Genomic DNA, 56,209 nt, shown 5'->3' on the forward strand with positions numbered 1-56,209 from the left:
CGGGATCGGGATCGGGATCGGGATCGGGATCGGGATCGGGATCGGGATCGGGATCGGGCGAGCCTGCCAGATCCGCAAAAGCAACAGTCTCGCCCGCAAAAACGAGCCATTCTACGCCCGTCACATGCGTCTGACCGCCCTGCCCCGTGACCACGGCACCGCCAGAGGCGAGTGTCACGTCATAGGCCGACCGCGCGGCAGTGAAAATCACGGTGTCTTCCTGTTCACCGCCGTCGATCCGGTCGACGCCGGTGCTGGCGAGGAAGACATCATTGCCGGTGCTGCCCTCCAGGGTATCATTTCCCTCGCCGCCCGTCAGGGCATCGTCGCCGGAGCCGCCATCGACGAAATCATCACCGGCGCCACCGATCACCGTATCATCGCCTGAGCGCCCAAAGATTCGGTCGTCGCCGGAATTGCCTTCCATCCGGTTGGCGCCGTTCCCCCCCAACATATTGTTATCAAGGGCATTGCCGACGACGCTCACGGCCCCGGTGGAGGAAATCGTCACCCCTTCGAGGCCGTCTCCCATGACGAGGTCAACCGAGGTCGTGTGCCGCTGCCATCCAGAACCGGCGGTGACAGTGGCAAAGCCAGCAGTGGGTATGGGTGACCAATCCACATCCGACCCAGGCACGACGATCGGATCGGGCGTCGGCTGAGGGTCAGGGTCAGGGTCAGGGTCAGGGTCAGGGTCAGGGTCAGGGTCAGGGTCAGGGTTTGTGCCGCCGCCGCTATCGGCAAGGGGGTCGGGCGCCGGACCGAAATCTGGCAGAACCCCGCTTGACGCCCCATCGAGCAAGTCATCCACGTCGAACTCGCCCCCCCCGAAGACGGCGTCCTCGATCTCCATGACATAGGTCGCCTGCCCCGGCGCCCGCACGATCAGCACATCACCGGACCGCGAGATATCGTAGCTGCTCAGGTCGTTCGCAAAGACGACCACATCATTGCTCGAACCGCCCACGATCCGGTCGGTGCCCCCCGACGCATAGACCGTGTCGCGCCCAGAGCCGAGATCGACGTAATCGTCCCCTGCCCCCGTATGCACCACATCGTCGCCAGCAACGGTAAAGATCACCGACCCCGTGTCACGGCTATGGACAGTCTCAGACTTGTTGCTGGCCACCAAGGTGCCGAACCGCACGTCATTGGTCGTCGGATCCGTCGGCGCGCCGTAATGCGTCCCCGGGTTGAACCAAACGGCGGGGGACATCCGCACCTGTTCCTCGGGCGTGCGGATCAACTCGTCGACCGTCACAGTGTTGAATTGATCGCGTCCACCGTGGAAGTTCACGTCGCGGTTCGACCGCTCCAGCGTGACGTCATTGCCGCTGGCGGTATTGTAGCCGCCGAACAGGATGGCATGGCGGGTGTCCCGAATTTCCTCGGCGTGAAAGCTGCTGTCGTAGACGTCCCGGATCCAAAGGGCATAACCGTTGCCCCCGGCCCCTTTGTTGTGGGTGCCGTCCATATTGAAACCCGTGACGGTCAGATCGCGGCTGCCCGCGAAGGTGATACCGTGGGACAAGCCGTCGACGATGGAGATGTCATCGAACACACCGCCAGCAACCCCGCCAACCATGATCATCGTCGCGCCCTTATATGCGCCCTTCACGTTGGAGAAGGTTCCAGGATCAGCAGCGCCGAACGGTCCCTCCATCGTAAATCCTGACACCTCATTCCCGGTCAGGAGCGTCCGGGTCTGGACCGACGAAATCGATGGGTCGTAATCGAACGTCAGCTCTCCATCGAATGTGATGGTGTCGCCGTCGACCTCCGTCACCTCCACCAGAAGGGTGCGCAGATCCTTATCCTTGCGCCACCGCGTGTCGCCGATCTCGGAGAAGAAGGCGGAGGTGTTTTCCTGGGTGATCTGGATGAAATCGCCGACCTCGATCTCATGCCCGGAGGCGACTTGGATGCTGCTGTCACCCACGGAGGCGGCAGAGGCCAGATCCACCGTGTCCTCGATCTTGGGCCGATGAAGCTCATGCCCCACCCGAATGACGGGATCGTTGCCCACGGCTGCGGTCACTTTAATGCGCGTCAGATCACTGCCCGCGCCGATCAAGGAGATATCGCTCCGCTCGATGGCGATAGGGCGATCGAAGGTGTAGTCGCCCGCCTGCAACCGGAAGGTCGTGGGGCCGTCAGCCGCGTCGATCATCGCCTGTAGCTGCGCTGCGCTGGTCCCGAGGGGGACATCCACAATTACGGTCTGCATGGGTCCACTTTCCACCTGAGCCATCGCCACGATGATATCTTTGACAGTCATCCACGACCTGAATGAACAGTTCGTAAACACGTGCGACATCGCTGGAAAATCTGACGACCCCCTCAATCCCGTGGCAGACGGCATTGCTTTCGTGGGGAGGCTACGGCACCGACTCGCGCGTTCCAAGACCTAAGCGCAGTGCAGATTGCGAAGATCTGGCCCCATCCGTTGCCTTACGTGATCAAAGGGAAATCAGGCGGCAGTCTGTTGAACAGCGCGTCCGAGGTTTCGCCGCGAAACCATCAGGCGAGTTCGTCGAAGACGCCTGGTACGAGCTCTTCCCAGAAGGCCTCGATAGCTTCGCGGTTGAGTGGTGACATCCAGCCGTGGCGCTCGAAATCGGCGCGCTGCGCCGTATCCAGGCGCGCTGAGAACAGGCGACGGTCGGCGTCTCGCTGGGTGGGGGACCGGCCTGCGGCGGCGTCTCGAATGGCACCAAGGCGGGCCGCGCGGGGGGAAAGGTTTCGCGGCGAAACCTCTGCTTGCTCCGGCGGTCCCTCCGCCAGGGCACGGCGCAGGTAGGCCGCAGGGTTCCGGACGTCGTCACGCCCACCGAGGTAATCGAGCTTGGCCGAGACCGCCGCCTCACCATGCTCCTTAAGCCACTGCCGCGCGAGCCGGTCGCCCACCGCCAAGTCCCGCAGACGGCCATAGGCTGCGGATTTCCGAAGCCCGGTGCCGTCGTCCAAGTCCAGGATCGAGAGCTGCGGGTTCTCTTTCAAAGTGAACCGAATGTGCGAGACGGACCGGCCCATCTTGCGCACCTCTGGCGTCACCAGGATGTTCGACGTCTTGTTCACCTCAGCCACAGCGGGCTTGATGATCTTGGCGTTCAGGTGCTTGTAAGTCTCGTAATAGGCACTGTCTCCAACACCCAAAAGGCGGCGGAACAGGTCCAGATCCCACCACCCGGTGGAGCCGGTGCGGATGAACCGGTAACAATTCTCATAGAGCGCCAGCGCGTGTCCAGACGTGAACCGCCGCTGGATGTTCAAGTTGATCAGCGCAAAGACCTTCGGGTCATAGAGTTTTTCCGCAAGGGCAGGGGAGTAGGCATACTCGCAAACCCCACCCTTGAGCCGAGCGTAGGACAGGAGGGCCGAGATACCCCATTCCTGGCGCCCCTGTTCGTCGAGCATGTCCCATTCTGCCGTGGTCTCGGCCAGGCCGCGCAGGGCCGTTTTGAGGGTCTCAATGTCGTTGGAGTTATAGCCGATCATCAGACAGAGCGTCCGCGCATCGATGCGATGACTGACCTGGGAGGTGATCGTATCGTAGGCGTTCAACAGAAGGACGTTGGAAAGCTTCCGCTGAAGCAGGGTAAGTTTTCCGGAGACGTGGATGGCGGCCACGTGCTTCTTTACGGCGCCCCTGCGCAATGCACCGGTCAATTGGTCCTTTGGGATATCGTCCATGTCTGCTCCGCACGGTCTGTTGTCGCCGCTTGTTGTGGATAGTTTGACCCGAAAGGTATCCGGTGGCAACTGTGTTCTGGGGACCTTATGGACCATCCCGTAGATGGGCACCTTTAAATGCCAAAGGGACCCGTTTGCGGGACGCGCGCTCCAGTGCTGAGTCTGCAACGGCCTCGAACAGGGACTAAAGCAAGGGAAAACGGGGGCTGTGCTGGGTCTTCCTGCGAATCGGCGCCCACAATCCCGTAGACGGGTGCCCAAAGCCCTGCGAAATGGTGCCATTGAACCTGTAAACAGGTCCCCGAAGACGTGTAAGTCGTTGTTTTAGCGTATTCCTAGAGCCGTAAATATCTCAAATAAGAATCCAAAGAGAATCCAAATCACACAGATTGAGATGATCTTTGTCTTTGGTTGGGAAACAGGCTTGGCGCAAAGACCCGCCGTGTGCCATATTTTTCGCGATATCGCGAAAAGAAGCGAACACGCAGAGGCAGACATTCACCGTGGCACGTGCACCAACCGACAAAGATACCCTTCCGCCCTATGTCAACATCGACCCCAAGGCCGCCGCGGACCGCTTAGCGCCGCCCATAGACACGGCGCGATTTTCCAAGGCCGCCGCTTTTGCCATGCGAGGCCGCGATGACCTGGCCCGGCGTGGCTATGCCCCGGATGGGCAAAAGCGGTTGCGGCGCTTTTCTACCTGGGAAGTGTGCAAATACCTGATCCCCGTGGCAACGGCCCACCTGCGCCGCGTGCTCCGCCAGAACCCAGACCTGCCCCAAGGGGAAGGGGAGGGGAACACCAAGTGGTTCACCTTGGACGACGTCATGGCCTTGCGCGCCCATTTTGCAGCGGAAGGGGCCAAGGACCGAGAATATCAGCCATGGCGCCCCGAGGGCGTGCAGGCAAAGGTTCTGGCCGTTGCCAACTTCAAAGGCGGCGTGGGCAAGACCTCCACCGCCGCCCATTTGGCCATGAGCGCGGCGCTCGACGGGTACCGCGTGCTGGTCATCGACTTGGACAGCCAGGGGTCCATGACGTCGATCATGGGCGGGGCGGTGGACGACGAATGGCAAACGGTCTTCCCATTGCTCGCCCGTGATTTCGCGCAGCACGTCGAAGGGGAGAACCGCGTGCGGCGCGCGGCGGGTGATGCGCCGATTCCCCTTGATGAGACACTGAAAGAGGCGCTGACAGTTGACCCGCGCAACCTGGTGCAAAAGACCCACTGGCCCAACATCGATCTAATTGGGGCACAGCTGAACCTGTACTGGGCCGAGTTTCAGGTGCCTGTCTGGCGGATGCAGGGGCGGGGCTGGGCGCTGTGGGACTCGCTGCACAACGCGCTGCAGGACGGCGGGATGTTGGATGACTACGATATCGTGCTGCTCGATACGCCGCCCGCGCTCGGCTATCTGACGATCAACGCATTGGCAGCGGCGGATATCCTACTGGTGCCCCTGGGCGCGTCGTTTTTGGAGTTCGACTCCACCGGGCGGTTCTTTGACATGATCTATTCGACCTTCGCCTCCATCGAGGACGGGGAGAATTCGCGCCGCCGCGCCATGGGTCTGGAGGAAACCCGGTTCGAGTGGGATGCGGTGCGCGCGCTGATTACGCGTTTCGACGCCGCGCAGCAGACCGATCTGGCCAATGTCATCCAAGCCTATTTCGGGGATTTCATGACCACCTACCGCCAAGAGACCACTGCCATGGTAGGCCAGGCCGGGGAGCAAGTGAGCGGGATCTACGAGACCGATTACCGGGATTTCAACCGAGAGACCTATGTCCGGGGGCGCGAGACCTTCGACCGCACTTGGGCCGAGGTGAAGGAGGTCATCCTGGGGACCTGGTGGCGCGACGCGCAAATGGCAGGGGAGGACGTCTGATGGCCAAGCGACGCAAGCTGGAGGCGCCGAGCGCGGCAGACTTGTCCCGTCTGGAGGCGGAATTGGACGCCGCGCGGGGGCCGGCGAAGGCCGCGCCCATTGCCCAGATCGCGGGCGAGGCGGCGGTCGGTGTGGACCCGCGCGCGCCTGCCGACCGAGAGGCGGCCGCCACCCTGGCCCATGCGGAGGCGGAGGGGCTGCTTCTGCGGCAAATCCCGCTGGATGAGATCGAGGCGGATGCCCTGGTGCGCGACCGGCTGGTGCTGGACGCGGACGAGATGGAGGAGCTGAAGGGGTCGATCCTGAAGAACGGTCTGCGGCTGCCCATCGAGGTTTTCGATCGCGGGGCAGGGCAGGGCTATGGCCTGTTGTCGGGGTACCGGCGGCTGATGGCTGTGCGCGACCTGCGGGAGGCGACGGACCTGCCGCAGTTCGCCACCATCCGCGCCATCCTGCGCGACCCCGAGGCCCTCGGCGGGTCCTTTGCCGCTATGGTCGAAGAAAACGAGGTCCGCGCCCAGCTCAGCCACTTCGAGCGGGGACGCATCGCCGTGATCGCGGCCCAGCAGGGGGCTTTTGCCAATACCGAGGCCGCCGTCGAAGCGCTGTTCCCCGTGGCGAGCAAGGCGAAACGGTCCAAGATCCGGTCCTTCGCCCTGATCTTTGAGGAATTGGGGGATATGCTGCAGTTCCCCGACCTGTTGCGGGAACGGGACGGTCTGCGCCTGGCGTCGGCCCTGCGCGATGGCCACGACGAGGCCCTGCGCGACTTTCTGGCGGGGCAGCGGCCCGAGACCCCGGCGCAGGAGGTGGAGGTTCTGGAGGCAGCGCTGGCCTCGTTGGGGCCAAGCGCCCCGGCCGAGGGGATCCGCAAAGGGCGCCCGCGCAAAAGTGCCCAGGCCCATGGGGTGCGCGCCGCCGGTCTGGACGTCACGGCGGAGCGTCACGGGCGAGACGTGGTGATCCACGTGCGTGGCGCGGAGTTGGACGGCGCTTTGATCGACAGCCTGGTGGCGGAAATCCACAGCCTGCTGAAACGTCGGTAATGGGCGCCATGAACCGGGCGGCTTTGGTGGCGGGGAGGTTTGCGTGGGTCAACAGATGCTTCAGCAGCTTTCTGACTGACCGTCCTCGGTTCATCTGACGACGCTAACGGTGCGCTTGGATCGTACAACTGAGGTGAACCTCCCCGTCAGGGGAAGCCCACGTGTCTGACGTTGGTGCCGTGGGTCTAGGCTTGCTTACGACGGCGCAGGCCAAAACCGCAGGCCAGCGCGGCGCCGAGCAAGAGAACGCTTGCCGGGAGCGGAACGGTCGCGGGCGAACTCAGCTTGGCGTCATAGACGATGTTGTCCACACCGCCGTTGAAGAAGTCACCGAAGAACGAGACCACAAGGCCCGACTTGGACGTGACGCCCGGCGAAAAGCTCGACCGAATGGCACCGCTGACGGTCACAAGGCCAGTGTTAAACAGGATGTTGCTGGTCCCGAGATCGGCAATGGAGAACCCAAGGGACCGGTTAACCCTTGGCCAGGCGCCCAGATCGAGGCTGGCGATGGACACCTCGTAATTCTGCGCGGCCTCAAACGTGATTTGAGCGCCGTCATTGAAATAGGCGATGTCCGTCAGGTCCGAGTAATCCGAGGCCCAATAGAGGAACTGCTGATCCCCTGTTGCGTTCGGGGATCCATCATAGGTGATATCGACACCCGTGATGCTCCCGTAGGATTGGTCAATGAGATTGCCATTGCTACAGGCATTGCCGTTGTTGCAGATGTTTCCTGAGAAATCCAATGTGGCCGCCTTTACGGGTGCCATAGAAAAGCTGCCGAGGCCTAAGGCAAACAAACCGGCTGCGAGATGTAGTCCCTTCATAATCACTCCTTAAAACAGGTCTGACTGTGTCGGCGCTTTGGTATGCTCTCTTCCTTTCTGGCACACTGACGCCACGTCAACGGTGCACTAGTCATGGAAAATGTCAACGATTCCGTGAGTAAGTGTGGCATTTCTAGGGCAAACGCCGACGTAATTATATGATATTTTACAGTTGCTTATATCGGAGTGCGGCCAAAGTAAGGCGGAATTGCTTCGGTATCTGGAACAATTCCGTCTAGACGCGAGCATGGTTTATTCGTGTATCGTAGCCAATCGACGTTGAGACCTCGTTTGCACCGCAGAAGGGCGATCGGCCCTGTCTTTGTGGACGGACGTCAGCTGCTCAGGCCGATGGAATGAAGGCTCTGCTGTGTCTGTCCAGGGGGCGGGCCTCGACGCCCAAGCGGGCGCCCATGGTCAATCCGCGGCGCCCCGACACCGACTGCTGAGGTCTATCTCTCCGATGACCAGGACGCGGCCATCGGTTTGGTATCCGGCTCCGTCGGTCTGACCCTTCGCGCCCGCGACGTAGGCCAGCGGAATGCCCGCGCCAGCGGTCAGGGCCTGGCCGACCCTATCGCGTTCCGGATCGAGGTCTGCCTCCAGGTCATACCCGAGCGTTGGGAGCCACCCATCGAGGGTCAGCGACAGCCCGTCGATCCGCGCGATGGCGCCGATATGGATGGGTGGCGCGCCTGCGGGGGTTTCGACGGGCCAGAGGCGAAGCTTGACGCGGGGGATGACGCCACGGTCCTCTTGCCAGGCGAGCGCAGTGGCCCGGCCATCGAGGAGGAGCGTCGAGGCGGGTGGCAGGCCTGCCCATGTCATCTGAATGTGCTCGATCACGTCGATGTCCCGTTGGGCCAGCGTGGGGCTGCGCAACCAGCCAGCATTGTCCAGAAGGATCTCGGGGTCGATGCTCGCGAGGACGATGTTGATCGGCTTGGTCCGATGGAGGGCTGTCGATCCGGCTGACGCGATGAGCGGTCCCTCCAACAGGCGGCACGCGGTGGCCAGGGGGACGGGACCCAAAGGATGCGTCCGGTCGGTTGAGAGGGCGAGGCTCCCCAGGCTGACGGCGGCGACCAGGAGGGCGGTATAGACCGTAGCATAGGCCGCCCGGAGCGGGAGGGAGGACCGACCCCGGCGCAGAATGCGCGCCACACCCAGCGTCACCAAGCCGAGCAGCAGGCCCAGGGCTGCGTAGGGCCCGATCCATTCCAGGAGGACCTGTCCGGGCGTGAGGCCGAAGGCTGCCAGAACGGTGGCGCCCAGATAGCCGATCAAGGTGTATTGCCCCACTTCGATGGCCGCGCCGAGGAGCGACACAACGGCATAGAGGGCAGGTCGCATCCCGAAGACGCCCGCCATCGCCTGGGCCAGGGTCGAAATCGGCGCGATGGCCTGTGCAATCACGACCATGAAGGCGCCGTAGCGCTGGTAGAGGGTTTGGATGCGCCCGATCAGCAACCCGTCGGTCCCGCGCCGATCCAGGAACTGCCGTCCGGCAAGCCGGCCCAACCAGAAGGAGCATTGGCACCCGACCCAGGCGCCGAGATAGGCGGCGAGAACCCAGCTTGCGCCGCTCCCCGATGCGAGACGGGTTCCCGCGAAGGCGAAGAGCGGCTCCGCCGGGATCAGCCAAGAGACGAACGGGATCGCGTTGACGAAGGCGATCAGAAAGAGGAGCGGCGCGCCCCAGGTCTCGACGGCGGTCATGGCAGGTGACGATGCCCGACCTGTGGATCAGGCGCGGACCGCTTCATGGCAAAGCAGGGCCGCGTCGCTGGATCGAGAAGACGGCGGCGGGCGGCGCGTTGCGCAGGATAAACGCCTTGCGTTTGGCCCGCAGGTCGAGCCGGTCGAGGATTGACGCGGGCACGGGGCACCCCAACCCGTAGGTGAAGAGGCGAAGCTCACCGCCCGGGGCGAGGTTTGCAAAGCTGCCGGACAGGATGCGCAGGATGGTCTTGGGCGCCATGGACCGCAGCGGCAGGCCACAGATCACGCGATGGGCGCCGCCGGGGCCGAAGGGGGACAGGGCGGCCAGCCGGGTGGCATCACCGCGCAAGACCTGAATGTCTGGGAACCGCGCCGCCAGCCCGGTCGCGAACGTGTTGTTCAGCTCGACCGCGGCAACCCTCTGGGCCGGGACGCCGCGCCGGAGGAATGCTTCGGTGAAGACCCCGGTGCCTGGTCCGAGTTCGATGACCGGGGCGCACGCGGGACAAAGGTCATCGGTCATCGCGGCGGCCAGATGCCTGCCGGATGGGGCAATCGCCCCGATCTGTCGGGGCGCGCGCAGCCATTCCATCAGAAACGGAAGACCTGTGTCGCTGGTCGTATCCGTTGGCTCGATGATTGGCATGGTGGGATCCGGTATTACGCATTTGGATGAAAGCTTAGGGAGAGCATACCCTTATCTGGCTGTGATGGGAGTTACGACACCGTGAACTGCCCCATCATCCCGCAGTCTTCGTGCTCCAAGATGTGACAATGGTACATGTAGGGGGCCTGCGCGGGCGCCGGGTGGTCAAAGCGGACAAGGACTTCTGACCAGCCGTCTTCCACATGGACCATGTCTTTCCATCCAGCGGCATAGGCAGGCGGTGGCCCGCCGTTTTGCGTGAGGATGCGGAAGGAGCAGCCGTGAATGTGGAACGGATGCAGCATGTCATCGACGGAGATGCGCCAGATTTCGGTGTCGCCCAGCCGGGCCTCTTCGTCGATCCGGTCCATGTTCATGGGCATCCCGTTGATCGCCATTGCGCCCGCATCGCCGCAGAAGTTGTCCCAGGCCATGGCGAGGGCTGCCAGGTCCGCGCCGGTCTCCATCTCTAGCGTGAAGTTGCGCGTGACCGTGGCTGCGGACGGGTCCGGCGGATCCAGCGCGGCGAGACGGTCTGGCATCGTCGCGATGGTGCCGGCCTCGGCGGTCCGGGTGAGCGTGAGGGCCGTCATGGGGCCGCCGCCGCCGAACAGCCCGCCGAGCCGCGCCATGATGCCCGCGTCCGCGCCGAAGCGCACGAGCAGGCTGTTTTCCTCGGTTGACCCCATGTCCACGAGAACCTCGTAACGCTCCCCAGGGGACATCAGGATCGTCTCGGTCTCGACCGTTCGGGTCAGGAAGCCGCCGTCCGATGCGATGACATGGAGGGGACCGGCGGCCATGGAGAGGGTCAGGAACCGCGCATTGCAGGCGTTGAGAAGGCGCAGACGCACGAGGCCCCGCGGCACCGCGCGACCGACAGGCGCCAGCGTGCCGTTCACGGTGAGGGTCTCGCCCTCGAAGCCATCCTCGAACACCTCTGCGCTGAGCATATAGGTTAGCTGGCCCGTCCCATCGAAGGCCCTGTCCTGGAGGATCAGGGTGAAATCGTCCACGCCGTAGGTCTGTGGCAGGTCGGCGGACCGGCTGTCTTCGTCCTCGACGATCAGCACACCGGCCAGGCCTTTGTACGTCTGCCGCGCCGTGCGCCCATGGGTGTGTGAGTGGAACCAGGTCGTCGCGGCCCGCTGGGCGAGGGGGACATCGGGGGACCACATCTCCCCTGGTTCGATCTCTTGATGGGGACCACCATCGACGTCGCCGGGAATGTGCAGGCCGTGCCAGTGCAGGGTCGTGACCTCGCCAATCCCGTTCGAGACGTCAAAGGGCAGGGTTTGTCCCGATGACGCTCGGATCACCGGGCCCAGGTAGGGCGCGCCGATGCCAAAAGTCTCGCTGAGCGTGCCCGTCCCAAAGTCATGTCGCCCGGGTGCGAGGACGAGGGGGATCCGTTTGTCGACCCCGGGGCGCAGATCCATTAACGGCGGTATCGGAAGCGGACGCAGGCTGGACTGCGCCTGGGTCAGGGTGGCGGTGCCGAGACCAAGTGCGGCGGCGCCACCGCAGAACTGACGACGGTTCATGCCTTGTCCTTTCCCTTTTGTGTGCTGTCGGAGGCTTGGCTCAGCCGTCCGTATCGCTGCCCGCGACGGGGTCATCGGTGGGGTCGTCGTCGGTCCATTGGTTCAAGATCTCGCCCGTCTCGGCGTCGACCTTGAATTCGATCTCCTGACCGGCGGCATTGATCACTTCGATGTCGTAGGCGGGCCGCCCCTCGAACTGGTCAAGTTCCGCCTCGCCAATGGTGCCTGCTTGGGCGTCGAGCGCGATGGCGACCGCCTGTTCGACCGTGATCGACGTTGCGGCTTGTGTGGTCTGCGCCAAGGCTGCCGGGGCCAGGATGGGTGCGGCGGCCAGACCGAGGGCGAGGGTGAGCGTCAGGGCTTTGGATGCGAAGGTCATGGAGGTTCCGATAGCAGAAGGGCAGGGGATAAGAGGGGCGGGGTCGTGCGCGCCTTCAGGCGGTCCGGCGCGGCTTGGTGGGTCCGTTGCCAGAGGCCCAGCCGATCCCGGCGAGGATCAGCGTTGCCAGGACCAAACCGCCCAGCACCGCCAGGCCAATGCTCGCGAAGATCCCGAGGACGGCGAGCCCGAGGGCGAAACCGAGGATGGACAGGAAGTTGGCCTTGAGGCGGGTCATGTTGTGGGTGCTCCTTGTGTTGATACCCTTGAGCTATGGACCCGATCTCGCGCGCGCCTGACGGGCAGATTACACTTTTGTCAGGTATCGCTTGCGGGTCCGCACCGCCGCGGCGACATCCCGCAGCCCCGAGGTTTTTCGGGCGAACAGCCAAGCCACGAGGACACCCGTTATCGCCCCAGCGATCGTCGCCGACACGGTATGCGCGTCCAACATCACGCGCGCATACATGGTCAGCAGAACGATTGGCCAAACGACAACGCCGAACCAGTGTGAGTAGCGGCGCACCATGAAACAGGCGCCCGCGCTGGCCAAGCTGGAATGACCAGATGGCATGTTGTGCTTGCTCGTTGCGGAGGAAGGGCGTTGGCCAAGCCGGGTGCCCGCGATCTCCACGTCATTGAGAAGGCGCTTGGGCCCGTGGGTGGCCAGGATGCCTGCCGCTGTGATGGCCACCATTTGCTTGGCGCCAACGACGTCGCGCAGCGCGATGACCATCAGAAGCGGACGCGCCGTGTTCACATGGCGGCCGACCTGTTCGACACCAATGACAAGCGGGTCATACTGTCCGCCGCGCGGTTCGGCGTGGTGCCGCTCGAAGTCCGTCGGGTAGACCGTGGCGACCGCCAGAGCGACCAGCGTGAGGGCCCATGCAAGGGGCCGCCCGAGGGATAGAAATCTGCGCATCAAGTGTAAGCCCCGTGTCTGTTGCACGAGGGGTCGTATGGGCTGCGCTTTGCACCCCGCTTCGCGGCGTTTTACAGATCCGTGAGGCTGGGGAAGGTCACGGCAACGCGGAGGCCCCGTCCGTTTGGTCCGTCCGATAAGGTCAGCTCCGCCCCATGCAGCTCGGCGATGGCGCGCACCAGCGACAGGCCCAGCCCGTACCCTTCGCCCCGCCGCGCGCCGTCCCCCTGTCGGAGCGGTTGCAGCATGGCGTCGCGGGTCTCGAACGGAATCCCCGGCCCTTCGTCGGTCACCATGAGACGCGGACCCTGGGCCTGGATCGTGATCGTCTGCCGCTCGGCCCCGTGCCGCAGGGCGTTCTGGATCAGGTTGGCAAGCAGTTGGACCAGCAAGTCGCGATCCCCGCGCACACCGCCCGCCTGGGCGGCGTCAGTAGCAAGCGTCTGGTTCGCGTCTTCGACCACCGGGCCGAAGGTGTCCGCCACATCCTGGACGAGGCCCCCAAGATCCACAGGGGTGAAGGCATCCCGCCCCGTGCCGCTCTCGATCCGGGCCAGGCGAAGCAGCGCGTCAAAGGTTCCGGTGATCCGGTCGATCTGGTTCAATGCAGTCTCTAACATGGCCGGATCGACTGCCTCGCCTCGGTCCGTGGCCGCGGTCAGGGCATCCTCCAACCCGGCCCTTAGGCGCGCGATGGGTGTCCGCAGGTCGTGCGCGATGTTCGACGATTGCACCCGCATGGCGGTCATCGCATCCTCCAGGCGCGCCGTGGTGGCATCGATCCGCAAGGCGAGCAGTCCCAGATCGTCCGCGCCGTCCAGCGCAATTCGCCGCGACAGGTCGCCCTGCGCCACCGCAGCGAGGCCGGTCCCAATCTTGTCGAGCCGCCTCTGCGCCCGCCGCGCCGTCCAGAGCCCCGCCAGGCTCGCCGCCAAGAGCGTTGCGACCAAGCTGGCCGTCATGCCGCCTTCGAGGATGTCGAGCAATTCTTCCTGGCGCTCGATCTCCTCCCCCAGTTCGAGGCGTCCCTGCGGGGTCGTCCGCAGGAGGTATCGTGTCGCGTCGGAGCTTCCGGTCGCGTCGCGGGTGTCGAAACCATCGGGTCGGTTCGTCCGGACGAAGGACGCGGTCTCATCCTCATCGGCGGGCACGGGCAGGGCCTCTCCGGCGGCGAGGGTAGCCAGGGCCGTCTCCATCCGCGCGACGAGCCTCAGGTCGACCGCCCGGATCATCTCGCGCTGCACCAGGAGGAACGTCGCCGCCCAGGCCGCTAGGGACACGAGCGAGAACACCCCGAGCAGCAGCACCGCCTGCCGAATGGCCGAAAGGCGCAACAGCGCGCTAAGGGGCGTCGAGAACATAGCCTGTTCCCCGGATCGTCCGGATCACGCTGTCACCAAAGGGCTTTTCGATCTTGGCGCGCAACCGGCTGATGTGGGTTTCAACCACGCTGGTCGTCGGGTCGAAGCTCAGATTCCAGACCCGCTCTAGCAGCATTGTCCGGGTCTGGACCCGACCCTTGGAGCGCATGAAGACTTCGAGCAGCAGAAACTCCTTCGGGTTCAGGTCCACGGCTTGGCCTTGTCGTGTGCAGCTGCGCCGGTGCAGGTCGAGGACGATGTCGCCCACATGCAGTTGGGACGCCTGCGCCTCCGATGTGCCGGGCCGCCGCAAGAGCGCGTCGATCCGCGCCAGAAGCTCCCCGAATGCGAAGGGCTTCACCAGGTAGTCGTCCCCGCCCGCGCGCAGCCCCTCGATCCGGTCATCGACGTCGCCTAGGGCCGTCAGGAAGAGGGCAGGCGTCGTGACTTTCGCTTGGCGCAGGGCTTTCAGGACGGACAGCCCGTCCAAGCCGGGGACCATCCGGTCTAGGATCAAAACGTCGTAGTCTTGGTCCATCGCGGCGACCAAGGCATCCTTGCCGTCTGGGATCAGATCGACGACATGGCCGGCCTCGCTCAGGCCCTTTTGCGTCCAGGGTCCAAGTGTTGGATCGTCTTCAAGGACCAACAGGCGCATGGCCATCCTTCCGTTTTGGGGCGGCCCAAGTCCAGGCCGCGTCCAAATAAGGCTGCCCAATGTAGATCAGGTCGGTCAACCCGTAGGCCCCCCGGAAGTCGAAGCGTTCCCCATGGACTTTACCCGCGCGACCGGCTGCCGCCCAGGCGGTTGTCACAAGGGTCTTCAACCCTTCCGGGCCGCACAGGTAGGCCTCCGCCTCGGGCGCCATGGTCCGCGCAATCTCCCCCAGGCCGCCGGGGGTCAGGCGCTTGCCCTCCAGGTCGCCCAACAGGGTGAGGTGGACCTGCGGCAGGCGCGCGGCGTGCCGTTCGACATCCACTAGGCCCCCAGCGGAGCCGCGCGACCGGATACAAAAGAGCAGCGTGATCTTCGCGCCATCATCGGGTTCCATCCGGTCCAGCGCTGCCAGGAACGGCGTGATCCCCACGCCGCCCGCGACCCAGAGCTGCTCGGGCCGATCCGCGTCCACGCGCGGCAGGAACCGTCCAACCCCCCGCCCCAGGCGGAGCGCATCGCCCTTGGCCACATCCCTGACCAGTTCCTCCGTCCAATCGCCCGCCGCCCGGATCACGAAGCGGCGCGACCATGCGTCCCCGCCCGCAATCGTGAAGGGATGGGCCTCTGCCCGTGCATGTGTGCGGGCCAGGGTCGCGAACTGTCCGGCTCGAAAGGGCGGCAGGGGCGCATCAGACGCCAGGGTCACATCGACTCCACCCTCAAACCGCGTCACCCGACTGACGGTGACACGTTGGGTGGGGGACCGCTTGCGCAGGAGCGTCTGGATCCAGGCCGCCAGCCCGACGATGGAGACCACCGCCATCAGCGTCCAGGGAGCGGCCGCGACGGCCAGCGGGCTTGCGACGAAAAAGGTATGATAGGACGCGAGCAGGAACACCGGACCCATCAGCATGTGGCTCGCCTTCCAAAGATGGTAGGGAATGGCCCGCACCATCGCGGCGGCCGTCAGGATCACGAGGCCGAGCGCGGCCATGGTGCCGACCTCTTCCCCGCTCTCGGCGAGAACGGGCAGAACACCTGCGCCAAACGACGAGGCCAGGGCCCAGTGGCCGAGCGCCCCGCCAACCGCGAAAAACCCCAGCCAGCGATGTGCCACATAGGACTTGTCCGGCCCGCCCATCAATCGGTCCACCACACGCCAGCGCGCGGCCAGGATGAGCGACAGCGCCATCGACGACATTGACAGCGCCCCCAAGCCCGCTGGCAGAACACTCGCCAGGGGAACGAAGGGTACGACGAGGAGGATATGGGCCAGGAGGAAAAGCGTGGCGGCTGATAGTTGAAACGCGCGCATGGGGTCTCCGCAGACGGGGGAACGGTGCGGGGGGTGTGCCAGGTTTGGGTCACCTGACGCTGTCGGGTGGCTTACAAATTTGTACGGTTTGCGGCGCGCGCGCGGTTGTTGGGCGCTTGTCACACCAGGGGACGCGGCCGCTCAGCGGTATGGCTTCGGTCGCTGATTAACAGGCCGATACGTATCAGCTTCGGCGCCCAGTCCCGAGTCGTCACCGAAATAGACGGGGCGCGACAAAGCTGCCTTGGAAGACACGGTTGGCGGGCGCGGCTTTCGGCTCAGGGCGCCGCCCTTTAATCGACTTCGCGGCGCGGTCCAGATCTTCTTTTTAGTCTACCACGAGAGAGCGCAAGAGCACGATCGTAGTCGCATATGTCGCGTAAAGCATATATGCCGTGAATGGCATAAGCAGAAAAAAACCGCCGAGTGTTTGTGTCGTCGTCTCAGTAAACAGCATCACCATCAGGTGAAGGAACCCGACGAAAGCAGCCAACAGGATCGTAAGTACACTCAAGAACAGTGATAACAGGATCCTTTGGCCCCTGGATTTTCCCATCAACCAGCGATAAAAAAATAGTCTCTTCCATCGGAGCTTCATTTCGGTGGCCTGACGTGGCTGTAATTTCTTTTGGGCGTTATTGTTGAAGCGCGGTCTGTAAAGTGGTTCATCGCAATTGAATGATAGGTCCGTTTCTCGGGTGTCCAGTATTGTGTAGCCCCAGCCATGAGATGTTTGGCGATAGCGGTAAAGTGGCAAAAGCTGCTCAAGGGTGCGTCAGTTGATCATCTTAGACACGCTATGGCTGGGTCTTGTTTCGCAGGTCCTGCCTGGGGTCACATGGCGAAGCCAGCGACATAGGAGCGTCAGGATGTCTTCGTCTGAATACCGTTTGCTTGTTATTTCCATGCTCTCTTTCGTCGCTATTGTAGTGGCCCGCATGTCCTTCTGCGCCTTTGTTAGACACTCATGTCACGGTGCTTTGATCGCCGGACGGCGAGTAAGACCATGTGGGGAAGGGGACCGGCGCCCCTGACAATGCCGTCCAGCGCCAAGCGCGTTGTTGCTATCGTCTTCCTCGCCCGCCCTAAACATAGCCGAGGACCACGTCAGAGGAGATTATCCTTGTAGAGGTGTGATATCCCCATATCAATTAGACCCTGAATAGGGTACAGGTTGATATGGTTGTATCCCTTCATATCGCATCACCCGAAGACTCCGCCCAAGCAGCGGGGGCCGCGCTCAAAGAGCTGCGCCTGGCCCGCCGTTGGACGCGGAAAGACCTGGGGGGCCGCGCTGGTGTTCCCGTGCCGACCCTGCGCCGTTTTGAAGAGACGGGGCTTGCGCCCTTTTTGACAGTCGTGCGCCTGGCGCGTGCCCTGGCCCGCGACGATGAGATCGCGCAGATCTTTGCGCCCGACCAGGGGCTGCCCGACGATCTGGATACCCTCCTGTCACAAGAGGCCAAGGATCGGGACCGCAGGCGATGACCGGAGCGTTGCCCCCTTGGCCCTTGGGTCAGACCCTGACGGTCACGCTGCGGGATCTGGCCATGGGGGACGACGCCTGTCGGACCGTCCCGGTGGGGCGGTTGGCTTGGTCCCGCCAGCGCCGCGTCGCGGTCTTTGAGCCCGATGCCACCGCCGGACGCTTGCCCTTGTCGCCCCATGCGCTGCGCCTGGATCAGGGACTAACACAGGGGAATGGCGCGGAGTTCGGAGGACTCCACGGTGTTTTCGCCGACAGTTTGCCCGACGGATGGGGGACCCTGTTGGTCGACCGGGAAGCGGCGGCCCGGGGTCTGCGCCATAGTGATCTGACCCCAGTGGACCGTCTGGCCGTCGTGGGCGAGGGCGGCATGGGCGCGCTGTCCTATCAGCCGGAGGCGGCGCGGGCGGATGACGGCGCCCCCGATGTCGCGGCCCTGGCCCAAGCGGCCCAGCGGGTGCTGTGCGACGCGGGTGATGTTGCGCTGGCCGATGCGCCGCGCTTGCGGGCGGCCTTGGGCGGCTCCGGCGGGGCGCGTCCCAAGATCGTCTGTCAGATTGGGCCAGGGGAGGACCCCGTGTTGCGCGCGGCCTCGGCGCCGCCCGACCCGGCCTTTGACCATTGGATCGTAAAGTTCCCGGCGCAGGAAGATGGCCGCGACATCGCGGTCGTGGAACAGGCCTATGCCACCATGGCCCGCGCCGCCGGGATCGACATGCCCCCGACGCGCGTCGTGACCGGCTCCGATGGGCGCCGGTTCTTTGCCGCGCGGCGGTTTGATCGGCAGGTGATGGCGACAAAGCAAGGGGCGCGACTGCGCCGGTGGCACATGCTGTCGGCCTCTGGGGCGCTGGACAGCGAACATCGGAACTATGCCTTCGACTATGCGACGCTGTTGACGTGGATCGGACAGCTTACCCGCGACCAGCGCGCCATCGAGGAAGGGTTTCGCCGCGCGGCCTTCAACGCCATGGCCCACAATCGGGATGATCACGGGCGGCAACACGCCGCTCTGATGGATCTGGACGGGCAGGGGGCGTGGCGGTGGCGTCTGTCTCCGGCCTATGACCTGACGCCGTCAGATGGACCGGGCGGTGAGCATAGCCTGGCCATCGGCGGCGCCGGGCGGGATGTGGATCGCCCCGCGTTGGAGCGTTTGGCCCGCGACGTGGGCGTCCCGGCGGCGCGGCGCGACGGGATCCTGCAAGACGTGGCCCAAGCGGTCGCCGACTGGTCGCACCACGCAGACCGCGCAGGTGTGCCCCGAGCCACCCGTGAGCGCGTCGCTGAATTGCATTGTTTGGTTCCATGAGGCCGGATGGGGTGCCTGGGCTATGGGTGGACGTGACCACAGGGTGTCGTGCGGCTCCGGTTCGGAGACCTCTGGCGCTTCTTAGGATGCGGGCTTTGTCGGCTCGTCCAACGCTAGGCGCGCGTGGCTACCTTCTCATGCCAAGAGGACGCCAAGGTCGACGTGGCCACTCCTAGGAACGCCCCGAAGACCAACCACGTTTTGCGTCCTGTTAGTCGATACTCGCGTCGATCAGAGGTGCTCGATGCGAGCGCCCATCTTGGGCAGGGTCCTTTCGCCGGGGTTGGTCTCCAGCAGGGGCGCGCCCTGGGGTGGGACCTCGCATAGGGGGCCGAAGTTCATCACGGCGCGATACCGCTGCCCGCCGGACTGGAAGGTGACCGACAGCACCTCGCCCGCCTGCTCAACCTGGTGCGACTGTCCGGTGGCAAAGCCCTTGGCCCGGCGCAAGGACAGCATTCGGCGGTAATAGCCCAGCACGCTATGCGGGTCCGCCGCCTGGTGGCTGACCGCAAGGTCTGGGCTCCAATTCATTGGGAGCGTTGGTTGGCCGGTCGTGAACCCATAGGTTCCCGGCGTATCGGTCCAGGGCAGGGGCACACGGGGCCCCGGCCGCCCCGGTCCGTCGGGCCAGAAGCGCAGCTCGAACGGGTCGTCGATGGCGTCCTTCGGCAGGTCCGGCTGCGGAAGGCCCAGTTCTTCGCCTTGATACAGCAGCAGTGGTCCAGGCATCGCGCAGAGGATCGTGGCCAAGAACCGCGCCATTTGGGGCGGCGGCACGTCCGGCATGCGGGAGGCAGGGCGCGGTTGATCGTGGCTGCTGAACCACCAGGGCAGGATCCAATCCTGTCCCTCCATCGCCTCGAAAATCGGGGCGAAGGCCTCGGGCCGGTGGGCGCTGGCGGGCATATCCGTGGTATACATGGCATCGAGGCGCCCCGGCGCGCAGAACGCCTTGGCCACCTCTAGGGATTGGTTGCCGGTATTGCATTCCCCCACCAGCCACAGGTCTTCCCCGGCCCAGGCCCGCAACCGCTCGGTCCAGGCGGCGCCGTCGCCGGGCAGCATGTCGTGGATATGGTCTTGATAGGCATAGGGGGAGGCGGCGGGGCCTTCGATCTTGGCCCGCGCCTCGGGCGAAGCGGGGGGATTGTCGGCCAAGGACGGGTCGAACAGATAGGCTGTGACCACATCTAGGCGAAACCCGCTGACACCCCGGTCGCGCCAAAACCGGACTGTCCGCTCAATATCGGCCTGTACGGCGTCGTTGCGCAGGTCCAGCGACGGCTGATGGGACGTGAACTGATGCAGGTAATACTGAGACCGCTCATGGGACCAATACCAGGCCGGGCCACCGAAAAAGGACATCCAGTTGTTCGGGGGGCTGCCGTCCGGTTTTGGATCGCGAAAGACGTAATGGGCCGCCGCCGCATCGTCGCCGGCAAGGGCCGCTTGGAACCGGGGGTCCAGGGTTGAGGTGTGGTTGAGAACCAGATCCACAAGCACGCCCAGGCCCCGCGCATCGGCAGCGGCCACCAGGGCGTCGAAATCCGCGAGCGTGCCGAGGTCGGGGTGGACCGCGCGATGGTCTGCCACGTCGTACCCCGCATCCACGAGGGGCGAGGGGTAAAAGGGGGCCAGCCAGATCGCATCGACGCCCAGGTCGGCAATGTAATCCAGCTTGGTCGCGACGCCTCGCAGGTCCCCGATGCCGTTGCCGGTCGTGTCGAGAAAGGCGCGGGGAAAGATCTCATAGATCACCGGTGGGGCCGCCCGAAGGTTACGCGGCATTGGGGATGTCCTCTGCCAAGGGAGGGTTTGCGCGGTATGAGACCTGTCGTCGGAAGACGCCGCCTATGCGAATCGCCGGGCCAAGTCGCCGACAGGCATGTGGCTTTACGCAGATCTCCTTGGACTTCGACATCGCGGCCCCGATAGTCGGGCCCGGACCATCTGGCCTGCGCACCGCGTCGATCGTTTGGGCGTGCACCATGTGCTGCGCGTGTTTCGTCATGGCGGCGTCCTTTTGTTTGGGCCAGAAGGGTGGGCCCGTTTGGACCATCCACGCTTCGGCGTAGAACGCTGCGACTGTGCTTGAGGTTCCAGGCGGCGTGACCCATGCAGGCCGCGCGGCGTGCCCGCAGGGTAGGTGCGTTGGGTGTCCGACGCTGCTGAGATAGGAGATTTAGGCTCTAAATTCCCTATCAGAGCCTGTTCCACGCGTGTTGGCGGTGGGAAAACGCGGCAATTGGGGCGTCGTCAGCCGGAGGGTCATCCACCGGAACACCATCACCTGCGAAGGGTGACTTGCACACTGGCACGAAGCTCTCAAATCAACCCTAGAGACCTCCACATCGCTGATCGGTTGGCCTCCTAGGGCAAGCGCAGATTCACACCCAATCGCTCGGACCACGTGGCGTGATCGTCTTCCCTTGCGGCGGCTTCTGCGGTGTCGCAAACATCGCGCCGAAACGGCGAGGGTCCGGGCGGTTCGCCTGTGCCCCGGTCCGAATGCGCAGCGGTTTTCCCATGAGGTCCCGAGAATGTCTGATACCCGGCCCATTCGCCATGTTGTCCTGTTCAGCAGCAAGCATCCCGATACCATCGACCAAATCATTGAGGGCCTGTGGATGTTGAAAGACATCCCATCGGTGGGCCATTTCGAGGTGCGCCGGAACCGAAACGAAGATCGCTACTCCAACGATGTGGACGTCGTGGTCTATGCGGAGTTCGACAGCCCCGAAGCGCTTGCGGCCTATCGTGCCCACCCGATCTACGACGAATGCGTGGAGATCGTGCGCCCGCTGCGATCTCTGCGATTGGCGGCAGATTTCTAGGTGACGGCCCGCGATCCGAGTGGCGTCATTGCCTTTGACACGGGTCCGCTGGGCGCAGGGACCCAGTTTTCGGACCCCGTTGATCTGATCGAAGCCTGGCAGCCCGAGGAGGTCGCGCAGGCCTTTGACCGGCTAGAGCGTGCGACGGCCCGTGGCCAATGGCTCGCCGGAACGCTGTCCTACGAGTTGGGGTATGCGCTGGTCCCGGTGTTGGCGGACCGGATGCCTGCGCGGCGGGACGCGCCCCTGCTGCGCTTCGGTGTGTACGACGCGCCGCACGCCCTGCCCGACCGGTCGTCGCAGGGGACCGGGCGGCTGGGCAGCTTCACGCCCGACTGGACGCTGGAGCGTTACCGTGACGCCTTTGACGCCGTTCACGGGTTTCTCGGGCAAGGCGACATCTACCAGGCGAACCTGACCTTTCCGATGTTCGCCGATTGGAGCGGGTGTCCCTTCGACCTCTACGACCGTCTGCGCGCCCGCCAACCGGTGCCCCATGGCGCCTTTGTCGATCTGGGCGGGCAGATTGCCTTGTCCCGCTCGCCAGAGTTGTTCTTTTCGGTCTCCACCAGTGGCACCATGCGCACCCGCCCCATGAAGGGCACGCGACCGCGCAGCCGGGATGCCCGCCAGGACAAGCGCCTCCGGGACCAGCTTATCGCTGCAGAGAAGGACCGGGCCGAGAACCTGATGATCACCGATCTTTTGCGGAACGACCTGTCGCGGATATCGATCACGGGCAGCGTCCGGGTGCCTATGCTGTTCGAGGTGGAAAGCTACGCCACGGTCCATCAAATGGTGTCCGAGGTCGTCTCAGACCGTCGGGCCAATGTCGGTTTGCAAGACACACTGACCGCTCTCTTTCCTTGTGGCAGCATCACGGGCGCGCCGAAAATCCGGGCCATGCAGATCCTGTCGGAGTTGGAGGACGCGCCCCGTGGCCTTTACTGTGGGGCGATTGGTTGGATAGCGCCCGACGGCAGCATGGCCTTCAACGTGGCCATTCGCACGATCCTGTTGGACCCAAACGGGCGCGCGCGCCTGAACGTGGGCGGTGGGATCGTCTATGACAGCACGGCGCTGTCGGAGTTCCAGGAGGCGCGGCTTAAGGCGACATTTGCCGATCTGGGTGATTGACGCCCCCATGTCCGGCCTATGCGGTGGGGCTGGATCGCGATTGTCGTTCGACTATTCCGTGGGATCCGTTAGATGCACTCCATGGGTGTTTTATCTACAAAATCCGAACAGATCGCCGATGTCCTCGCCGAAGAGATCATTCGAGGTGAGTTCGCCCCCGGTGCGCGCCTGGGCCAAGACCATATCGCTGAGCGGTTTCAAAGCAGCCATGTGCCCGTGCGTGAGGCCCTGCAAAGGCTTGTGCAAATGGAGTTGGCCACCTCGGAGCCTCGGCGGGGCGTTCGGGTTTTTTCGCTGTCCGCATCGGACCTCGACGACATTCAGCAGATGCGCTTGGCGCTGGAACCTCTGGCCCTGCGGCAGGCCACGGCGCAGCTCGACGCCGAAGACCTGAGCAAGATTGAAGCGGCCCGGACGGCCTGTGATGTGGCGGAGGACCCAATCGTGTGGGAGCGGGCCAATCGGCGGTTTCACTTGGCGATTTTGTCACCCTGTGCCCGTCCCCTGCTCCTGCGACGGATCGAGCCCTTGCAGCGGCTGTCGGCCCACCGCTTCCATTCCCGGTGGCGCAAAGGGTGGGTCAAGACCTCGGATCGCGATCACGGGGCGATCGTTGAGGCCATGCGGGCGCGGGATGCCGACAAGGCCTGCCACGTCCTGGCCCGGCACTTGAACCGGTAAGATCATTTCTGCCCTTGAGCCGTAAATCTACAAAGATTATCCATGCTTCGAGTCACTGGAAATTTTATAGATAAAGGCGCTCGTCATGCAGAAAATGGACACCACATCAAAGGTCTTCGCCCCCCAGCGGATCGTCATGTATGCCCTGGCGGTATCGCTCCTGACGCTGTCGGCGAAGGTCTCGGTCCCGTTTCTGACGGTGCCCATGACCCTGCAAGTCGCGGCTGTGCTGCTGCTGGCGGGCCTTGGTGGGCTGCGGTTCGGTGCGAGCAGCGTGGCATCCTACCTCGCCGCTGGTGCGGCAGGGCTGCCGGTGTTTGCGGGAACCCCGGAAAAGGGCCTTGGGCTCGCCTACATGGTGGGGCCGACGGGCGGATATCTGCTGGGCTTTTTGGTTGCGGCCATTGGCGTGGGCTGGGCCGTGGACCGGTTTGGGCGTCAGGCCGTCTGGCTGGCCATGCCGATGGGCCTGGCGGCGATCTATGCCCTGGGCGTGGCTTGGCTGTCGCAGTTTGTTCCGTCCGAACAGCTGCTGGCCCTTGGGGTGACGCCTTTCCTGCTGGGTGACATCGTGAAGGTCGCGCTGGCGGCTGTCCTGACCGTGGCGGCGCCCACCGCGCTGCGCCGCTTTGTGCGGGGCTGACCCGGTGCTGGACGTTTCCGACCGGAAGGACGCCTCCCTTGCGGATCAGGCCGAGGCCCTGCTGCGCAGCCCTCTGCTGACGCTTCTGCATCGCGCGGCGGAGGTCCACCGGGCCCACCACGATGTGGAGGATATACAAAAGGCCAGCTTGCTGAGCATCAAGACCGGCGGTTGCCCGGAGGATTGCGCCTATTGCCCCCAATCGGCCCACCACAAAGAGGTCGGGTTGCAGAAGGAGCACTTCATGGCCCCCGATACGGTGGTCGAGATGGCCGCCCGCGCCCAAGCGGCGGGGGCGGAGCGGTTCTGCATGGGCGCCGCCTGGCGCCGGGTGCGCGATGGGGCGGAGTTCGAGGCTGTCCTCGACATGATCCGGGGCGTCCGCGCCCTGGGGATGGAAGCCTGCGTCACGCTCGGCATGTTGGAGCAACATCAGGCCCAGGCCTTGGCCGACGCAGGGCTGACCGCCTACAACCACAATCTGGACACGGGTCCCGAGTTCTATGCTGAGATCATCGGCACGCGGACCTATCGGGATCGGTTGGAAACCCTGGACCATGTGCGTGCGGCCGGTGTCAGCATCTGCTGCGGCGGCATTATCGGGATGGGCGAAAGCCTGCGGGACCGCGCGGATTTGCTCGCCGTGCTGGCCGGTTTTGATCCGCAGCCCGAAAGCGTGCCAATCAATGCGCTGATCCCCGTGCCGGGCACGCCCCTGGGCCATCTGCCGCGCATCCGTCCCATGGAGATGGTGCGCATGGTGGCCGCGGCACGTATCCTGATGCCCAAGGCGCGCGTGCGGCTGTCGGCGGGGCGGGACGGCTTTTCCGTCAGCGATCAGATCCTGTGCTTTATGGCCGGGGCGAATTCGATCTTTTACGGCGATGTCCTGCTGACGGCACCTAACAGCGGCTTGTCCCTGGACGATGCTCTGTTCGAGACTCTTGCCGCGGTCGAGGAGGGCGCGACGCCCTGAGCGCCGTGCGCCCCCAATGGGAGGCGTTCACTCGCTGGTGGTGAGGGCGGTTTCCAAATCGCTCAGGCCCTGGCGGAAGGCGTCTAGGAAATCACCTTGCTCCGGAGGCATGGCCAATGGCGGGAAGACCGCTTGGGCCAGCCCAAGGGCTGCGACGGCCTCGCGAGCGGCGTCGGGGGGCGCGGCTTCCCAGAGAAAGACGCCCGCGCCGGTCTCGGCCATGCGCCCGCGCAACTCAATGAGCTGAGCAGCGTCGGGCGTGGCCCCTGCCTCCCAGTCGAGCGACGTAACCGATAGCCCATAGGCTTGGCCAAGGTATTCATACCGGGGGTGGCTTGCGATCACAGGGACGGGCATGTCCGCTACCAAGGCGTCGCCTTGGACGTCCAAGGCCTGCAGGTCCGATAGCAGCGTGGTCAGGGCATCGTCGGGCGTTGCCTCGGGCAATGCGCGGCCCAAAGCGGTGGCTAAAACCTCCGCCTGTTGGGCCGCAAGGTCGAGGTCCAGCCAGGTGTGGGTCGCCACGCCTTCATGGCTATGGCTGCCCTCTTCCCCGTGACTGTGGGTGATGGTTTCGGTCGCGATGAACGCTGCTTCCAGACCGCGTGCCGTCTCGACGGTGCGGGCGCGGGGCAGGGCGGCGCGGGTGGTCCAATCGGACAGGCCAGCACCGTTGAGCACGATCAGATCGGCGGCCTGGATCTCGATGATGTCCGACAGACCCGGGCGCCAGGACGACGGGTCGCGCCCTTCGGGCACCGCCAAGCGGACCTCAGCAGCCCCGCCGGTCAACCGTTCGGCGAAATAGGCCATGGGATAGCTGTCGGCGACGATCACGGGGCGATCCTGGGCCCAAGCGGGCGCGGCCATCAATAGGACCGCTGCGACAGCCGCCCTCATGCGCCGCCGCCCAGATCGGCGGGGGTCAGCAGCCAGTACCCCTCATGGTCGTCGTCGGTCTTGACGGTGATCGACAAACCGCCCGCCGCGACCGTCCTGTCCAGGGGGAAACGCGCCACGCCGTCCTCAAGCGGGTAGGTGGCCAGCAGGGTGCCGCTGGCGTCCTCGACCAGCACGTCGCCCTGGGTGGGGACGCGCCCGGTGGAGAACTTGGCCTCCACCACGACGACCTCTCCGGCCTCCGCCGCCTGGACCGAGGCGAAGACGGTCACCCGGTGGGCCAAGGCCGGCCCCCCAAGGGCCAGCGCACAGATCAGAATGAGGCTGCGGATCACTGCCACGCCTCGAACCGGACCCAGATCACGGCGCCCAGTTCAACGGCCTTTTCGACCCCGTCCTGGGCCATGGTCTCAGGCGCCGTGTTGAGCGCGGCAAAGCCCCACCACCCGGCAGAGGGCGCGGCGTAGGTGAACACGCCATCGGCATCGGCCTTGATCGTCTGGGTAATCATCAACTCGGACGGGGCAGAGGTCTGCTGGCCCTCGTTGTAGAACTCCACCTCGATCTCGGCATAGGGCACCGGCTCCCCTTCCAGGTGGACGATCCCTTGGAAGATGTTCCCCTCCCAGAGGCCGAAGGGTTTGGACAGGGGCACAATCTCGGTGCGCAGGCCAAGCTCCGCGTCCCAACCTTCGTCATCGTCATAGGCCGACACGTAGGTCTTGGTGAAATGCTGGATGAAGGCGTCTTCGGCAGGTTCCCAATAGGGGACGGGGGTCATGGCGAAGACATGGGTGCCAGGACGGTCGAGCGCATGGGTCAGGGTATAGCCCGGCTCCCCCATGACGGTGGCCTCGGACAGGGCGCCGAGCAGATCCGTCGTCTCGCCCCCGTGGGTGACGGTAAAGGTCTCGGGCCGTTCCAGGATCATCCCGTCTTCCTCAAACGGGTGGGAGAAAGACACCATCAAATCAACCGAGCGCCCCTCATCCTGGGCGATCATGGGGTCGGATGGGATAATCATACCGTAGTGAGCCGCGGCAGGGCCGGCGGCGATCAGGGCCGCGGCAAGGATAAGGCGTGGCATGGAAACTCCCTGTTTTATGTTCCTAAGGCAATCAGCCGGGCGGCGATGATGTCCGCGTTATATATCAGCAAGATGACAATCGGCGCGGCAATGGCAAGGGCGGCTGCGATCACAATGCCCACCTCGGCCAAGGCCAGCCGCGCGATGGTTCCGCGCCCGGCACCAAGGGCGAAGGCCGTGCGCATTTCGGGCGCGCGCAGCCGCCACGACAGGAACAGGGCCAGCCCAAGCGCTAGGGCAGCGGCCAGCCCCACGACGACGGTCACGGCATCCACGAGGGAGGCGATGCGCAGCAGGCGCGCGACCAGCGCGTCGATCACATCGGCGGGGACGACGGCTTGCACCGGGCCTTCGGCATCCAGATAGCGGCCCCGTAGGATTGTGGCGGCCCGGTCATCGTAAGGCGCCACCATGACGGCGGTCACTGGATAGCCCGCCGGATCCCCGTGGAAGTGAAAGCTGTCGATATTGTCCTCGGTGATGCGGGCGAATTGCACCACGCGGGCGGCGGCAGTGGCAGCATCCTCGCCCGCGACGACGATGTCGTCATGGCCGTGGCCGATGCCCTCGATCACCCAGGCGGTCTTAATGTCCACGAAGACGGCGTCGTCGTCGGGCGTGCCGGTGGGGGCAAAAATGCCGGTGATTCCCATCTCCAACGGATAGGCACCGTCCAGGTCGAACAGGTTTTCCGGGTCCGATAGGATGGTGTCCCCAACCCCGAGGCCCAGACGTGCGGCGGCACCTGCGCCCAGCACCGCTTCACCCAGCAAGGCGAAGGGGCGCCCCTGGGCAATCTCCAAACCACGCAGGTCGAAGTAGTCGAGCGTTGTGCCCACAATACGCGCTTCGCCCGCCGTGAACGTCGTATGCAGCGGCACCGGAATGCCCAGCCCAGACTCCCAGACCGCATCGGCGGCGGCCATGGTCGCAGGCTCTGGCAGGTCGTCGGTGAAATAGGCCCCGGCCATCACAAGGTCCAAACGGCTGCCTCGGGTCCCCAGAAGAAGGGGCGTCGCCTCGGCCCGCGCGGTCAGCGCCGCCTCCCCCTGGGCCAGCAGTGTCCGGGTCAGCACGGGCACCGTCCCCACCAGGGCCGCCGCGACGATCAGAACAAGGGTGCGGACCCAGTGAAACCGCAGGTTCGCCAGGGCCAGATAGAGCGCGTTCATGCCACCCCCGCCAAATCCGCAAAGTCGATTACCCGGTCGAAGCGCGGCAGCAGCTCGTGGTCATGGGTCACGCAAAGGAGCGCCGCGTCGGTCTCGGCACCCTGGGCGAACAGTAGGTCCAGAGCCGCCGCTTTGTTGGCGGGGTCCAGGTTGCCCGTCGCCTCATCGGCCAGGATGACCTTGGGTTGGGTGACCAACGCGCGGGCAATGGCGACGCGCTGCCGCTCCCCTTGGCTGAGTTGCGCGGGGCGGCGGCGGGTCTTGGCGCCCAACCCGAACTCCGACAGGAGGGCGCGGGCGCGGGTGCGGGCCGCGCGGTCCAGTCGCAGGCCTCGGCCTATGCGATAGGGGTAGAGGACGTTTTCCTCGGCCGAGAGGTAATCGACCAAGGCGAACTCCTGGAACACGAACCCGACCGAGGCCGCGCGGAGTGCCCGCCTGTCGCGGTCACCCAGGGCGCCGATCTCGGTCCCGCCCAGCGACACCATCCCGGTGTCAGGCACGGAAATGCCCGACACCAGGTTCAAAAGCGTCGTCTTGCCCGAGCCGGATGGGCCGACCACGGCCACCCGCTCCCCCGCGGCGACATCTAGCCAAGGCACGGTGAGGGCAAAGCCCTGCCCATAGGCAAAGCGCAGGTCACGGACCGCAATCATCCGGGCGCGACCTCTGCGGTGGTATCGGGGGCGTCACCGCCCGGCACGGTCGTCAGCGTTCCGGCTTCGGTCCGGTCCACATCGGTCAGGCGAAAATCGGTCAGGCGCCAGGCCCCATCCGCCGGGGCAATCGTCAGCTCCGCACCATAGGCGTTGCCGCGCATATGGGTGTGTTCGGCGTGGCCGACCTCGCCCAAGACGGCCCAGCGGATGGTGGCGGTCATCGCGCCATCGGCCGTGCGCCAAGTGCCATCGGTCAGCGTCAATTCGTGGACCACCTGGTCGGGCAACCCCCCCGTGGCCAACGCGCCTGCGCGTTCGAGGTAGAGCGACTCCAGCGCCTCGCCTGCCGCGACGGTGGCCAGCCCGTCGTAAATCGCGGTTTCCTCGGTTTGGGCAAAGGCCTCGTAGACCGTGCCAAGGATTGCGATGGTCACTCCGTATCCTTGACCCCGTAGACCATCCGCATCCACCGGCGCGGCCAATCCCGGAGCGGGCAAGGCCTGAGGCGCGGCGGGCCGCGTGAGCCACAGGGCGCCCGCCCCGGCCAGACCCAGGACCACAGTCAAGGCCGCCAAACGTGGCCAGAGCGCGGGCGCGGTGGAAGGGGTCTCGTGGGGTGCCATTGCAATCACCGTATCAATCTAGGCGCGAACCACAACGCGAGGGGCCGGGACGTCCCGGATGGCTGCTTGGCGCACTGTCGTCTTTTTCCGGGGGGCGTCAATCGGACAGTGGCCCCTGAGGTCGCAATGCCTGTGCTTGGCCCCTGCGACAGACCCGGTTCCGATGGCAGGAGGGCAGCATGTCCTGCGGGCCGCCGATAGGGCGATGCGGCGCGGCCGGTTGCGCCCCGTTCTCAGAAAATATCAAGGATGCCAGATGTTTGGGCGATCACTTGGTCGAAGACCTGTCACCGTGTCGCAGACAGATATATTTCTGCTGGAAATACCGACAAAAATAGTCAAGAATTGTCTTAACACGTCGGTGCGAGCCATACGAGCAGCCAGCCCCCCGATGGTCCTCAATCGGAGTTCTGAGCCATGTCCCTTCAGACAGTTGGATCTGAAGCGCGGATGACCGTGTCCGCCATTCGTGATGCCATCGACGCCGCGCCGCCCCTGCGCGAGCGGGAGCTTGCCGCCCGGATCGGCATCTCGGAAGCGGAGCTTTTGGAGGCCCGGGGCGACGGCTGGCGCGTGGCGCGCATTGACGCGACGCCCGGGCGCCTGATCCCCGCCGTGGAGGCTTTGGGCGACGCCATGGCCCTGACGCGCAATGATTGGTGCGTGTCCGAGAAAATCGGGCGCTACACCGACTTCCACGACGGCAAACACGCCGCCATGACCGTCAACCCGGACATCGACACGCGGATGTTCCCGCAGCATTGGGTCCACGGGTTCCACGTGGAGAAGGACACTGAAGACAGTCTGCGCCGGTCTCTCCAGGTCTTCGACGGGGCGGGACAGCATGTCCATAAGGTCCACCTGACCGAGGGGTCCGACCTGGCCGTTTGGGCGGCCCTGCGCGAAGATCTGGCGGTGGCGCCCGCGCCCCTTGCGCCGGAGCCCGCGCCCGCCCCCGAGGGCGCCCGAACCAATCCCGACCGGGTCGAGGTCTTGCGCCGGGAATGGGCCAAGCTGACGGATACCCATCAGTTTCTGATGCTGTGCCGCAAGGTAAAGATGAACCGCCTCGGCGCCTACCGCGTCGCGGGCGCGCCCTTTGTCAGGGCGTTGCAGCCCTCGGCCTTTGGCGACCTGATCCGCGGGCTTTCGGCTGGCGGCGTGGGGTCGATGGTCTTTGTCGGCAATCGCGGCTGTATCCAAATTCATTCGGGACCCATGGACCGGATCGCGCCCATGGGTCCCTGGCTGAACGTCATGGATCCCCGGTTCAACCTGCACCTGCGCGACGATAAGGTCGCAGAGGTCTGGGCCGTGGAAAAGCCTACCAAACGCGGCCCGGCCCTGTCGGTCGAAGCCTTCGACGCCGACGGCACGTTGATCGCCCAGATCTTTGGGTTGCGGAAAGAAGACGGCGCCGTCGATGAGACCCCCGCCTTCCGTAAGATCGTCGACACGCTGCCAGACGCGGAGACGGCGGCATGAGGGTGCATTGGCGCCTGCGGGACAGCTCGACCCTGATCGCGGGGGCGGCGGTTGCGATCTATTTGCTGGGGACGGCTGCCATGGTCTTTGCGCAGAGCCCCGCGCCAGAGGCCGCCCGTGTGCTGTCCATTGGCGGCTCGGTCACGGAGATCGTCATCGCGCTTGGGCAAAACGACCGGCTGATCGGTCGCGACACCACATCGACCTATCCGCCCGAGATCGAAGCGTTGCCGGACGTGGGCTACATGCGCGCGCTCTCGCCCGAAGGCGTGCTGTCGGTGGTGCCGGACCTGATCGTCAGCGAGGACGGAGCCGGGCCACCCGAGGCGATTGACGTGCTGCAAGCTGCGGGCATCCCGATGGTGACGATCCCGGACGGCTACGACCGTGCGGGTCTGCGCGCCAAGATTGAGGCAGTTGGCGATGCGCTCGGCGTGCCCGACAAGGCTGCAGCCCTGGCCGATAAGACGCTGGCCAGGCTCGACACCGCTGTCGAGGGGATCAACGGAGATCCCAAGCGCGTTTTGTTCATCCTCTCCACCCAGGGCGGGCGCATCCTCGCCTCGGGCACCGGGACCGCCGCCGATGGGATCATTCGCCTGTCAGGGGCGACGAATGCTGTCGCGGCCTTCGAAGGCTATAAGCAGATGACGGATGAGGCGGTGACGGCGGCGGACCCGGACGTCATCCTGATGATGGATCGCGGAGGCGACCACGGCGCCGTCGATGCGGAACTTTTCGCGATGCCCTCGCTGTCGACGACCCAGGCGGCCACAAGCGGTGCGATTGTGCGCATGGACGGTCTGTTGCTGCTCGGCTTCGGTCCGCGCACGCCCGATGCCGTCGAAGCGCTGGCGGCCGCCTTGGCCGAAGCGGGGTGAGCGAGGCAGCGGACATCGCCGCCGTTCCTGCGGGGGACCGGCGCGCCCGGGCCCGTCGCGCCACCTTTGGCTTGGCGGCAGCGGTCTGTGCCGTCTCGGTCTTGTCGCTGGCGCAAGGGCCTGCGGGCACGTCGCTGTGGTCCGCGTTGGCGGCTCTGGTCACGGGCGAGCCCATTCCCTTGCGCGATCGCGTGGTTCTGCTGGACATCCGTCTGCCCCGTCTTGCCCTAGGTCTGCTCGTGGGCGCGGCGCTGGCTGTGTCGGGCGCGGTCATGCAGGGCTTGTTCCGCAACCCGCTGGCCGATCCGGGCCTCGTGGGCGTTTCGGCGGGGGCTGGGCTGGGCGCGATTGCCGCCATCGTTCTGGGCGGCGCGTTGCCCGTTGGGGCGGCGGCCCTGGTCGGGTCCTCGCTGGTGCCGCTGGCCGCGTTCTTCGGCGGGTGGATCAGCACGCTGCTGCTATACCGTGTCTCGACCCGTGGCGGGCGGACGTCGGTTGCGACCATGTTGCTGGCGGGCATCGCCCTCGGGGCGCTGACGGGCGCGGTCTCCGGGCTGCTGGTCTATGCCGCCGACGATGCCCAATTGCGGGAGCTGACGTTCTGGGGCCTCGGATCGCTCGCTGGGGCGTCTTGGCCCAAGCTGGCGGTTGCGGGCCCGATCATCCTGACCGCCTTGGCCCTGTCCCCTCTGCTTGCCCGGGGCCTCAACGCGCTGGCCCTAGGCGAGGCGACGGCGGGCTATCTGGGCCTGCCGGTGCAGCGGATCAAATCGGCGGCGATTGTGTCGGTCGCCGCCGCCACGGGCGCGGCGGTCGCCGTCTCGGGCGGGATCGGGTTCATTGGGATCGTGGTGCCGCATCTATTGCGGCTGGCGACAGGGCCTGACCATAGGATGCTGGTGCCCAATGCGGCGCTGCTCGGGGCTGCGATGCTGATCTTGGCCGATGTGATCGCCCGTGGTGTCATTGCGCCAGCGGAGCTGCCCATTGGCATCGTCACAGCCATCATCGGCGGGCCGTTCTTCCTGTGGATCCTGTTGCGGTCGCGCGGCGTGCTCGACCTATGAGCCTCGTGGTGCGCAACTTGACTGCCCGGCTGGGCCGCACTGAAGTGTTGCACCGGGTCGGCCTGACCGCCCAGGCGGGTGAGGTGACAGCCATCGTGGGGCCGAACGGGTCCGGCAAGTCGACGCTTCTTCGCTGTCTGACGGGCGATCTGTCCTTCAGCGGTGACGTTCTTCTCAATGGTCGCGATCCGAGGACTATTCCGGGGTGGGAGCTTGCCACGCTGCGCGCCGTCCTGCCGCAAGCGTCTGCCCTGGCCTTTCCCTTCACGGCCTTGGAGGTGGTGCGCATCGGCCTGGAAGCACGGGGCAGTGCGGACCGGACGGGGATCGCGCAGGCGGTCCTGGCGCGCGTTGGGCTGGCCGGGTTTGAGGGACGTTTCTATCAGGAGCTGTCGGGCGGCGAACAGGCACGGGTGCAACTGGCCCGCGTCCTGGCCCAGGTCTGGCATCCGGTGCCCGGCGGTGCGCCCCGTTGGCTGTTCCTGGATGAGCCGGTGGCCGCGCTCGACATTGCGCACCAACGGGTCGTGACCGACATCGCGCGCGCCTTCGCAGCTGAGGGGGGCGGGGTCGTCGCGGTCATGCATGACCTCAATCTGACGGCTGGCTTTGCCCACCGCATGGTCCTGCTTGCCGAGGGGCGCGTCCGTGCCGAAGGGCCACCCGATACCGTGATGACCGACGCTCTGCTGAGCGCGGCCTATGGGTGCGAGATCCGTGTTGGCGTCATACCGTCGACGCCCTTCCTGCTACCGCAGATGCCGGATCGTCAGCCGCCCCTCCGTTAGACCCTTTTCATTGGGACCGATCCGATGCGCATGATCCCTCTCTTCGCTTTCCTCTCGCTGCCGTCTATGGTGCAGGCCGAGACGGCGGCGCCCCACCTGACCGTCCAGCTCGACGGGTTGAGCCAGGTCGAGCAGACCTGCCGCCTGACCTTCATCGCGGAAAATGGGCTTGGCGCCGATATCGAGCACCTGGTTCTTGAAGCCGTCGCCTTCGACCCGAACGGTGGGGTCGCGCGCATTTCGTTGTTTGATTTTCGCGACCTCCCCGAGGGGCGCAAACGGGTCCGCCAATTCGACTTGCCCGATTTGGCGTGCGAGGCCGTGGGCTCGATACTGATCAACGGCGTTCAGACCTGTACCGGCGCCGACGACTGCGCGACGCGGCTGACGGAGTCGGTGCAAGCGCGATCAAATGGTTGTCCCAGGCGAGGGCGTGTTTGCGCACACCGTTTGGCATCAACAGCCCTCCGGTCCCGTCTGAGAACGCCAGTCCGGGCCCGGCTGGCGCCACGCCGCAGATATCGGGGCGCGTCATAATCTTTGCGACCGCGCCCGTTGCCACATCAAACACCGGGGCCAGACCCCCACGGGGACCTGTGATCGCGCATTGCTGACCGTTGCCGGAAAAGGCCACCGACCCGGCATATCCCTGCATGCGTGGCTGATCCGGACCAGCCTCAAACAGACGGGGCGCTTGGCCGCGCTGGTGTAGCATGAGCAGCGGGACGGTCCTGTCCGGCGACCCCTCCCACTGGAGCGCCACGGCTATGGTTGAACCATGGGCGGCGAGATGCCGGATCGAGGCTTGGGCGAGGCCGGGCAGAGCGACCGTTTCGGTGATGCGACCGTTGTCGAGATACGTGAGGTTCGGGCGCATCGTGTCGAGGTTCATCTTGCGGCGCCCATCGGACGGGTCCGTGCGGATGCCGCCATTCGCGATGGCAAACCCGCCTGACGGCAGGCGCAGGATCTCATGCGGGCCAAGCCCACCCGACGGGATTTCGTCAACACGGGTCCAGGTGGCGCTGTCCCAAATGCCGATCCGCCCCTCGGAGGTGGTGTGCACGGCCTCGGTCGTCAGGAGGTACACGCCATCGGCGGTATAGGCGCCGTGGCCCTGGAACCGGTTCCGGGATGGCGGGGTCAGCCGATGGGTGACTGTGCCCCCGGCGCAATCGAGGACCAGGGCGAACGTGCCCGGGCGGCGGGCGAAGGCGACCGCTTCGCTGCGCATAGGATGGGCCGCCGCCGCATGGCCGCGCGCGGGCAGGGGCACACGGAAAACAGTAGTAGCGTCCATGGCCAATCCGAACAGCGCGTAGGCGCCCGATGGCTCCCGCGCGGCGGCGATATGGGTGGCGCCGGTGGCGGCCCAGGCCGGGGCCGTTGCACTGGCCGCGAGCCCTGCGAGCAAGGTGCGACGGCGCATCAATCTCCGTCCAACCGGTTGAAGCCCGCCTGCACCCCGAGCGCCGCGCCGATCTCGGCGTTCGCGGTGCGCCCGGTTTCATTGACCGCCGTCTGGAGGGCTTCCACACGGAGGCGACCGCCAGTTGTCTCGACCCCGGCAAAGACCGGATCGTCCAACCCCTCGGCAAGGGAAATCGCCCTGGCGAAAGCCGCATCCGTTTGCGGTGCCTCGGCCAGCGTGGCGGCCAGATCGCGCAAAGCGGTGAGGGCTGCGGTCACATTGGCGAGGCTACGCCCCGATCTGCGCATCTCCGCCCGCAGCGGACGGGGCTCCGCAAAAGTCCCCATGGGGCGGCCCAGACGCTGCGTGGCCGTGAACTCCAACCCGGTCATGAGCGTCGTGAAGAGCGCCGCCTCGGCCTCCTCTGGGGCAAGAAAGCGCGTGTTGCCCTCGGCGCTTGCGGTGCGGAGCGTGGCCGCGAACCCGTCGCGCCGGCCTGCTTCGATGGCGGCGGCGGTCGCAGCAAGATCGGCGGTCAGGGCCTGTGTCAGGGGACAGGGCGCGGCCCCGTCGAAGATCGCCCGTTCCAACGCCCCCAATCCGCGCGCGGCCACAGAGGCGCGGGCCAGGGCCTCGGGCGTCCAAGCCTCTGCACCCTGTTGGGCGAGCAGGCGGAGACCGCGACCGGTGGCGTTGCGGGCGTCGGGCCAGAACTGGATCGCGCTGGCGCGGCCGCCGTCCTCCCCCGGACCAAACATCAGATGGGCCGCGCTGGCCCAGGCCTCGGCAGCCTCGCGGAAGGGATCTTGCAGGGCGTCGCAGCCGGTCTCAGCCGCCGTGGCGAGGGCGGTCGTCGCCTGGGACAGATCGGCCAGGCGCGGCAGAATGTGGTCATCGACAGCCGCATCGATGTCGGCCATCGCTGGCAAGGCGAGGACGCAGAACGCTAGGGCAAGGCGCATGTCAGAGCGACTCCAGAAAGGTGAGAAGGGCGGCGCGGTCCAAGGGCGGCAAGGCGGCATAGGCATTGCGAGCCCCCGCGCCTTCCCCCCCGTGCCAAAGGATCGCTTCTTCGATGGTGCGCGCCCGCCCGTCGTGCAGGAACCCTGCCTCGGGGGAGACCTGCTGCACCAATCCCAGACCCCACAGCGGCGGCGTCCGCCACTCTGACCCTGTGGCCTGCCCGGCGGGCAAACTATCGGCGAGGCCTGGACCCATATCGTGCAGCAGGAAGTCGGAATAGGGCCAGATCAACTGGAAGGAATGGGCGGGCCGGTCGCGCAGACGGGCGGTGACGAATTTCGGCACGTGGCAGGCGGCGCATTGGCTCTGGTGAAATAACTCCTTGCCGCGCAGCACTTCTGGGTCCCCGACGTCCCCACGTTTTGGCACGGCCAGGGTGGCAGAGTAGAAGGTCGTCAGGTCCAGCGCGTCGCCAGAGACCTCGAACCCGCCTTGGGCCGCATCCATACCATGGACGCTGGCCCGGCAGGCGGTCTGCGCCTCGGTGCAATCGCCCCAGGCGTCGGGCCGCAGCGGCGAGGCGAGACCCATGTCGGCGTTGAAGGCATCCGCCGCCTGCTGGCGCAGGGTGGGCGTCGTGGCGCGGACGCCGAAGCGGCCCAGCATCGCCTGCTCGTATTCGGGCGACCAGACGATATTCGGGCGTCCGGAGATGCCGTCGCCATCGGCATCCTCCGGATCGGCATGGGCCATGATGTCGGCGGCCGGGATCGCCTCAACCAGGCCCAGACCGATCATTTGGGGCGCAACCCTTGGGCTGATGGCCGTCTCCGGGTCCAGCGGGCCGTAGCCGAGGCCCTCGATCTCCCAAACCGGACGTCGCAAGTCGATCGGTCCCGTTTCCGCCAGCGGAACGCTCTCGACCACCTCCCACGTAACGCTTGGGCGTCCTTCTGCGGGCACCCCTGCAATGGAGAAATCGCTCAACTGATGGCCGTAAACCGGATCAGGCGCCGCCCCCAGATAGCGTGCCAATTCGTCACCAACCGGCAAAGGACGGCCCAAGCGGACCGCCAGACTGCCTGCGGTGTCGCCTGCATCCAGCGGCGCATGGCCCCGTCCGTCCTTGATGTGGCAATCCTGGCAGGACCGCAGGTTGTACATGGGGCCCAAACCATCCGACGCGATGGTCGAGGCCGGGGCCGCAACCCAAAGCCGCTCAAACAGGCCGTTGCCGACGAAGAAGTCGGATTGTTCCTCAAAGGTCAGGTTCGCCTGGGGCAGGGAGTAGGCACGGATATCCGTCAGCCGCGCGACACTGCCAGCACCGCCAGAGTTCGTTTCGAACCGCTCCGGCGCCGAGACGTCATCCGGGCGCGCGGTCACAGCAGCGATCCGCGCCGCCTCGGCCTCCGTCCGTGGCAGAGCCTCTAGATGGACATCCTTCAGTGCGTCCTGGGTAACCAAAAGGTCGGCCTGGACGGGAGATACGAAAGACGTCACCGTGAGTGTCAAGAAAAGTTTACGCATCCGAAGAATTCACCTCTGTCCTCACGTGACATTCCTGACAGAAAAACTTAGGTACTTCTTGGACGACGTTAGCACGCTGTGCAACAGACGATAGCCCGGCGATACGAAAGGCACGATATGGCCCATCCCGCCCATTCGACCGTACCCCTTCCGGATCGGCATCTTGCCCTGTTGACCTTCCTCCGGCTTGCGGCGCTTGAGTGCCGCGCCTCGTCGCGGCTCGATCTCACGCAGGCATGCAAGGTCCTCGACCCCGAGATTGACGCGGGGGACCTGGCGACGATCCTTGCCCGTGCGCTGCCGCAGGTTCTTTTTCACCGACCGCAGATCCTGGCGCCCGGCGCACTGGGGCGTAGCTTCGACGAAGACTGGCTGCTTGCCCTGGCCGACGCGATTGCCCGTGGGGACCGCCTGTCGGAGCGCTTTCTGCTTCGGCGACGGTGCCACCCCCACCGCGCGTCCCATCTTTCGCTCTTGCTGCGCGAACTCGAAGACCGTCTGGCGGCCTAGCGGACCCTTCGCCGGACAGGTTTGCGCTGGATCGGCGTTGATCGGATCCGGTGGCGCGCATGGCCGTACAAACGATACGCGGCGGACCTGAAGGGGGGACCCAGGGCCCGGGGCGCGTTACTGGTTCCCTTGAGCCGAGGCGCGCGTTAGTCTGCCGCTATGTCCCCCGCATCGCAAGCCAGCCAGTGCCAGCCAGCGAGCCCATGGGAGTCACACCTGAGATCTCGGCAACATTGAACCAGGCATCGCAGAAACCATCGGGGTGACCCTGGGGGAGATTTCGGCTCGACATGTCCAACCCGGTCCGACGGGCACTAAGGCAGATGGCACCGCTTGAGACCCCGGCGCCGGGCCTAGTTCGCGCCCACGGCCGCCGACAGCGGCGCGACGCCTTCGATGCGGGCGGCGCAGGCCTGTTTATCGGCAAAGGCCCCGTCCAGGCGACACGCGCCCACGATGTAGTCCCACCGATCCGCCTCTGCGCAGGGCGCATTTGGGGTCTCGAACGTTGCTTCGGCGGTCTCTCCAGGGGCAACGTTCAGGAACCAGGTGCCCTGGGACCGGCCAACCTGCACGCCGTCCTTTTGGATCAGGAAGAAGCCCGAGAGCTCTTCCAAGACTTGGTCGCTGTCGTTGGTCAAACGGACCAATCCGGTGCAGTAATACTCCCGCAGCCCCGTCTCAATCAGTTCGATCCGCCACTCCTGCGCAGCCGCGGGCAGGGGAAGCGCGAGCGCCGCAATGACCAGCAAGTGTCGCATCGAGACCCTTTCGAAGTCAAAAAACCCGACGCGGCGCAAACACCTCGTCGGACAGAGAAAGGGCCGCGCGACAGAGACGCCGCGCGGCCCAACGGGGTTTACTCGAAGACGGCGTCCGGGTTGTCGAGGCTGTCGGAGCCCTCGAACGCAATCGGCTCCAGGCCCACAACGGCGACCGCACGCTCGATCTCACGGGTTTGCGCGACGAGCCCGTCGATGGCCGCCTGGATCAGCGCGCCGCCCGCCTCGTTCGCCGGGTCGAGCATCATGTCGTACTTCAGCCCAGCCTCGGCGGCGAGTTTCATCTCCGTCATTTCCATCTGCGTGGCGTCCAGCGCGGCGCCGAGCGCATCGGCCACGGCCTGGTCCTTGGCGGCGACGTAATCCCGCAAGCTGGCCCCAGAGGTAATGGTGCCATCAACGCCCACATAGGACCCGTTGAACACGTTGCGGATGCCAAGCGCGTCATAGAAATGGTCATTATGGGTGTTGTCGGCGAAGCAGGAATGCTCCTCCTCCGGGTCGTTCAGCAGCAGGCCCAGCTGCATCCGCTCGCCCGCCTGTTCCCCGTAGGACAGTGATCCCATACCGGTCAGGATGCGCACCAACCCGTTCTCGTCTGCTAAGGCCTCGGCACGGGCGTCGCCCCCTTCGGCCCAGGCGGCGGCCATGTACTCTAGGTCGGTGACCAGAAGGTCCGTCGCCGCTTTCAGGTACGCGCCCCGCCGGTCGCAATTGCCACCCGTGCAGGCGTCGCCGCTGGCGTAATCCGTCCAGGGACGTTGCCCGGCGGTGGCGTCATAGGCGCCCAGATCCTGGCCCCAGAGCAGAAACTCAATGGCGTGGTAGCCTGTGGCCACGTTCGCCTCGGCGCCGCCCGCCTCGTGAAGGGTGTCCTCTAGGAAGGCCGGCGTCAGGGCTGAGGCGTCGATCTCCGACCCCGAAAGAGTGAAGGAGGCATTCTGAATGACATTGATCGCGGCGGCAGGGTTCTCGTCATAGGCCTCTAGCGGAGCGGAGCCTTCGGCGACGACATAATCGATCAGACCCTCGTCGAGCGGCCAAGCATTCACCTTGCCCTCCCAATCGTCGACCATCGGATTGCCGAAGCGATAGACCTCGGTCTGCTGGTAGGGAACGCGAGCCGCCAGCCACGCGTCCTTGGCCCCTTGCAAACCCTCAGCCGACGGCGCGTCCAGGAAGGCGTCGATGGCGGCCTGGAGGGTGCGTGCCGTTGTCAGGCTGTCGCCGTATTTCGCGGCGGCGATGTTTGCATAGGTCTCCATCACCTGCACCTGCATCGGCGCATGGCCGTCCGCGAGGGCAATCGTGGCGAGGGGCTGGATCGCGAGCGCGGCAACCGCGCAACTTGTCAGGAGTTTCATCGTGTCCCTTTCGAATAGGTGATTTCACTGGGTTATTCGGAGCAACAGCCCGGTTCCTTGGAGCCCGAGCCTAGGGTTGTTTTGTCTTGGAAGCTGTCGAGGGGGCCTGTGGCAGGGGCGAAGCACACCCGGCCCCGCTGGACGCGACCGCATCCCGTCGCGGGAAGGAGGTCGCCGATCCGAGCCTGAGCGCGCCTGGCCGTGTCCACAGCACCGCGTTCATTTCGTCAGGATTAACTTGCCCGCACGGGTCAGGCGGAGCGTGTAGGTCTTTTCGTCAAGGACGATCTGAACCGTATCGCGACCTTGGAGGATCATATCCGCGCGGTAGGTCAGCGGGGCGGCCGCAGTCAGGGCACGCTCCGGCGCGCGGTCACGTGTGGGGGGCCTCAGATGTCCCATCGGCGCGCCTCCTTCTGGTGGTCGACGTGACCATGCGCGCGTTCGGTTCGGACTTCGTCGAGGTCGGGCCTACCAAACGGGAGGTTTCGGAAGCCCTGCTCGAACGAGCCGGTTTGGGATGTGGGAAAACGTCGAGCGCGCTGCATGACCAGAGTCTGGCTTGATGATCTTTGTTGGCTGGCGCGACCGCTGGCTTTTCCCAATCCTGACTTATATTGTCGGATATGACAACAGCGGAGTCGTCCTCGACGGGAAAGCGTCCCAGCTGAAGGGGTCTGCGCAGACAATCATTCAGACATCGCCCGCCTGAGATCTTGCGAAGAATCGGGGGCCTTGATTGCGATTGCTGAGCGGTCTGAATCCGTCAGGGGTCGCTGTGACGATCGCTGATGGCCCACCCAAGAGGGCCGACATCGCGCCGGATCGTTTTAGGAAGGCCCCTATGCGGGGAGTTTCCCCGTCCCCAGGGGCGCTCAATGGTGCGATGACGTGTCCATCTTAAAGATACGATCACTCAAACAGGAGTGCCGGATCGGGATCCCAAATCCCGACTGTCTCAGCCCTAACACCCAGGACCCCATTTACCGCCATGGACAGCCAAGACCGCATTTCTTCGTAACAGGCGTCGCACGTCAGGGTAACGCGCGCCCATATCGTCAGCCAAAACTGATAATTCAGATTATGTCAAAAATCTGTTCCGACAGGATCAGCAACTAAGGGTCGGCAGGCGCCTCAACACAAATGACCGAGAACGCCGAAGTCGTTCAAGCTGGCGAAACGGCCCCACAAACTGGGCGAATGACCAAGCGGTCAAAGGTCGACTGTCGCGCTACACAGGCTACCGTCACCGTACACCCATGAGGACCTGGATCGTTGCCGCGCCGATACGAAGACATCTACCCGTCGCTCCCCCTGCTGACGAGCGACGGGTTGGACCATGTCTCGGCCGCGCAACTCATGGCTGTCCATTATTTCCGAGCCGACCCGGACGAGATGCCAGAGGATGTCTTTGTGGAGCATCACGTCCTCCTGAACCTGAAGGCTGAGCCGCACCGCGTGATCAACACGCGCAACGGCGAGGTGCGGGATTTTACCTTCTCAAAGAACGATATCATCGTGACTCCGGCGGGCATGCGCTCTGGCTGGCGATGGTTTGCGCAATCGGATGTCGTCGTCATCACGCTCGATCCGACCCAGGTGCAGAAGTTCGCCGAGACGGAGTTGGGGATGCTGCTCGACCCGCAGCAGCTTGGCGATCTGCCGCTGTTTTCTGATGCTGACCTCTGTGCCGCGGGCGTCATGATCCGGGATGCCTTGGAAGCCAACGACATGACGTCTGGCGTGATGTTCGAGGCGCTCAGCCGTGTGTTCCTGGTCAAGCTTCTGCAACGATACGGCAAACGTCGTCCGGAAGAGGTGGCCCTGTCAGCGCGGTTCACGTCGGCACATTACAACCGCGTCCTGCGGTTTATCCGTGAGAACCTGGAGCGGACCATTAGCCTCGATGATCTCGCGCGAGAGGCCGGGATGAGTGCGTCCCATTTCAGCCGACTCTTCAAGGACACGGTCGGCACACCGCCGATGCAATACGTGATGGCCTATCGGATCGAACAGGCGCTGGAGATGATGCGCGACCCGACGCGGCGCTTGGGCGACATTGCCCTATCGTGCGGTTTTGCCGATCAGGCGCACTTCAGTCGCAGCTTTAAGCAGGTCACGGGCGAGACCCCGCGAAAGCGTCGCGCCGCCATGTCATGACCCCTAGCGTTGCCGGTCTAAGGCGACGCGGATCGGTCACATTTGCCGCGCGTCCGGATTGAGGGACCAAGCGCTCCGTGGCCCCTGAAATCGGAAGCGACCTCCAAAAAGCAAGATCGTTCAAAACCTCCGCAAGCGGCTTCAAGTATGGCCAGCCTGTCCGCCGTATCTCCTGTGTAGTCGGGCAAGACGCCCAAACACACGATAACAGGAGATAGACCCATGAACCTCGCCACACTTTCCGCCACCGCCAGCCTTCTTGCCACCTCGGCGCTGGCCGATGTCGAGACCCGCGCGTTTAGCTTCGAGAATGAGGGCGCCACGCTGTCCGGCACCTTGTACCTGCCCGAAGGCCATGACGGCACCGCCCTGCCAACGGTCGTGGTGACCGGTGCATGGACCACCGTGGAGGAGCAGATGCCCGCCACCTATGCGCAGCAAATGGTGCAGCGTGGCTTTGCCGCTGTGAGCTTTGACTTCCGCGGCTGGGGCAAGTCAGGGGATCTGCCGCAAAACGTCCGCTTTGTCGAAAGCCCCACTGCAAAGACAAGCGATATCGAAGCGGCATTCGGGATGATCGGCGATCTGGCGGAGGTCGATGCGCGCAACATCTTCGGCCTCGGGATCTGTGCCTCCGCTGGCTACATGGTCGACGCCGTGTCCAACACGCCCTCCGTCAAGGCCATTGGCCTTGTGGCGCCCTGGTTGCAGAACGAAGAGATCGTGAATGCGGTGTACGGCGGCGCCGAGGGCGTTCAGGAGCTGATCGAGATGGGGCGTGCGGGCGGTATCATCCCGGCGGCGGGTCCGGCCGGGACCGAAGGGGTTCTGATGCCCTTCGATGGCTACTACAGTGACCCGGCGCTCGGTGCGATCCCGGCCTATGACAACCAATGGAACAACGCCGGTTGGGAAGGGTGGCTGACCTACCACCCTGCCGACAATGCCGAGCGACTGAACCAGCCGCTTGCAATCGTTCACTCCGAAAGCGCGGCCATTCCCCAGGGGGTAAGCACCTTTTTGAATGGCTTTCTTGGCGACGCGACGTTGCAGATGCTGGAAGGAGTCACGCAGTTTGACTTCTACCACAACGACGAAGATGTGACCCGCGCCGCCGATGCCATGGCCGCACACTTCCGCGCCAACATGACCACAGGGGACGACCTGTGACCTCACCCACCCGAGGGGACTAATCGCCCCCACATCTGACCCCGACCATCGCGCGAGTGGCCCGAGCCGCTCGCGCTTTTTCTTGCGCCGACGCACCCGCGCAAGATCGTTCAAAAACTGCGCAAGGACCTGCAATTAACGCCGCTGCATCCTGGGTAGCTTGGTCCCATCGCAGCAACGCCGCTGCCCCAGATCAACCAAAGGAGCAAAGCCATGAATACCTTCATCAGAACCCTCACCGTCGCCGCCCTCACATCGGCACCCGCCTTAGCCACGGTTGTGGGGGAGCCTGTCACCGCTGACACGCTCCTGGACCGGGCTGAGATGATCCGCATCGCAGATGCCCTGGACGCTGCCGTGGATGCCAAGGATTGGACCGCTGCGCGCAGCCTCTTTGCGGATCAGATTACCGTGGACTTCACGTCACTCGTGGGCGGTGAACCCGCCACGATCCCCGCTGATGGCTTGATCGCCGGTTGGTCATCGAACCTGACTGCGGACAAGACCAGCTTTCACCTACGGGGCAACCACCGCATCGCCTTTGACGGACCGGACACCGCCGTCATGCACAGCCACGGCTATGCCTGGAACCGCATGGAGGCCGGCGCATTGCCAGAAAACGGGGGCGAGGCGCTGTGGGAGGTCTGGGGCAATTACACCCATGAATTTGCGCGCGGCGCAGACGGCTGGCGCATCACCGGCATGGTCTTTGAGGCCACGGCAGAGCGCGGCAGCACCTTCGTCCGCAACACCCCAGGATCCTAAGAACATCAGACGAACAGGAGATATAACATGACACAGACTTGGTTTATCACCGGCGCATCCTCCGGCTTCGGGGCTGCCTTCGCCCGTCATGCACTCGCACAGGGCCACAACGTGGCCGTCACGGCACGGCGGCTGGACAAACTCCAACAGATCGCGGCCCTTGCGCCGGGTCACGTTCTGGCCCGCGAAATGGACGTCACGGACCCCGCGCAAGTGAAGGAGGCGGTCCAGGCTGCGGAAGATCGCTTCGGGGGCATCGACGTCCTCATCAACAACGCAGGTTACGGCATCGTCGGCGCAGTCGAAGAAACGCCGGAGGCCGAACTCCGCGCGGTCATGGAGACGAATTTCTTCGGCGCCGTTGCCGTCACCCAAGCCGCCTTACCCATGATGCGGCAGCGGCGGAGGGGGGCCATCGTGATGATGTCCTCGCTTGGCGGGCAGCTGTCGTTTGGCGGCTTCGGCCCGTACTCCGCCAGCAAGTTCGCCCTCGAAGGGATGACCGAAGCACTGGCACAAGAAATCGCGCCCTTCGGCCTGAAGGCGATGATCGTGGAGCCGGGCGCCTTTCGGACGGACTTTGCCGATACGGCCCTGCGCCACATGCCAAAGATCGCGGCCTATGGTGAGATCGTGGGCGGCACCCGCGACTTTGCCAGCGCCATGCACGGCACGCAGTCGGGCGACCCCCTGAAGGCCGCAGCAGCCATTGAGGCAGCCCTGGCAAACGAGACCACGCCCCTGCGCCTCCCCCTGGGAGATGATGCTGTGGATGCCATTCGTAGCCACGGGGAAGATCTGCTGGCGGAACTGACCAAGTGGGAGCCCACGGCGCGCAACGTCAATCTCGATCTGTCTGAGACGGCGGCCTGACACGGCAAGGGGCGGCACGATTGCCGCCCCTGCCCCAAAATCTGAGGACCCAAGACGGTCCTGCCGGAATGTCATCGCCCCGAGAAACACACGTAACCTGTGCCGCGGCGCTCAACACCACGCCGCGACAGCACTCTCACCCTAATAGCTCACCCGCTCTGCGGTCAGCCGCGCGCGATTGTCGTCTGACAGCAGGTCGGTCTGGCGCTCCAACCAACCGGGCAGATCGTCCATGATACGGACGCGCGGTTCACGCCAAGACACTTCGCCCATGGGACGTCCTTCCAGGCTGCGGACGACCAAGCGGTGCCACTCGCCATCGTCGGCGTCCAGGTCCAACGCGTCACCGGTCTTGAGGTCAATCAGCACCGAAGGCGCTTCGTAATCGTCAAAGCGGATCGCGCTGCCGTCCTTGGAAAACGCCATGCTCGGGAATGTGCCGATCTCAGATGGGTCAAACTCCCGGATGATATCGCCGCTCGGCTCCAACACGCGGACAGTGAAGTCTTCGCCCCGTATGGCCATGCGTCCGGTTGTGCCGTCGATGGCAACCTCCATCATGGCGCCCTTCAGATCGGTCGCAATCGGCTGCAACGCCCAAGCCGCCGTCACGCGGGCAAGATCGACCCGGTCCAGCGCACCGTTCAAGTCGCGGGACAGGAACACCAACCCAGGCCCGTCCCTATCAGAGGGGTCCACATGGAGCATTCCAATCGGACTCACCCCTGAGCCAAACTGGACCGTGTCCCGGGTGTCGGTGTCAAAGACCAGGAGCGCCCCCCGGTTCGGAGAGACCCCGGCCACCAAGTATCGCGAAGATCTGTCAAACTGAAAGCTGAGCGCGGGAAAGTCGCGCTCCATCACGGGCACGCGCCCGACCTGGGTGCCGGTTGCCGTCTCCCAAATGTATACGGCCCCGTCTTGGGAGGAGGTCGCCGCGACGAACGCGCCATCATCCGAGAACACCGCAGGCGGCATCCCCGCCCCGATGCTGGCCGTCATGTCCGAGGGCAAAAGGTCATGGAGCACCTCGCCCGTGGTCGCGTCCCACAGGTGAAAGGCGTCTTGGTTGTCGATGCCATCGGCGCCCATCGCGGGCATCATTGGCCCGGTCGTGAGACGTGTGCGATCCGGGCTGATCGCGACCTGCACCGCATTTGTAACCGGCAGGTCGAGCGTATAGCTCCGCCGCACCTCATCCAGAGCCGCCAAAGCTTCCGGGAACAGCCCAGGATCCACACGCGCCGCATCCGCTGGCAGCCCGGCGAGGGCAAAGAACCTGGCTTGCTCCAAGTCACCCTCCGCCAGAGCATCTGCGGCTTGGCGCGCGAAATCCTTGGACATGAAGGTCGCAAGACGGGTCTCAACCTCCGTCTGTGCCACAAGCGGCGGAGCTGTGACGACAAATGCACCAAACAGAACGACCTGACAGAAACGCGCTAGACCCATTTCAAACATCCTAAGCGAACCACATACCAAATTCGTCGGAGATCCACATCGCGGGCCCCTAAACCGCGCAGCCCCGGGGCGCCATATTCCCAATGGCCTTCGACGATCCCTTTAGGGAAAACTGGCCCACGGTAGCGCCTGGCAAGGCAATGACCAGGGTCCTGCCCGACCGCAGCGCGGACACCACCTTGTCGATGGATGGGAAGTCCAAAAAGATCTCATAGCGTTGAAAGCCAATCCGCACCTCGCCCGACGCGACCGGAACCTGATCCACCACAAATGTCGCGCGTGTGCCTTCGCGCAAGGCGATGCCCTGAACGAAGAAAGACGGATCACCGCCGTTCCCGCATTCGAGGATAAGGTCTGTGACACCATCGGTGTCCGTCACACGGGCTTGACCGGCCAAGCCAACGCTGCCGTCATAGCGCCAATCCGCCAAGGCGGGGGCCGCGCTAAGACAGAACGCCGCACACCACGGTGCGGCACGGCGTATCATTCGACGCAAGTAGAACATGTTCACGCACTCCGATTTCCGGCAGCAGTAGACCTTGCGATCCCTGCTCCGATGCTCCTGCCACGCGATGTAACTAACCACCCGGCGCCGTCGTTCGATCCGCACCCCACAAGTGGGGTCCAGCCAAGCCCACCGCTGGTTCGTCGCGGTGGGCCTGTCGTAACCCAATCCCTGCCCTAGAACAGGATGACGTCCTCCAGACCGAGGACCGCGCCACCTTCGATCGTGGCCACAAGCTCCCGGTCGCCATCGCCGTCCGTGTCGATCAGCAGACGGCCCGTGCGGGCGCTGTAGCCAACCGATCCGCTCTGGAGGAGATCGTTAAACACCTGAACCGTCAGATCCCGAATATTGATGCCGGGCGCGCCGATCCCAAGCAGCTGATCATCAATGGCCAGACGATTGTCACCCGCCGTCCAATCGGTGATGAGCACGTTGGGGTCGGTGCCGCCCAGGGCGGTCAGAACGAAGGTATCCGCCCCGCCACCGCCGGTCATCGTGTCTTCCCCGCCAAAGCCGACCAGGATGTTGCTGCCGGAGTTGCCCAGCAGAACTTCGTCCGCGCCCGTCCCATCAAGCCGGATGTTGCCGGTCCCCGTGGCCGTGACCTGTTCGATCCCAGCTTGCGACGTGAAATTGCTCGACGTGCGCACCTCGTCGAAGCCTTCGTCCCCGACGGCTTCCAGGATCGTGTCGCGTCCCTCGATGATGAACACATCGCTGCCAACGCCGCCGCGCAAGACGTCGTTGCCAGCGCCACCGACCAAGAGGTCATCGCCCAGGCCGCCTGTCAGGGAGTCGTTGCCAGCGTCGCCCTGCAGGGTGTCGTTGCCTTCACCGCCGCTCAGACTGTCGTCTCCGCTGCCACCGGACAGGGAGTCGTTGTCCGCACCACCCAGGAGCGTATCGCCCCCCGATCCGCCATCGATGACGTCGTCTCCAGCACCGCCTTCAGCACTGTCCTCACCGGCATCCGCCGTGATCAGATCTGCACCGTCGTTGCCTTGCAGGGTGTCGTCGCCGTCGCCACCGAACAGCGTGTCCGCACCTGTGCCGCCTTGGACGTCGTCATTGCCGGCTCCACCACCGATCTGATCGTCTCCGTCCTCGCCCAGCAGCTGGTCGCTGCCGTCTTGGCCCAACAATGTGTCATTGCCTGACCCGCCGAGGACGGTGTCGTCGTCGAGCTCCGCACGGACGGAGTCGTCACCGTCATCGCCCCGAATGATGTCTTCCCCGGCGCCGCCGAAAATAACGTCGTTGTCGGCGTTCCCAGCAATGGTGTCATTGCCAGCATCCCCAACCAGGGTATCGTCCCCTGCCCCGCCGGTGATGACATCGAAACCGTCACCACCACGGGCAACATCCGCACCATTGCCACCATCAATCAGATCGTTGTCCAGATCGCCCAGCAGGCTGTCATTGCCCACGCCGCCTGTGATGGTGTCCTCCCCCGGACCGCCATTGATGGCGTCGACACCGTCGCCCCCATCCAAGATGTCATCACCTTCGCGACCCAGCAGCGTGTCGTTGCCACCGCCGCCACTGACGGTGTCATTCCCACCCAGGGCATCGATCGAGTTATTTTCATCATCGCCCGTCAGGCTGTCCGGACCATCGGTCGGGCCCTCTGGCTCCGGCGGGGCATTGACCGTTACGGATGTCGTGCGCAGGTCCGAGAAAGAGAACGACCGTCCCGGTCCAAACGAATCCGTCTCGGGGATCGGAGCAAACCCGTCGAAATTGGCGAGGAAGAAGTTGGTAATCTCGTTGGCGTTGGAGAACTCGGGCAGCTCCGCCCCCGCCACGTCAATGAAGTAATCCAGGGTTGGAACAACATCGCTCGGGACTGCTTGAAGCACGTTCAGTATGTACGTGACGCCGCCGCTCCATGTGAGCTGACCAAACTCTACATCGATAATGTACAACCCCTGAGCTTCGATATCACGAGCATCGACGCCGTCCAAAACTAAGCTTATTTCCTCCGGATTGAATTCAACCTCAGGCAGAAAATCGAATGTGTTTTCGATGTTATAGCGAACCGTGTCGGACGGCTCCCCGGGGAAGGTAATTGCAACTGTACCCGACTCCAGCGTTCTAATGAATTCATCGTCTTCGAAAGATCCAAGCAAGTCACCCTCGAAGGTAAACGTCGTCGTCGTGGTCATTTTCTACTCCACCGCTTATCGAAAAATCCGTTTATTATGTGTCGCTAACGACCCGGGATGACAAGTCTGTGACGATGGCTATCGGATAACAGCCCAAAGGCGTGCTGAATTGTTAAGCATTCGTCAAAGGACCTCCAGCGCGCGGAATGCCGAGCCCATCCATTTGGGCGAGACCCTATTTGGAGGGCCTGCCGTCCACAGCGCTCAGGCGTTGGGTTGGGGCTTGGCACGCGGCCCATTCGAGACCCCACGGCGAAGATTGGCCGCGCAATAACCTGTCCCGCCTTCCCGTCGGTGACACCGGTCTACTCAAGCGGTCGTTGTCATGGAATTTATCTCTATAGAAGATGCTGAGACGGTAACGCTTCAACGGTGCGATTGCGCGCATCGCGTGGCCGAAGGATCTCCTCTCAACGCCAACGCCCGCAACAGGATAGCCGACACAAGGAAGCGAGCGTAGCGGCGATGACCACGCCCTGGGTCCTTGCTTCGAGCCGTCGCCCGTTGCAGATAGCGGCCCACTAACAATGCTGTTCCACGGGGCCGCAGGCAGTCAGACCCTGTCCTGCACACCACGCTCCTGCCCAGAGGAGGGCCAGAAGATTTCTAATCGCGACTATGAACCGATGACGAAGGCCGAGGTCGTCACCGCTCAACGAAACTGGGCACGCTGCGTGACTGAGCAAGACGTGGACGGCCTACTCGACCTCTACGATTTCGGCGACCCCGATGCGCCCGTCCTCTTCAAGCCGACGCTCGCGGATGTCATCCGCCTCGACCGCGAAGGCGCGCGGGCTTACTTTATCGGCGGCAACTCGGCCTACCCCCAGGACGGTGGCTTCCTGAAGCGCGGCTGGAAAACGGTCGAGTTCCAGAGCGCCGTCGGGCCTATCCTGAAAGCCGGGGGCCTCGGGTATAAGGACATGGGTCACTACACCTTCGTCGACGGGGACGGGAACGCGACCCGGGCCGACTACACCTTCGCCTATCACAAGATCGAAGGACGGGTGCTGATCTCGCTCCATCACTCGTCGCTCACCTGGCTGCCGCCCGTCGCCCAGTCCTGATCGCCGGTACGCTGCCGTGAGGGTGCCTCAGTCTTCCATGGGGTGACCAAACCGGCGCACTGAAACGAACGTGGGCGCTGCCGCAGTGGCTGCGCCCTCCCAAATGCCGGGAGTTTCCGGCTCGCCGCCACCCGCCCCAGCCCTGAACCGATCTACGGGTGTGTCTGCGCGGGCGTCGGTCCTCGCCTCAAGACCGGTTCTTTGGCCGCGATCACCGCCGCCCCGACAATCAGCGCACCCGCCCAAAAGAACGTCACCGAGAGCGGTTGCCGGAAGAGGAGCAGATCGGCGAGCACGGGCCACAGCAAGGCGACATACTCGAACGGCGCAAGGCGCGACGCCTCAGCATAACGAAAGGCCAATGTCATCGCGATATGGGCGAAGCCACCGAACAGGCCAGCGCCGATCAGCAACGCCAGCGTCCAGCCATCGGGGACAACCCACCCCAATGGCAAAGTGACCAACCCACCCGCCATTGACGCGAGAATGAAGTAAAAGGCGATGGCGCCGGGGCTTTCGGTTGTGGTGAGGCTGCGCACCATAATCAGCGCCAGCGCCGCGAGACCCGCCGACGCCAGGCCAAGCAGGTATCCGGTGATCCTGTCGTCTGCGGCTTCGCGACCAACCTCCGGCAAGACCAGCACAACCACACCAGCAAACCCAAGACCCAGCCCCGCGACGCGCCAGATGGTTAACCGCTCACCCAACAGGGCCACGGCGGCGAGCGCCGTCAGGACCGGGGACAGCTGCGCGATCAGACTGGCCTCGGCCACGTTCAGCCGGGCGAGGGCAGCAAAAGACGCAAACAGCGCAAGCGCCCCAAAGCCTGACCGCAGCAGATGCGCGCCGGGGCGCTTGGTGCGCAGGCCGCCCGGAAACTCTTTGCGCAGCCAGAGGAAGATGACCAGCGGGATCAGCGCGAAGAAGGACCGGAAGAAAACGATCTCGCCCAAGGGCACCGCGGCGCTCACGGCTTTGGCGCAGACCAGCATCCCGGCGAACAGGACCCCCGACACAAGGCGCAGCGAGATGCCCAATGTGGCCCTGTCGGTCATGGCCCGTCACGCTCCTCCGCCAAAGCGTCGCGGAGGGCGTCGCCCGCTAGATTGATCGCCAGAACGCTGATCACCACGGCAAGCCCTGGCCAGATCATTTGCAAAGGCGTGGAGCGGATATGCACGCGGGCATCCAGCAGCATGCTCCCCCATTCGGGATTGGGTGGCTGCACCCCAAAGCCCAAAAACCCGAGCGCCGAGATGCCCAGAATGGCGCGGGCAAACATGCCGGTCCAAACCACGGTCAATGACGGCAAAAGGGACGGCAGATAGTGCCAGCGCGCAATCGCCAGCCCAGACATGCCCGCAAGCTGCGCCTGAATGACGTAGCCGCGTGTTTTCAGGGACAAACCGATCCCCCGTGCGACGCGCGCGTATCGCATCCAGCCTGTGACCGCCAAGGCGAAGATCAAGCTCCACGTCCCACCGCCCGTGAGGCCCGCAATCACGATGGCGGCCACCAGTTCGGGAAAGGCGAGGAAGGAGTCCGTCGTGCGCATGGTGACCCAATCCGTCAGACCTCCGCCCAAGGCGGCCAAGAGTCCGATCGCCGTGCCGATGACCAGGCTGATGAGCGACACGACAAAGGCCAATCCCAGGGACCACCGCGCCCCATGGAGGATGCGCGACAGGATATCCCGCCCGAGCGCGTCCGTCCCCAGGGGAAACTCCGAACTTGGCGGGGACAGGCGGTTGGGAATGTTGATTGCGGTTGGATCATAGGGCGCGAACAGGGGCCCTATGCCCGCGACCGTGACCATCACGACGGCCAGCATGACGACGCTACGCATCGCGGCCTCCGATCCGGGGATCAAGGATGCGATAGGCCACATCAATCACAAGGTTCACTGTGACAAAGATCAGGGCCGTCAGCACGACGACCGCCTGCACATGGGGAAAGTCCCTCGCCATAATCGCCGTGACCAGAAAGGACCCAAGCCCCGGACGGCCAAAGATCGCCTCAACCAGGACCAGCCCCTCCAGCAGAAAGGCCAGCTCAAGCCCCAGAACCGTCAGGACGGGCACCGCAGCATGGGGCGCCACGTGATCGCGCCCGATGGCGGCCGATCCGACCCCGCGCCGCCGAAGCGCAGGTAGGAAAGGGCGCGCCCGCGCCTCCAGAATCCCCGACCGGATGATCCGCGTGAGCGACGCGGCAACACCCAGGCCGAGCGTCACAGCCGGCAATATCCCATGGGCCGGCGTGCGTGCGCCCATGGCGGGCAACCACGCCAGGTGCACGGCAAAAATCAAGATCAACAGCAGGCCCAACCAATAGGCTGGAATGGCGGTGCCCAGTGTCGCCACCGCGACCGACGCCCGATCCAACCAACCACCGGGCCGCCGCGTGGCGAGGTAGGCCAGCGGTAGGGACACTCCGATCCCGATGACCAACGCCGCAAGCGCGAGCGGAAAGGTATAGCCCATGGCATTGCTCAAATCGGGCCAAACCGGGCGCCCGGTCACGGACGAATGCCCGAAATCCAACCTCAGCAGCGGCCCCAGCCAATCCAAGAACGCGACCCAGAACGTCCGATCCAGCCCCGCCTCGACGCGGACTTGATCAATCACATCGTCGGTCAGCAGCGCATCGAACCGCGCCATCGCGATGGCCTGCGCCGGATCGCCCGGTGAATTCCAGAGCAGTGCAAAGGTCAGTAGCGCCGTGCCGAACAACACGACCACCGCCCGCAGCAGCAGACCCGCCAGCGCGGCGATCATGCGGCCGCCTCCAAGGATCCCAGGGCAATCGCCGCATCGCGCAACTGACGCCCATAATCTGACTGTGGGGCCAGCGCAAAGGCCCGGGGCGACGCGATTTCTTCAATCCGACCGGCCTTCAGGACCGCAATCTCGTCCCCATGGGCCACGGCATAGCCCAGATCGTGGGTGACGATCAGCGCGGCAAAGCCTTCTTCCCGTTGCAGGTCGCTGATCAGCCGCGCGGTCTGTTTTTGCGTCACCGCGTCCAAAGCCGAAAGGGGTTCGTCGAACAGCACCAGCGGCGGTGCCGCGATCAACGCCCGTAGGATGCCCACGCGCTGCGCCTGTCCGATGGACACCTCACCTGGCCTGCGGTCGAGGATCTCTGCCGAAAGATCCAGACCCGCGCAAAGCCTCTCAAGCCGTCCCTCTGCCGGTCCGCGCCGCAGCGGCTCCATAACAGACCGGCGCAGGGAGAGCGCCGGGTTAAACGCCGCGCGCGGTTCCTGCATGACCAGGGCCGGGCGACAGGCCCGCACGGCCGCTCCGCACCAGGCAACGGTGCCGCTCGTCGGTTTCAACAACCCAAGGATCGTCGCAATAAGCGTTGATTTGCCCGCCCCGCTCTCACCGACGACCGCAAGCGTTTGGCCTGCAGGCAACCGAAGGGATACATCCCGTAGCGTGGGGGTTTTGCCGCGTTTCACCGACACCTTGGTCAACTCTAGCATGGCACCATGGCCCAGCTTTTGTGGGCCGTCAGAGCCCGCGCCGCGACCGACTGAGGACGCGCGAGAATATCTTCCGTCGCGCCCCGTTCGACCACCCTCCCCTCGGCCATCACCATCAGTTGGGACACCCGCCGCGCGGCAAGGCCCAGGTCGTGGGTGATCAGCATCATCGCCGTGTCCCGTCCCTGCAAATGACGCTCTAGAAGGTCCATCGATGCCGCCGCAACCACCGGATCAAGGGCCGAGGTCGGCTCATCCAAGACGATCAAATCCGGTGTCCCAATCAGCGCCATGGCGATCACGAAGCGCTGCTGCATCCCGCGGCTCCAGCCCCAGGGACGCTTGCCCATGTCACCGCCGTCGATCCCTAGGGCGGAAAACAGCGCCGCCCGGTCCACGTCCACACCACCAAGCGCGCGCTCCGCCTCGCGCCAGTGGAAGGCCATGCTGCGCAACGGATCTAGCGCCTCGTCCGGGCTCTGCGGCACGTGGCTGACGCTATGCCCCTGCCCCCGCAGATCATCGATCAGAGCGTGGCCCACCGTGGACTTGCCCGAGCCTGAGGACCCCACCAGACCCATCCGGTCGCCGGGAGACATCGAGAGAGAGGTCGAATGCAAGATCGTCCGACCCGCGCGCACCACACGCAAGCCGGACACCGTCAGTGTCATCGACAGATCATTCCGCAAAGGTCGTTTCGTGCTTGATCCAGTAGGTCTCGGTCGGATGGACGCGGTAGCCGTCCAACCCGGGCTTGGCGACGTTCACCTGGTTCACGTGATAGACCGGGATCATGGCGGCATCGGCTGCGATGATCTCCTGCACCTGATCATAAATCACGCCGCGCGCATCCTGATCAAAGGTGGCGCGCCCTTGCTCCAACAGCGCGTCCAGTTCGGCGTTGCTATAGCCGCCCGAGTTGGACCCTCCGTCGGTCTTCAACAGCGTCTCCAACACGCCACCCGGGTCGCCGTGTGGCGTCATCACCCAGGCCTGCAGGAACATATCGGCCTCGTTCGACGCGATCAGATCGTTGCTGGCACCCCATTCCCCGACACGGACATTCGCCGTCACGCCAATGGCCGCGAGGAACGCCTGGGTCAGCTCTGCGGTCGGCGGCAAGGCCGCGCGGGAGGAATAGGTCACGATGTCGATCTCAAGCGGTTCGCCCTCCAGCATCCACTGGCCGCCCTCGTTGACAGCACCGGCCTCGGCCAACAGGGCTTCGGCCTTGGCCGGGTCGTAGGTCGGCGTGATGTCAGCGGCCCAGCCTTTCCCGGCTGGGAAGGTCGTGCCAGCGGCCACGCCCCCCACGCCCGACAACACAGCCTCCACAATGCCGTCGCGGTCGATAGCAACGGAGACGGCTTGGCGGATCAGCGGGTTCGACATGGGCCCCGCTTTTGCGTTCACGGTGTAGAAATAGAGCCGCGCCGTCGCAGCGGTGAAGCCCGCCGCCCCCGTGTCCAAAATCCGCTCGTAGTCCGTCTCAGGGTAGTTGATCACCATATCCACGTCGCCCGCCTCAAAGGCCAAGGCCGCGGTGGCAGGCGACGGGATCCCCACAACCTGGACCTCGGCAAGGCCCGGCGCCCCAAGGCGATAGTTCGGGTTGGCCTCCACGCGATACAATTGTTCCGGGATAGCCTCCTGGAAGATAAACGGCCCCGTTGCGTTAATGGGGAAGTCCTCGGACGGGCGGCCCAGAACCGCAATCGCCGGGTCGGACAAGGTCCATGGGAAGGCGGAGTTTGGGGTGTTCGTCTCAAACACGACCACATGATCGCCATCGGTCGTCAGACCCGCGAGGTCCAGAAGCTTGGCGACCCGCGCGTTATGGCCCGGATGCGCTTCGTCCAGAATGCCCTCCACCGACGCCACCACATCGGCGGCCGTCACGGGCGTGCCGTCATGGAACAGCACACCATCGCGCAGGGTGACGCGCCAGGTGGTCGGGCTGACCTGCTCGATGCCCTCCGCCATGCGCGGATACAGGTTCAGATCATAGTCGATCCCCATGAGCGTTTCGGTCACGCCGGTTTGGTTCGACATCCACCCATTGTAGCCCGCGCGCGGGTCCGGCACCTCAGCCGTCGGGCCAAATCCCACGGCAATGGTCAGCGATCCTTCCTGCGCGGCAGCCGAAAGGGCCGTCCCAATCGCCAGGGACGAGGCGAGGGCAAATCTGGTGAGGCTGGGCACGGTCGGTGTTCCTTTCTGGTCTCTTGAACACGTGGGCAAACTGGCC

54 protein-coding genes are annotated in these 56,209 nt (G+C 64.8%); 19 read left to right on the plus strand and 35 right to left on the minus strand.

Going from position 1 to position 56,209, the window contains the following annotated elements; genetic code table 11:
• The coding region (locus K5R33_RS18100; protein WP_305067760.1) for a calcium-binding protein at window positions 1-2,278 on the minus strand (2,278 nt) is incomplete at its 3' end.
• 242 nt (window positions 2,279-2,520) lie between these two features.
• The gene (locus tag K5R33_RS18105) at window positions 2,521-3,693 is read right to left on the minus strand and encodes a replication initiation protein (RefSeq protein WP_220750493.1); all 1,173 of its coding nucleotides are present in this window, start codon (window positions 3,691-3,693) and stop codon (window positions 2,521-2,523) included.
• A 503-nt stretch (window positions 3,694-4,196) separates the two neighbouring features.
• Here K5R33_RS18105 and K5R33_RS18110 point away from each other — a divergent pair.
• Window positions 4,197-5,585: an AAA family ATPase gene (locus tag K5R33_RS18110; RefSeq protein ID WP_220750494.1), complete on the plus strand. Its 1,389-nt coding sequence runs from the start codon at window positions 4,197-4,199 to the stop codon at window positions 5,583-5,585.
• Window positions 5,585-6,631 carry a ParB/RepB/Spo0J family partition protein gene (locus tag K5R33_RS18115; protein WP_220750495.1) on the plus strand — a complete coding sequence of 349 codons (1,047 nt, stop codon included), beginning with the start codon at window positions 5,585-5,587 and terminating at the stop codon, window positions 6,629-6,631. The genes K5R33_RS18110 and K5R33_RS18115 overlap by 1 nt, the downstream gene beginning before the upstream one ends.
• 185 nt (window positions 6,632-6,816) lie before the next feature.
• Here the strand turns inward: K5R33_RS18115 and K5R33_RS18120 are convergent, their stop codons facing one another.
• The 10 genes from K5R33_RS18120 to K5R33_RS18165 form a co-directional block, all read right to left on the minus strand.
• On the minus strand, window positions 6,817-7,461 hold the full coding sequence (locus K5R33_RS18120; RefSeq protein ID WP_220750496.1) for a PEP-CTERM sorting domain-containing protein: 645 nt from the start codon (window positions 7,459-7,461) through the stop codon (window positions 6,817-6,819).
• 417 nt (window positions 7,462-7,878) lie between these two features.
• Window positions 7,879-9,180 carry a VTT domain-containing protein gene (locus tag K5R33_RS18125; protein WP_220750497.1) on the minus strand — a complete coding sequence of 434 codons (1,302 nt, stop codon included), beginning with the start codon at window positions 9,178-9,180 and terminating at the stop codon, window positions 7,879-7,881.
• A 43-nt stretch (window positions 9,181-9,223) separates the two neighbouring features.
• Window positions 9,224-9,829, minus strand: coding sequence for a class I SAM-dependent methyltransferase (locus K5R33_RS18130; protein WP_220750498.1), 606 nt, complete (start codon window positions 9,827-9,829; stop codon window positions 9,224-9,226).
• 71 nt (window positions 9,830-9,900) lie between these two features.
• Window positions 9,901-11,373, minus strand: coding sequence for a multicopper oxidase domain-containing protein (locus tag K5R33_RS18135; protein ID WP_220750499.1), 1,473 nt, complete (start codon window positions 11,371-11,373; stop codon window positions 9,901-9,903).
• Window positions 11,374-11,413: 40 nt separating this feature from the next.
• Window positions 11,414-11,752, minus strand: a complete 339-nt coding sequence (locus K5R33_RS18140) for a PepSY domain-containing protein (protein ID WP_220750500.1) — start codon at window positions 11,750-11,752, stop codon at window positions 11,414-11,416.
• 55 nt (window positions 11,753-11,807) lie between these two features.
• The gene (locus tag K5R33_RS18145) at window positions 11,808-11,990 is read right to left on the minus strand and encodes a hypothetical protein (RefSeq protein ID WP_220750501.1); all 183 of its coding nucleotides are present in this window, start codon (window positions 11,988-11,990) and stop codon (window positions 11,808-11,810) included.
• A 69-nt stretch (window positions 11,991-12,059) separates the two neighbouring features.
• Complete coding sequence (locus K5R33_RS18150; protein ID WP_220750502.1) at window positions 12,060-12,677, minus strand: phosphatase PAP2 family protein; 618 nt, start codon at window positions 12,675-12,677, stop codon at window positions 12,060-12,062.
• Between the two features lie 71 nt (window positions 12,678-12,748).
• The gene (locus K5R33_RS18155) at window positions 12,749-14,038 is read right to left on the minus strand and encodes a sensor histidine kinase (protein ID WP_220750503.1); all 1,290 of its coding nucleotides are present in this window, start codon (window positions 14,036-14,038) and stop codon (window positions 12,749-12,751) included.
• Window positions 14,019-14,696, minus strand: coding sequence for a winged helix-turn-helix domain-containing protein (locus tag K5R33_RS18160; protein ID WP_220750504.1), 678 nt, complete (start codon window positions 14,694-14,696; stop codon window positions 14,019-14,021). Before K5R33_RS18160 ends, K5R33_RS18155 begins: the two co-directional genes overlap by 20 nt.
• Window positions 14,677-16,011, minus strand: coding sequence for a ferredoxin reductase family protein (locus tag K5R33_RS18165; protein ID WP_220750505.1), 1,335 nt, complete (start codon window positions 16,009-16,011; stop codon window positions 14,677-14,679). The genes K5R33_RS18160 and K5R33_RS18165 overlap by 20 nt, the downstream gene beginning before the upstream one ends.
• 1,179 nt (window positions 16,012-17,190) lie before the next feature.
• On the opposite strand from K5R33_RS18165, the gene K5R33_RS18170 reads away from it, so the two are divergent.
• Together K5R33_RS18170 and K5R33_RS18175 are read left to right on the plus strand one after the other, a co-directional pair.
• Window positions 17,191-17,499 carry a helix-turn-helix domain-containing protein gene (locus tag K5R33_RS18170; RefSeq protein WP_220750506.1) on the plus strand — a complete coding sequence of 103 codons (309 nt, stop codon included), beginning with the start codon at window positions 17,191-17,193 and terminating at the stop codon, window positions 17,497-17,499.
• Window positions 17,496-18,809, plus strand: a complete 1,314-nt coding sequence (locus tag K5R33_RS18175) for a type II toxin-antitoxin system HipA family toxin (RefSeq protein ID WP_220750507.1) — start codon at window positions 17,496-17,498, stop codon at window positions 18,807-18,809. Before K5R33_RS18170 ends, K5R33_RS18175 begins: the two co-directional genes overlap by 4 nt.
• 231 nt (window positions 18,810-19,040) lie before the next feature.
• Here the strand turns inward: K5R33_RS18175 and K5R33_RS18180 are convergent, their stop codons facing one another.
• Window positions 19,041-20,600 (minus strand): alpha-amylase family glycosyl hydrolase, encoded by a 1,560-nt coding sequence (locus K5R33_RS18180; protein ID WP_220750508.1) that lies wholly within the window; start codon window positions 20,598-20,600, stop codon window positions 19,041-19,043.
• 752 nt (window positions 20,601-21,352) lie between these two features.
• Here K5R33_RS18180 and K5R33_RS18185 point away from each other — a divergent pair.
• From K5R33_RS18185 to bioB, 5 genes are all read left to right on the plus strand, one after another.
• The gene (locus K5R33_RS18185; RefSeq protein WP_220750509.1) at window positions 21,353-21,646 is read left to right on the plus strand and encodes a Dabb family protein; all 294 of its coding nucleotides are present in this window, start codon (window positions 21,353-21,355) and stop codon (window positions 21,644-21,646) included.
• Complete coding sequence (locus tag K5R33_RS18190) at window positions 21,647-22,783, plus strand: aminodeoxychorismate synthase component I (RefSeq protein ID WP_255576516.1); 1,137 nt, start codon at window positions 21,647-21,649, stop codon at window positions 22,781-22,783.
• Window positions 22,784-22,864: 81 nt separating this feature from the next.
• Window positions 22,865-23,464, plus strand: coding sequence for a GntR family transcriptional regulator (locus K5R33_RS18195; RefSeq protein WP_220750510.1), 600 nt, complete (start codon window positions 22,865-22,867; stop codon window positions 23,462-23,464).
• Between the two features lie 85 nt (window positions 23,465-23,549).
• On the plus strand, window positions 23,550-24,107 hold the full coding sequence (locus K5R33_RS18200; protein WP_220750511.1) for a biotin transporter BioY: 558 nt from the start codon (window positions 23,550-23,552) through the stop codon (window positions 24,105-24,107).
• Between the two features lie 4 nt (window positions 24,108-24,111).
• Window positions 24,112-25,083: a biotin synthase BioB gene (gene bioB / locus K5R33_RS18205; RefSeq protein ID WP_255576515.1), complete on the plus strand. Its 972-nt coding sequence runs from the start codon at window positions 24,112-24,114 to the stop codon at window positions 25,081-25,083.
• Between the two features lie 27 nt (window positions 25,084-25,110).
• Here bioB and K5R33_RS18210 read toward each other — a convergent pair whose 3' ends face one another.
• From K5R33_RS18210 to K5R33_RS18235, 6 genes are read right to left on the minus strand one after another with little or no spacing between them, the layout of a single operon-like run.
• Window positions 25,111-25,983 (minus strand): metal ABC transporter substrate-binding protein, encoded by an 873-nt coding sequence (locus K5R33_RS18210; RefSeq protein ID WP_220750512.1) that lies wholly within the window; start codon window positions 25,981-25,983, stop codon window positions 25,111-25,113.
• Window positions 25,980-26,318: a hypothetical protein gene (locus tag K5R33_RS18215; protein WP_220750513.1), complete on the minus strand. Its 339-nt coding sequence runs from the start codon at window positions 26,316-26,318 to the stop codon at window positions 25,980-25,982. The genes K5R33_RS18210 and K5R33_RS18215 overlap by 4 nt, the downstream gene beginning before the upstream one ends.
• Window positions 26,315-27,070 carry a DUF4198 domain-containing protein gene (locus K5R33_RS18220; protein ID WP_220750514.1) on the minus strand — a complete coding sequence of 252 codons (756 nt, stop codon included), beginning with the start codon at window positions 27,068-27,070 and terminating at the stop codon, window positions 26,315-26,317. The genes K5R33_RS18215 and K5R33_RS18220 overlap by 4 nt, the downstream gene beginning before the upstream one ends.
• 14 nt (window positions 27,071-27,084) lie before the next feature.
• Window positions 27,085-28,242, minus strand: coding sequence for an ABC transporter permease (locus K5R33_RS18225; RefSeq protein WP_220750515.1), 1,158 nt, complete (start codon window positions 28,240-28,242; stop codon window positions 27,085-27,087).
• Entirely contained in the window at window positions 28,239-28,898 is a 660-nt protein-coding gene (locus K5R33_RS18230; RefSeq protein ID WP_220750516.1) for an ABC transporter ATP-binding protein, read from the minus strand. Before K5R33_RS18230 ends, K5R33_RS18225 begins: the two co-directional genes overlap by 4 nt.
• Window positions 28,895-29,524, minus strand: coding sequence for a hypothetical protein (locus K5R33_RS18235; RefSeq protein WP_220750517.1), 630 nt, complete (start codon window positions 29,522-29,524; stop codon window positions 28,895-28,897). The genes K5R33_RS18230 and K5R33_RS18235 overlap by 4 nt, the downstream gene beginning before the upstream one ends.
• A 417-nt stretch (window positions 29,525-29,941) precedes the next feature.
• On the opposite strand from K5R33_RS18235, the gene K5R33_RS18240 reads away from it, so the two are divergent.
• Genes K5R33_RS18240 through K5R33_RS18255 form a run of 4 tightly spaced genes read left to right on the plus strand, consistent with a single transcriptional unit; the run spans window position 29,942 to window position 33,745 of the window.
• Complete coding sequence (locus K5R33_RS18240) at window positions 29,942-31,009, plus strand: hemin-degrading factor (RefSeq protein WP_255576514.1); 1,068 nt, start codon at window positions 29,942-29,944, stop codon at window positions 31,007-31,009.
• On the plus strand, window positions 31,006-31,890 hold the full coding sequence (locus K5R33_RS18245; protein ID WP_220750518.1) for a heme/hemin ABC transporter substrate-binding protein: 885 nt from the start codon (window positions 31,006-31,008) through the stop codon (window positions 31,888-31,890). Before K5R33_RS18240 ends, K5R33_RS18245 begins: the two co-directional genes overlap by 4 nt.
• Entirely contained in the window at window positions 31,887-32,957 is a 1,071-nt protein-coding gene (locus K5R33_RS18250) for a FecCD family ABC transporter permease (protein WP_220750519.1), read from the plus strand. Before K5R33_RS18245 ends, K5R33_RS18250 begins: the two co-directional genes overlap by 4 nt.
• Window positions 32,954-33,745 (plus strand): heme ABC transporter ATP-binding protein, encoded by a 792-nt coding sequence (locus K5R33_RS18255; protein ID WP_220750520.1) that lies wholly within the window; start codon window positions 32,954-32,956, stop codon window positions 33,743-33,745. The genes K5R33_RS18250 and K5R33_RS18255 overlap by 4 nt, the downstream gene beginning before the upstream one ends.
• Here the strand turns inward: K5R33_RS18255 and K5R33_RS18260 are convergent.
• The 4 genes from K5R33_RS18260 to K5R33_RS18275 are packed head-to-tail and all read right to left on the minus strand — an operon-like array spanning window position 33,707 to window position 37,649.
• Complete coding sequence (locus tag K5R33_RS18260) at window positions 33,707-34,036, minus strand: hypothetical protein (RefSeq protein ID WP_220750521.1); 330 nt, start codon at window positions 34,034-34,036, stop codon at window positions 33,707-33,709. The genes K5R33_RS18255 and K5R33_RS18260 overlap by 39 nt on opposite strands.
• A gap of 46 nt (window positions 34,037-34,082) precedes the next feature.
• On the minus strand, window positions 34,083-35,177 hold the full coding sequence (locus tag K5R33_RS18265; RefSeq protein ID WP_220750522.1) for a DUF1513 domain-containing protein: 1,095 nt from the start codon (window positions 35,175-35,177) through the stop codon (window positions 34,083-34,085).
• Window positions 35,174-36,118 (minus strand): imelysin family protein, encoded by a 945-nt coding sequence (locus K5R33_RS18270; protein WP_220750523.1) that lies wholly within the window; start codon window positions 36,116-36,118, stop codon window positions 35,174-35,176. The genes K5R33_RS18265 and K5R33_RS18270 overlap by 4 nt, the downstream gene beginning before the upstream one ends.
• Before the next feature lies 1 nt (window position 36,119).
• Window positions 36,120-37,649, minus strand: a complete 1,530-nt coding sequence (locus K5R33_RS18275) for a di-heme oxidoreductase family protein (protein ID WP_220750524.1) — start codon at window positions 37,647-37,649, stop codon at window positions 36,120-36,122.
• Between the two features lie 117 nt (window positions 37,650-37,766).
• On the opposite strand from K5R33_RS18275, the gene K5R33_RS18280 reads away from it, so the two are divergent.
• Window positions 37,767-38,159: a hypothetical protein gene (locus K5R33_RS18280; protein ID WP_220750525.1), complete on the plus strand. Its 393-nt coding sequence runs from the start codon at window positions 37,767-37,769 to the stop codon at window positions 38,157-38,159.
• A 353-nt stretch (window positions 38,160-38,512) separates the two neighbouring features.
• Here K5R33_RS18280 and K5R33_RS18285 read toward each other — a convergent pair whose 3' ends face one another.
• The 3 genes from K5R33_RS18285 to hemP all read right to left on the minus strand — a co-directional run bounded on the left by K5R33_RS18285 (window position 38,513) and on the right by hemP (window position 40,707).
• The gene (locus tag K5R33_RS18285) at window positions 38,513-38,920 is read right to left on the minus strand and encodes a hypothetical protein (RefSeq protein WP_220750526.1); all 408 of its coding nucleotides are present in this window, start codon (window positions 38,918-38,920) and stop codon (window positions 38,513-38,515) included.
• 98 nt (window positions 38,921-39,018) lie between these two features.
• Window positions 39,019-40,305 carry an imelysin family protein gene (locus K5R33_RS18290; RefSeq protein WP_220750527.1) on the minus strand — a complete coding sequence of 429 codons (1,287 nt, stop codon included), beginning with the start codon at window positions 40,303-40,305 and terminating at the stop codon, window positions 39,019-39,021.
• Between the two features lie 219 nt (window positions 40,306-40,524).
• Window positions 40,525-40,707 (minus strand): hemin uptake protein HemP, encoded by a 183-nt coding sequence (hemP, locus tag K5R33_RS18295; RefSeq protein WP_220750528.1) that lies wholly within the window; start codon window positions 40,705-40,707, stop codon window positions 40,525-40,527.
• Between the two features lie 873 nt (window positions 40,708-41,580).
• On the opposite strand from hemP, the gene K5R33_RS18300 reads away from it, so the two are divergent.
• The 4 genes from K5R33_RS18300 (at window position 41,581) to K5R33_RS18315 (ending at window position 45,273) form a co-directional block, all read left to right on the plus strand.
• Window positions 41,581-42,465 carry a helix-turn-helix transcriptional regulator gene (locus K5R33_RS18300; RefSeq protein ID WP_220750529.1) on the plus strand — a complete coding sequence of 295 codons (885 nt, stop codon included), beginning with the start codon at window positions 41,581-41,583 and terminating at the stop codon, window positions 42,463-42,465.
• Between the two features lie 222 nt (window positions 42,466-42,687).
• Window positions 42,688-43,635, plus strand: coding sequence for an alpha/beta hydrolase (locus K5R33_RS18305; protein ID WP_220750530.1), 948 nt, complete (start codon window positions 42,688-42,690; stop codon window positions 43,633-43,635).
• Window positions 43,636-43,848: 213 nt separating this feature from the next.
• Complete coding sequence (locus K5R33_RS18310; protein ID WP_220750531.1) at window positions 43,849-44,400, plus strand: nuclear transport factor 2 family protein; 552 nt, start codon at window positions 43,849-43,851, stop codon at window positions 44,398-44,400.
• A gap of 27 nt (window positions 44,401-44,427) precedes the next feature.
• Window positions 44,428-45,273: an oxidoreductase gene (locus K5R33_RS18315; RefSeq protein ID WP_220750532.1), complete on the plus strand. Its 846-nt coding sequence runs from the start codon at window positions 44,428-44,430 to the stop codon at window positions 45,271-45,273.
• A 141-nt stretch (window positions 45,274-45,414) separates the two neighbouring features.
• Here K5R33_RS18315 and K5R33_RS18320 read toward each other — a convergent pair whose 3' ends face one another.
• From K5R33_RS18320 to K5R33_RS18330, 3 genes are all read right to left on the minus strand, one after another.
• On the minus strand, window positions 45,415-46,722 hold the full coding sequence (locus K5R33_RS18320; protein ID WP_220750533.1) for a WD40 repeat domain-containing protein: 1,308 nt from the start codon (window positions 46,720-46,722) through the stop codon (window positions 45,415-45,417).
• A 58-nt stretch (window positions 46,723-46,780) separates the two neighbouring features.
• A complete protein-coding gene (locus tag K5R33_RS18325; RefSeq protein WP_220750534.1) occupies window positions 46,781-47,236 on the minus strand; it encodes a hypothetical protein in 456 nt (151 codons plus the stop codon).
• A gap of 176 nt (window positions 47,237-47,412) precedes the next feature.
• A complete protein-coding gene (locus tag K5R33_RS18330; protein WP_220750535.1) occupies window positions 47,413-49,404 on the minus strand; it encodes a calcium-binding protein in 1,992 nt (663 codons plus the stop codon).
• A gap of 674 nt (window positions 49,405-50,078) precedes the next feature.
• On the opposite strand from K5R33_RS18330, the gene K5R33_RS18335 reads away from it, so the two are divergent.
• Window positions 50,079-50,471 (plus strand): metal-independent carbonic anhydrase family protein, encoded by a 393-nt coding sequence (locus tag K5R33_RS18335; RefSeq protein WP_220750536.1) that lies wholly within the window; start codon window positions 50,079-50,081, stop codon window positions 50,469-50,471.
• Window positions 50,472-50,623: 152 nt separating this feature from the next.
• Here the strand turns inward: K5R33_RS18335 and K5R33_RS18340 are convergent, their stop codons facing one another.
• From K5R33_RS18340 to K5R33_RS18365, 6 genes are read right to left on the minus strand one after another with little or no spacing between them, the layout of a single operon-like run.
• The gene (locus K5R33_RS18340; protein ID WP_220750537.1) at window positions 50,624-51,526 is read right to left on the minus strand and encodes a DMT family transporter; all 903 of its coding nucleotides are present in this window, start codon (window positions 51,524-51,526) and stop codon (window positions 50,624-50,626) included.
• A complete protein-coding gene (locus tag K5R33_RS18345) occupies window positions 51,523-52,317 on the minus strand; it encodes an ABC transporter permease (protein WP_220750538.1) in 795 nt (264 codons plus the stop codon). Before K5R33_RS18345 ends, K5R33_RS18340 begins: the two co-directional genes overlap by 4 nt.
• Window positions 52,310-53,248, minus strand: coding sequence for an ABC transporter permease (locus tag K5R33_RS18350; protein WP_220750539.1), 939 nt, complete (start codon window positions 53,246-53,248; stop codon window positions 52,310-52,312). The genes K5R33_RS18345 and K5R33_RS18350 overlap by 8 nt, the downstream gene beginning before the upstream one ends.
• A complete protein-coding gene (locus tag K5R33_RS18355; RefSeq protein ID WP_220750540.1) occupies window positions 53,245-53,961 on the minus strand; it encodes an ABC transporter ATP-binding protein in 717 nt (238 codons plus the stop codon). Before K5R33_RS18355 ends, K5R33_RS18350 begins: the two co-directional genes overlap by 4 nt.
• A complete protein-coding gene (locus K5R33_RS18360; protein ID WP_220750541.1) occupies window positions 53,955-54,632 on the minus strand; it encodes an ATP-binding cassette domain-containing protein in 678 nt (225 codons plus the stop codon). Before K5R33_RS18360 ends, K5R33_RS18355 begins: the two co-directional genes overlap by 7 nt.
• A gap of 7 nt (window positions 54,633-54,639) precedes the next feature.
• Entirely contained in the window at window positions 54,640-56,163 is a 1,524-nt protein-coding gene (locus K5R33_RS18365) for an ABC transporter substrate-binding protein (RefSeq protein WP_220750542.1), read from the minus strand.
• Window positions 56,164-56,209 lie beyond the last annotated feature (46 nt).

Source organism: Jannaschia pagri (assembly GCF_019655435.1).
GTDB lineage: Bacteria > Pseudomonadota > Alphaproteobacteria > Rhodobacterales > Rhodobacteraceae > Jannaschia > Jannaschia pagri.

Excerpts from the sequence above, each read along its gene's own strand:
- K5R33_RS18105 (WP_220750493.1), bottom strand. The coding sequence starts at position 3,693 with ATGGACGATATCCCAAAGGACCAATTGACCGGTGCATTGCGCAGGGGC.
- K5R33_RS18115 (WP_220750495.1), top strand. The coding sequence starts at position 5,585 with ATGGCCAAGCGACGCAAGCTGGAGGCGCCGAGCGCGGCAGACTTGTCC.
- K5R33_RS18120 (WP_220750496.1), bottom strand. The coding sequence starts at position 7,461 with ATGAAGGGACTACATCTCGCAGCCGGTTTGTTTGCCTTAGGCCTCGGC.
- K5R33_RS18125 (WP_220750497.1), bottom strand. The coding sequence starts at position 9,180 with ATGACCGCCGTCGAGACCTGGGGCGCGCCGCTCCTCTTTCTGATCGCC.
- K5R33_RS18130 (WP_220750498.1), bottom strand. The coding sequence starts at position 9,829 with ATGCCAATCATCGAGCCAACGGATACGACCAGCGACACAGGTCTTCCG.
- K5R33_RS18135 (WP_220750499.1), bottom strand. The coding sequence starts at position 11,373 with ATGAACCGTCGTCAGTTCTGCGGTGGCGCCGCCGCACTTGGTCTCGGC.
- K5R33_RS18140 (WP_220750500.1), bottom strand. The coding sequence starts at position 11,752 with ATGACCTTCGCATCCAAAGCCCTGACGCTCACCCTCGCCCTCGGTCTG.
- K5R33_RS18145 (WP_220750501.1), bottom strand. The coding sequence starts at position 11,990 with ATGACCCGCCTCAAGGCCAACTTCCTGTCCATCCTCGGTTTCGCCCTC.
- K5R33_RS18150 (WP_220750502.1), bottom strand. The coding sequence starts at position 12,677 with ATGCGCAGATTTCTATCCCTCGGGCGGCCCCTTGCATGGGCCCTCACG.
- K5R33_RS18155 (WP_220750503.1), bottom strand. The coding sequence starts at position 14,038 with ATGTTCTCGACGCCCCTTAGCGCGCTGTTGCGCCTTTCGGCCATTCGG.
- K5R33_RS18160 (WP_220750504.1), bottom strand. The coding sequence starts at position 14,696 with ATGCGCCTGTTGGTCCTTGAAGACGATCCAACACTTGGACCCTGGACG.
- K5R33_RS18165 (WP_220750505.1), bottom strand. The coding sequence starts at position 16,011 with ATGCGCGCGTTTCAACTATCAGCCGCCACGCTTTTCCTCCTGGCCCAT.
- K5R33_RS18170 (WP_220750506.1), top strand. The coding sequence starts at position 17,191 with ATGGTTGTATCCCTTCATATCGCATCACCCGAAGACTCCGCCCAAGCA.
- K5R33_RS18175 (WP_220750507.1), top strand. The coding sequence starts at position 17,496 with ATGACCGGAGCGTTGCCCCCTTGGCCCTTGGGTCAGACCCTGACGGTC.
- K5R33_RS18180 (WP_220750508.1), bottom strand. The coding sequence starts at position 20,600 with ATGCCGCGTAACCTTCGGGCGGCCCCACCGGTGATCTATGAGATCTTT.
- K5R33_RS18185 (WP_220750509.1), top strand. The coding sequence starts at position 21,353 with ATGTCTGATACCCGGCCCATTCGCCATGTTGTCCTGTTCAGCAGCAAG.
- K5R33_RS18195 (WP_220750510.1), top strand. The coding sequence starts at position 22,865 with ATGGGTGTTTTATCTACAAAATCCGAACAGATCGCCGATGTCCTCGCC.
- K5R33_RS18200 (WP_220750511.1), top strand. The coding sequence starts at position 23,550 with ATGCAGAAAATGGACACCACATCAAAGGTCTTCGCCCCCCAGCGGATC.
- K5R33_RS18210 (WP_220750512.1), bottom strand. The coding sequence starts at position 25,983 with ATGAGGGCGGCTGTCGCAGCGGTCCTATTGATGGCCGCGCCCGCTTGG.
- K5R33_RS18220 (WP_220750514.1), bottom strand. The coding sequence starts at position 27,070 with ATGCCACGCCTTATCCTTGCCGCGGCCCTGATCGCCGCCGGCCCTGCC.
- K5R33_RS18225 (WP_220750515.1), bottom strand. The coding sequence starts at position 28,242 with ATGAACGCGCTCTATCTGGCCCTGGCGAACCTGCGGTTTCACTGGGTC.
- K5R33_RS18230 (WP_220750516.1), bottom strand. The coding sequence starts at position 28,898 with ATGATTGCGGTCCGTGACCTGCGCTTTGCCTATGGGCAGGGCTTTGCC.
- K5R33_RS18235 (WP_220750517.1), bottom strand. The coding sequence starts at position 29,524 with ATGGCACCCCACGAGACCCCTTCCACCGCGCCCGCGCTCTGGCCACGT.
- K5R33_RS18240 (WP_255576514.1), top strand. The coding sequence starts at position 29,942 with ATGTCCCTTCAGACAGTTGGATCTGAAGCGCGGATGACCGTGTCCGCC.
- K5R33_RS18245 (WP_220750518.1), top strand. The coding sequence starts at position 31,006 with ATGAGGGTGCATTGGCGCCTGCGGGACAGCTCGACCCTGATCGCGGGG.
- K5R33_RS18255 (WP_220750520.1), top strand. The coding sequence starts at position 32,954 with ATGAGCCTCGTGGTGCGCAACTTGACTGCCCGGCTGGGCCGCACTGAA.
- K5R33_RS18270 (WP_220750523.1), bottom strand. The coding sequence starts at position 36,118 with ATGCGCCTTGCCCTAGCGTTCTGCGTCCTCGCCTTGCCAGCGATGGCC.
- K5R33_RS18275 (WP_220750524.1), bottom strand. The coding sequence starts at position 37,649 with ATGCGTAAACTTTTCTTGACACTCACGGTGACGTCTTTCGTATCTCCC.
- K5R33_RS18280 (WP_220750525.1), top strand. The coding sequence starts at position 37,767 with ATGGCCCATCCCGCCCATTCGACCGTACCCCTTCCGGATCGGCATCTT.
- K5R33_RS18285 (WP_220750526.1), bottom strand. The coding sequence starts at position 38,920 with ATGCGACACTTGCTGGTCATTGCGGCGCTCGCGCTTCCCCTGCCCGCG.
- K5R33_RS18290 (WP_220750527.1), bottom strand. The coding sequence starts at position 40,305 with ATGAAACTCCTGACAAGTTGCGCGGTTGCCGCGCTCGCGATCCAGCCC.
- hemP (WP_220750528.1), bottom strand. The coding sequence starts at position 40,707 with ATGGGACATCTGAGGCCCCCCACACGTGACCGCGCGCCGGAGCGTGCC.
- K5R33_RS18305 (WP_220750530.1), top strand. The coding sequence starts at position 42,688 with ATGAACCTCGCCACACTTTCCGCCACCGCCAGCCTTCTTGCCACCTCG.
- K5R33_RS18310 (WP_220750531.1), top strand. The coding sequence starts at position 43,849 with ATGAATACCTTCATCAGAACCCTCACCGTCGCCGCCCTCACATCGGCA.
- K5R33_RS18315 (WP_220750532.1), top strand. The coding sequence starts at position 44,428 with ATGACACAGACTTGGTTTATCACCGGCGCATCCTCCGGCTTCGGGGCT.
- K5R33_RS18320 (WP_220750533.1), bottom strand. The coding sequence starts at position 46,722 with ATGGGTCTAGCGCGTTTCTGTCAGGTCGTTCTGTTTGGTGCATTTGTC.
- K5R33_RS18325 (WP_220750534.1), bottom strand. The coding sequence starts at position 47,236 with ATGTTCTACTTGCGTCGAATGATACGCCGTGCCGCACCGTGGTGTGCG.
- K5R33_RS18330 (WP_220750535.1), bottom strand. The coding sequence starts at position 49,404 with ATGACCACGACGACGACGTTTACCTTCGAGGGTGACTTGCTTGGATCT.
- K5R33_RS18340 (WP_220750537.1), bottom strand. The coding sequence starts at position 51,526 with ATGACCGACAGGGCCACATTGGGCATCTCGCTGCGCCTTGTGTCGGGG.
- K5R33_RS18345 (WP_220750538.1), bottom strand. The coding sequence starts at position 52,317 with ATGCGTAGCGTCGTCATGCTGGCCGTCGTGATGGTCACGGTCGCGGGC.
- K5R33_RS18350 (WP_220750539.1), bottom strand. The coding sequence starts at position 53,248 with ATGATCGCCGCGCTGGCGGGTCTGCTGCTGCGGGCGGTGGTCGTGTTG.
- K5R33_RS18355 (WP_220750540.1), bottom strand. The coding sequence starts at position 53,961 with ATGCTAGAGTTGACCAAGGTGTCGGTGAAACGCGGCAAAACCCCCACG.
- K5R33_RS18360 (WP_220750541.1), bottom strand. The coding sequence starts at position 54,632 with ATGACACTGACGGTGTCCGGCTTGCGTGTGGTGCGCGCGGGTCGGACG.